Below are 56,106 nucleotides of genomic sequence, written 5' to 3' on the forward strand. Positions count from 1 at the left end.
GACAGCCGATGACGTTGCGAACGCTTACGATTCGCCGCACTTCGACGCTGAGGGCATGCTCGGCACTGTCGTGACGGACAGGGACCCGGACCGCGACCTGATCGAGCAGTGGGCCAAGCGGACCAACGGGGCGATCCTCGACGTCGGCTCGGGCACTGGCCGATGGGCAGGGCACCTGGCAGGACTCGGGAGCCACGTCGTGGGCCTCGAACCAGCGAGGAGACTCGTCGACCTCGCACGACAGGCTCACCCGGGTGTTGAGTTTCGTCGCGGGTCGCTGAGCGGTCTGCGCGACAGCGACGAGCGGTGGGCAGGGATCTTGGCCTGGTACTCACTGATCCACATGGGACCGGACACATTGCCTGAGGCCCTCGCCATCCTCAGGCAGGTCATCGACGAGCACGGGTCGCTCTTGATGTCGTTCTTCTCCGGCCCCGACCTGGAGCCAATGGACCACCCCGTCGCGACGGCCCACCGCTGGCCCTTGCCGGAGATGGTGGATGCGCTGGAGCACGCGGGGTTCGAGGTTGCCGACACGCGCTGGGACCCCGGCTTCCCGCATGCGTACCTGCTGGCACGGCCGATCCCGGGATGGGCTCGGGGCGCGGCCACGGCCTGACACGCTGTGTCAGGCCGTGGTCGTCGCCTCATCCTGAAGTCTCTGGCGATCCCGGATGGCGGTCCACCGTCGGCCTGACTCGATGATGCCCTCCTTCTTCCATCGGCTCATGACGCGAGAGACGGACTCCGGTGTGGAGCGGGCGAGTCCGGCCAGATCGGTGCGAGTCAGGGGCACCTCGAGCATGATGCCGTCGGGACCGCGGTCCTCGCCCAGCTTGTCGGCCAGCCGTAGCAGCGCTGTCGCGGTCCGCTGGCGAACGGTCTCGGTGACCTGCCCGCCAATGTCGGACTGGGCGCGGATCAGTCGGTCCGCAACATCGTCGAGGACCCGCAAACCCACCCGTGGCTGGGTGGCGAGCACGTGACGGAAGTCGGCTTGGCCGATGCGCAATGTGCACGTCCCGACGAGCGCGGAGGCGGACTGCTGGTGGTGTGGCTCGCCGGTGGAACTCATCGCGCCGAACAACTCACCGGGCACCAAGATGTCGGTGACGGTCTCGGTCCCGTCGGGCGTCACCTGGGACAGCTTCACCCGTCCCTCGGCGACCACGTAGAGGGATTCCGCTCGATCCCCGGCGTGGAAGATGTAGTCGTCCGCTGCCCAGGAGCTGGTCTGCATGCGACGGTCGATCCGGTCCAGCTCGTCCTCGCTGAGCCCGACGAAGTACGGCGCTCGGCCGAGCACGTACATCCGCACCGGTCTGGGGCACCGGTGCGGGAGCGTGATCTCGCGAAGGGGGATCACGCGGCGCCCGTCGGCGACAGCCGTGGTCACGCGGTCGGACTCCTGGCCTGACATGACAGCACCCTAGCCCGGCTGACCATGACCCCTGCTCGCACGCCGTGGCCCGTGGGCACACCACGTACGCGGTTGATTGACGGCCGTCATGTTCGGGCGCGCAGAACCCCCATACGTTGAAGGTGTCGTCGAGGGAACACCTCGAAGTCACTGGAAAAGGAAGGTTCACCATGACCGCCACGGCCTCAGCCACCACCCACACCGTCTTCCGCGCCGAGGGCTTCAGCTGCCCGTCCTGCGTGCCCAAGATCGAGAAGCAGGTGGGCCGCCTCGAAGGTGTCCAGGGCGTGAGCGTGAAGTTTGCCTCGGGACGCGTCGAGGTCGACCACGACGCCTCGGTCACCACCACCGACGAGATCGTCGCCGCCATCGGCAAGGCCGGCTACAAGGCCGCCCCCTCCGCATTCTGACCACGCTCTCTGAAAGGTCGTCACCATGAATTCCCTGACCCGCTGGGTACGCGGTCCATGGACAAACCCGACGGCGTCGGGTCTGCTCATCGCCCTCGCCGCGATCTTCTCCTTCACCGAAGGCGTGAATCCGTTCTCGGACGGACACGCCGAGGGTGCCGGCGCCCTCCCCGCTGCACTGATCGCCTCGGACCTCCTCATGGTCGCCGCAGCCGTGGTCGCCGGCACACCGATCCTCATCAAGGCCGTGCGGGCCCTGATGACCAAGATGATCGCCATCGACCTCTTGGTCTCGGTCGCCGCGATCGGCGCGGTGGTCATCGGTCAGTACTGGGAGGCCGCTGCGGTGACCTTCCTCTTCGCCATCGGCCATGCACTCGAGGCCCGGACCATGAAAAAGACCCGCTCCGCTCTCGCCGAGCTGGTCGCCGTCGCTCCCGACGTGGCCGTCGTGATGCGCGATGGGAAGCAGGTCGAGATCCCAGCAGCCGGGGTGGAGCCCGACGAGACCGTGCTGGTCAAGAACGGCGCCAAGGTCCCTGTCGACGGTGTCGTCATCGGTGGCACCGGCGCCCTGGACGAGTCCTCGATCACCGGCGAGTCCATCCCCGTCGAGAAGGGGGAGGGCGACGAGGTGTTCGCCGGCACCATCTCCGGTGGTGGCTTCCTCCAGGTGCGCGCCACCGGCACCGGCGCAGACACCACTCTGGCGCGGATCATCCACCGGGTCGAGGAGGCACAGGATGCCAAGGCCGCGACCCAGACGTTCATGGAGAAGTTCTCCGCCTGGTACACGCCCGGCATCATCGTGCTCGCCCTGGTCGCGGGTCTGGTCACCGGCGACGCGGTGCTCGCGCTGACCCTGCTCGTGATCGGTTGCCCGGGAGCCCTGGTCGTCTCCATCCCCGTGGCGATCGTCGCGGGTATCGGCCGCGGCGCCAAGGACGGCATCCTGATCAAGGGCGGCGAGTACCTCGAGACGAGCGCACGGATCTCAGCCGTGGCCCTGGACAAGACCGGCACCCTCACCGAGGGCAAGCCCTACCTGACTGACGTCACCGTCCTGGACCCGGCCCTGGACCGATCCGACGTGCTGGGCTGGGCGGCTCGCGCCGAGGCCGGCTCCGAGCACCCGCTGGCCCGCCCGATCATCGACGCTGCAGAGGCCGAGGGGCTGCCTGTCCACGGTCTGCCGGAGAGGACCGAGCCGGTGGTCGGGATGGGTGTCATCGCGACTCTCGACGGCCAGCGTGTCTCCGTGGGCAACCTGCCGCTGCTCACGGTCGAGGGCATCGCCGACGACAGTGGTGCCGCGACCGAGGTCGACCGGCTCGCCGGGCTCGGTCGGACGCCGATGGTGGTCACTCTCGACTCCCGTGTCATCGGTGTGGTCGCGGTCGCTGACCGGATCCGTTCCGACGCGCAGGAGATGATCGCCCGGCTGCACGATGCCGGCGTGCAAAAGGTCGTCATGCTGACCGGTGACACGCAGCGCGTCGCCGATGCGGTCGCCGCGCAGGTCGGCCTGGACGAGGTCCGAGCGCAGCTGCTGCCGGAGGACAAGCTCACGATGGTCGCGCAGTTGAAGGCCGACGGGTACACCGTCGCGATGGTCGGCGACGGAGTGAATGATGCTCCCGCGCTGGCCACCGCCGACATCGGGGTGGCGATGGGTGCCGCGGGCACCGGGGTCGCCATCGAGACCGCCGACATCGCGCTGATGCAGGACGACCTGCTCAAGTTGCCGCAAGCGGTCGACCTCGCCCGCCGGACGGTGAACGTGATGCGCCAGAACATCGCGATCGCGCTCATCACGGTGGTGTTGCTCCTGGCGGGAGTCTTCGCCGGGGGAGTCACCATGGCCATCGGGATGTTGGTCCACGAAGCCTCTGTCCTGCTGGTCATCGTCAACGCGATGCGGCTGATGCGGCGCAACGAGGACCAGCACAGCGCAGGTCCTGCACCCGCCTCGGATGCCCGTGAGTTGCAGACCGCCGGCGCAGGTCCCTTGTCCTGAGCGCACCCGGAGGGTCTCGTGAGGCCCGAGCCCCCGTGGGCTCGGGCCTCACCCATGCACTGGACCCTTCGCATGCCCGTCGATCGGTCGTGATGGTGCGCTGGGGTGCTTGCAGGAGGCAGGGCTACGTGGCTGATCCCGGCGAAGGGCTGGCAGGCGCCCCCAAATGTTCATCTTGGCAGTCCATCCTTCGCCCGTGACCTCCCCTTCGTCCTTGTTGCCCTCGCTCCTCGCGGGTGACCGGGCCACTGCTCCGCGCACTCTCGTCGACATCTTCACGAGCGTCGTGGCTGCGCACCCGGACGCGCCGGCCGTCGACAGCGGCCGCGAAAGGCTGACCTATGCCGAGCTCGGCGAGGCGGCGTCGGCGCTGGCCGAGCAGCTGGCGGAGCTCGGGATCGGTCCGGGGGACAAGGTCGGGGTGCGGATCCGCTCCGGCTCCACCGACCTCTATGTCGCGATCATCGGGATCCTCGTCGCCGGCGCGGCCTATGTCCCCGTCGACGCGGACGACCCGGACGAGCGAGCGCGCGTGGTCTTCCAGGAGTCCGGTGCTGCGGCCGTCGTCGGCAACGACCTGGTCATCTCGACCACCGTTGCGGGCCAAGGGCGCTCGCCGAGCGAGCCGACGCACCCCGGGACGAGTGATGACGCCTGGGTGATCTTCACGTCGGGCTCCACCGGCACGCCGAAGGGAGTGGCCGTCACCCATCGCAACGCGGCCGCCTTCGTCGATGCCGAGTCGCAGATGTTCTTGCGTGAGGACCCGATCGGCCCGGGGGACCGGGTGATGGCGGGGCTGTCCGTCGCCTTCGACGCCAGCTGCGAAGAGATGTGGCTGGCCTGGGCCTACGGCGCCTGCCTCGTACCCGCACCCCGGTCGCTCGTGCGCTCCGGCGTGGACGTCGGCCCGTGGTTGGTGGCCAACGAGATCACCATCGTCTCGACCGTCCCGACCCTCGTGTCGCTGTGGCCGCCGAGCTCGCTGGAGCAGGTCCGGCTGCTCATCATGGGCGGCGAGGCCTGCCCGCCCGAGCTGGCCGCACGCCTGCAGGCGCCCGGTCGCGAGGTCTGGAACACCTATGGCCCCACCGAGGCCACCGTCGTCGCCTGCGGCGCGATGCTCGATGGTAGCGACCCCGTGCGCATCGGCCTGCCGCTGGCCGGGTGGGACCTCGCCGTCGTCGACGCCCACGGTCAGCCGGTCGCGGCGGGGGAGTCCGGTGAGCTGATCATCGGTGGGGTCGGCCTGGCCCGCTACCTCGACCCGGCCAAGGACGCGGAGAAGTACGCGCCCATGCCCACCCTCGGCTGGGAGCGTGCCTACCGCTCCGGTGATGTCGTGCGCAATGACCCGCTCGGACTGGTCTTCGCCGGTCGCGCCGATGACCAGATCAAGCTCGGCGGCCGGCGGATCGAGCTCGGCGAGATCGACGAGCAGCTGCTCCGTCTGCCCGGGGTCGTCTCCGCGGCGGCCGCGGTCCGCTCCTCCCAGGCGGGCAACACCTTGCTCGTCGGGTACCTGACGACCGACGCGCGGTACGACGCGGCACGCGCCCGCGACCTCCTGCGCGAACGCATGCCCGCTGCGCTCGTACCCCGCCTCGCGGTCGTCGACGAGCTGCCCACCCGCACCTCCGGCAAGGTCGACCGCGATGCCCTTCCGTGGCCCCTCCCGACCTCGGGCGACACCCCGGCGCAGGGCGATCTCGGCGAGACCGAGCAGTGGATCGCCGCGCTGTGGGCGGAGATCATCGGCGCCGAGGTGCGCAATCCCTCGGACGACTTCTTCGACCTCGGCGGTGGCTCCCTCACCGCGGCCCAGGTCGTCAGCCGACTGCGCGAGCGCAGCCCCGAGACCACCGTCGGTGACCTCTACGCGCACCCGACCCTCGGCGACCTCGCCGCCTGGCTCGACGAGTCCGCGGCCGCGTCGACGATGGTCCTGACCGATCGCAGGATCAGGCCGATCCGCACGCGGACCCAGGTGGCCCAGCTGGTGGCGATGGTCCCCCTTCGTGCCCTCGCGGGGATGCGGTGGGTGGCCTGGCTGCTGCTCGGCTCGACCATCGGGCACCTCGTCCTGCCGTGGCTGCCGACCGGTCCCATCTGGCTCGTCGCGCTCACGACGGCGCTCTTCCTCACCGCCCCGGGCCGGATGGTGCTCGCCGCGCTCCTGGCCCGGCTGGTCCTGCGTGGCGTGACGCCGGGCTCGCACCCGCGTGGTGGCAAGGTCCACCTGCGGCTGTGGCTGGCGGCCCGCATCCAGGACGAGCTGGCCGCGGCGTCGCTCTCCGGTGCGGTCTGGTTCCGTTGGTACGCAGCGTTGCTCGGAGCCAAGATCGGCGAAGGGGTGGACCTGCACGCTCTTCCGCCGGTCACCGGGTGGCTCGACGTCGGGCCGGGGGCCTCCATCGAGCCCGAGGTGGACCTGCTCGGCCACTGGATCGACGGTGACCTCGTGCACGTCGGCCCGATCAGCATCGGGGCCTCCGCCAGGATCGGCGCCCGCAGCACGATCTCCCCGGGGTCGGCCATCGGTGCGGGCGCGGAGATCGCCCCCGGATCGCACGTCACGGGTGCGGTGACGCCCGGCGAGATCTGGTCGGGGGCGCCGGCGGAGCCGCACGGCCGGGCACGCGGTCCGTGGTCCTCGCAGGAGGCGCCCGCCCCCAGGGCCTGGCTCCTCGGCTACGCCGTGCTCGCCCTGCTCATCGCCTCCCTGCCCGGGCTGGCGACCCTCGCCGGCGCAGCCGTGCTCTGGCCGGCCGTCTCCGGGACCGACAGCCTCGGCGAGGCGGTGCGGACCTCCCTTCCGTGGCTGCCGCTCGCCGCGCTCGCCGGCCACCTCGTCCTGGCGCTCCTCGTCCTCGGCCTCACCCGCCTGCTCGGCACGCTCGTCCAGCCCGGTCACTACCCGGTGCGCTCGGCGCCCGGCCTGGCGATCTGGGGGACCATCCGCCTCCTCGACGAGGCACGGGACTGGCTCTTCCCCATCTACTCCAGTGCCTTCACCCCGATCTGGTTGCGGCTGCTGGGCGCCCGCATCGGCGTCGGCGTCGAGGCATCGACCGTGATGCTCATCCCCAAGCTCGTGCGCGTGGGCGACCACGCCTTCCTCGCCGACGACACGATGATCGGCAGCTACGAGCTCGGCGGTGGCTGGATCCGCGTCGAGCGGGTCAAGGTCGGCAAACGCTCCTTCGTCGGGAACTCCGGGATGCTCGCGCCGGGCCGACGGGTGCCCAAGCGCTCACTCGTCGCCGTGCTCTCCGCCGCCCCTGGTCGCGATGTCGTCAAGGCGGGCCAGTCCTACATCGGCTCGCCGCCGCGCAGGCTGCGACGGACGGCCGACGAGCAGGACGCCAGCCGCACCTATGACCCGCCGACCCGGCTGAAGGTCCTGCGCGCGCTCGTCGAGCTCTGCCGGGTCATCCCGCTCCTGTGCTCGGTCGCGCTCAATGTCGCGGTGGGTCTGGCGCTGCTGGTCCTGCTGGACCGGTCGGTCTGGGCCGCAGTGCTGCTCGCCGGACCCGTGATGATCGTCGGCAGCCATGTCGCGGCCGGCATCACCTTGGTCGCCAAGTGGGTCCTCGTCGGTCGCCACCGCGCGGGCGAGCACGAGCTGTGGACCCCCTTCGTCTGGCGCAACGAGCTTGCCGACACCTTCACCGAGATGCTCGCGGCGCCCTGGTTTGCCCGGATCACCGCCGGCACGCCGGCGCTCAACGCGTGGCTGCGCCTCATGGGCAGCACGGTCGGCGCGGGGGTCTGGTGCGACACCTACTGGCTCCCCGAGAGCGACCTGGTCCGGCTCGGTGACGGCGCGACCGTCAACCACGGCTGCGTGGTGCAGACCCACCTCTTCCACGACCGGGTGCTCAGCCTGGACACGGTCGTCCTCGAGGAAGGCGCGACCCTCGGGCCCAACAGCGTCATCCTCCCCGCGTCCAGCATCGGGAGGGATGCGACGGTCGGCCCGGCGTCACTGGTGATGCGTGGTGAAGGCGTACCGTCGCGCACACGATGGATCGGCAACCCGATCGGACCGTGGGAGGAGCGCCAGTGAGGCGGCAAGGCACGGACGACTACGTCCCCGGGCACGGGGACGCGTCCTACGACGTGGAGCACTACGAGCTGGTGCTGGACTACCAGGTCACCGGCAACCGCCTGTCCGGCGAGGCGACGCTGACCTGTCGGGCGCTGCAGCCGGTGAGCCGGGTCGAGCTGGACCTGCACTCCCTCAAGGTCGCTCGCGTGCACGTCGACGGGAGCGTCGCCAAGTACGCCCACCGCTTCGATCGGCTCGCCGTCACGCTCGGGCGCACGGTGCCCGAGGGTGAGGACTTCGAGGTGCGGGTCAAGTACGCCGGCACCCCCAAGCAGGTGCGCAGCCGCCATCTCGGCGAGGCCGGATGGGAGGAGCTGGAGGACGGCGTCCTCGTCGCCGCCCAGCCGCACGGCTCGCCCTCCTGGTTTCCGTGCAATGACCGGCCGGACAACAAGGCGACCTACGAGATCGCGCTGACCGTGGCCAAGGGGTACCACGTCGCCGTCGCCGGTGAGCTCGTCAGCAGCACGACCCGCGGCAACGCGACGACGTGGACCTACCGCCAGGACGACCCGATGGCGACCTACCTCGCCACGGTGCAGATCGGCCAGTACGAGGTGCTCGAGCAGAAGGGAGCGCCCGTCCCCGTCCGCGTCGTGGCACCCGCCGACCGCCCCCGAGAGGGCTTCCGGGCGGCCTTCGGCAAGCAGCCGCAGATGCTGGGGTTCTACGCCGAGCTCTTCGGGGACTACCCCTTCGCGTCGTACACCGCGGTGATCACCGACGACGACCTGGAGATCCCGCTGGAGTCACAGGGCCTGTCGACCTTCGGTCGCAACTTCATGAGCGACGACTGGGAGAGCATCCGGCTCGTCGCCCACGAGCTGAGCCACCAGTGGTGGGGCAACTCCGTGACCCTCACGCACTGGCGGGACATCTGGTTGCACGAAGGCTTCGCCTGCTACTCCGAGTGGCTGTGGTCCGAGCACATCGGGCTGATGACCGTCGGCGAGCGCGCGGAGGTGCACCACGAGCGGGTGCGTACCGATGACGGTGACGAGCTGCTCCTCGGTGACCCGGGCGCCGAGCTGATGTTCGACGACCGGGTCTACAAGCGCGGCGCGCTCACCCTGCACGCGCTGCGTCACCGGGTCGGCGACGACGCCTTCTTCGAGGTGCTGCGGACCTGGAGCGCCACGCAGCGCCACACCAATGTCACCACCGCCATGTTTGTCGCGCACGCGGAGAGCGTCACGGGGGAGGACCTCGGGGACCTCTTCCAGGCATGGCTCTACGAGGTCGAGCTGCCACCTCTGCCGGCCTGAGGGATGACGACGACGGCTGCGGCCAGGCCATCGGGGGCCGCGATGTCCTCGACCTGCCAGTCAGCGACCCGGATCTCGCTCATCGGCGTGCTCAGGCCCGTGCCGAGCGCCTTGAGGATCGCCTCCTTGCGGCACCACATCGCGGCCTGCTGCGCCGGGGCGTCGGCGGACTCGCTCGGGTGGAGGACCAGGGCCGGGTCCCAGCGTGAGGTGACCGCGTCGATCGACTCGACATCGATGCCGACCGGGTGGTCCGCGATGACGGTCACCACGTGCTCGCCACAGTGGGAAAGGCTGACATGCGGGCTCGTGCCGTCAGCCAGCCGGACCCATGGGCGCCCGTGGGTCGCCGAGCCGCAGGTGGGGCAGTGGCGGCCGGTGGTGATCCCTTCGAGACGCTTGCTGGGCAAGCTCCTCACGGAACGGGCGACATGTGCGCGGAGAGCGTCGTTGGCGGTCCCTTCGAGACGCTTGCTGCGCAAGCTCCTCAGGGAGCGTGGGGCGTGCCACATGATCTCCACGAGAGCAGGGTAGGGCGTGCGGGTCCTCGAGGTCTTCAGGATCTTCCTGCTGCTCGGTCTGACGAGCTTTGGCGGGCCGGTGGCGCACCTGGGCTACTTCCGCGAAGCCTTCGTCGTGCGGCGGCAGTGGCTCACCGAGGCGGCCTATGCGGACCTCGTCGCGCTCTGCCAGTTCCTCCCCGGGCCGGCGTCCAGCCAGGTCGGGATGGCGATCGGACTACGCCGTGCCGGCTACCTCGGGATGGCCGCGGCGTGGGTGGGCTTCACCCTCCCTTCGGCCCTGGTCATGCTCGCCTTCGCGCTCGGCGCGCAGGCCGTCGGCGTCACCGGGGACGAAGGGTGGTTGCTCGGCCTCAAGGCCGCCGCCGTGGCCGTGGTGGCCCACGCGGTCATCGGGATGGCGCGCACGCTCGCCGTCGGGCCGCGTCGCGCCACCATCGCCGTGGCCGCGCTCGCCGTCGTGCTGCTGCTGCCGTCGGCGACCAGCCAGGTCGCTGCGATCGTCCTCGGGGCACTCGCCGGGCTGCTCTGGCTGTCGGCCGACCCGGTCACCGACGAGGAGGACGAGGCGGTCCCCGTCCGACGACGCGCCGCCCTCGCGGCCCTGGCGATCTGGGTGGGGCTGCTCGTCTCCCTTCCCGTCCTCGCGGTGCTCGTCGACGACCCGACCCTGGGCATCGTCGACTCCTTCTACCGCGTGGGGTCGCTCGTCTTCGGTGGTGGGCACGTGGTGCTGCCGCTGCTCGAGGCGGAGACCGTCGGCCACGGCCTCATCGGGCACGGGGACTTCCTCGCCGGCTACGGCGCCGCGCAGGCGGTCCCGGGGCCGCTCTTCACCTTCTCCGCCTACCTCGGTGCGCTGGTGCCCGGGCAGAGCGCTCCGCTCGGGGCCCTCGTCGCGCTGCTCGCGATCTTCCTGCCATCGGCGCTGCTCGTCGTCGCCGGCCTGCCCTTCTGGCAGCGGCTGCGTCGCTCGGCCCGGTCTCGCCGCGCCCTGGCGGGGGCCGGGGCGGCGGTCGTCGGGCTCCTCGCCGCCGCGCTCTACGACCCCGTCTTCACGCAGGGGATCACCGGCGCCGGGACGATGGTCGTCGCGGCGGTCGCCTTCGTCGCGCTCGCGGTGTGGAGGTCGCCCGCCTGGGCAGTCGTGATCGGGGCCAGCCTGCTGGGCGCGCTGCTCCTCTGACGCGGGTCTCGAGGCTCCTCGCCGGGGCTCGTCGCACCTCGACCAGCGGTGGTACGCGGCTCCTCGCCGGGGCTCGTCGCACCTCGACCAGCGGTACGCGGCTGTGATCAGTCCAATACCCCGAGGATTTCGCCCCCGTCAAGGGCTGCGCCACAATGGGAGACGTGAGCGATACCTCAGCCAAGCACCGCGTCGTCATCATCGGATCCGGCTTCGGCGGCCTCTTCGCCGCCAAGGCCCTGAGTGGCAAGGACGTCGAGGTCACCCTTGTCTCGCGGACGGGCCACCACCTCTTCCAGCCGCTGCTGTACCAGGTGGCGACCGGCATCCTGTCCGAGGGTGACATCGCCCCCGCGACCCGCGACATCCTCGCCCGTGACAAGAACGTGCGCACCATCCTCGGCGATGTCATGGACATCGACCTCGAGGCCTGCACGGTCACCTCGCGCTCGCTGGGCCAGGAGACGGTCACCCCGTACGACAGCCTGATCATCGGCGCCGGCGCCGGTCAGTCCTACTTCGGCAATGACCACTTCGCCCGCTACGCGCCGGGGATGAAGGACATCGACAACGCCCTCGAGCTGCGCGGTCGGATCTTCGGCGCCTTCGAGCTCGCCGAGACCACGACGGACCCGCACGACCGCGAGCGGCTGCTCACCTTCGTCGTCGTCGGCGCCGGACCCACGGGCGTCGAGATGGCCGGTCAGATCGCCGAGCTCTCGCACAAGACGCTCGCTCACGAGTTCCGCCACATCAACCCGCGCGATGCCCGCGTCGTGCTCCTCGACGGCGCCGATCAGGTGCTGCCCTCCTTCGGTGACCACCTCGGTGGCAAGACCCGCACCAGCCTCGAGAAGCGCGGCGTCGAGGTCCAGCTCGGCGCGATGGTCAAGCAGGTCGACGGCACCGGTATCGAGGTCCAGGACAAGGACGGCACCCTCCGCCGCATCGAGTCGATGACCAAGGTGTGGGCCGCCGGCGTCGCCGCCTCCCCGCTGGGCAAGATGGTCGCCGACCAGGCCGGCGCCGAGGTCGACCGCGCCGGTCGTGTCCACGTCGAGGAGGACCTGACCCTCCAGGGCCACCCCGAGGTCTTCCTCATCGGCGACATGATCAACCTCAAGGGCTACCCGGGCGTCGCCCAGCTGGCGATCCAGGGCGGTCGCTACGCGGCCAAGGAGATCGTCGGCCGCCTCGAGGGCAAGGAGCCGCAGGCCCCCTTCGTCTACAAGGACAAGGGCTCGATGGCCACGATCTCCAAGTACTCCGCCGTTGCCAGCATCGGCAAGATCAAGCTCACCGGCTTCGTCGCCTGGCTGGCCTGGCTGGCGGTGCACCTCATGGCGATGGTCGGCTTCAAGAACCGCGTCTCGACACTGCTCAACTGGATCATCACCTTCGTCGGCAACAACCGCAACGAGCGCGCGACCACGATGCAGCAGGTCTTCGCGCGGCGTGCGATGGAGGACCTCGGTCCGGGTGCGTACCCCGAGCTGCCGCGGCGCGGCCACGAGGAGCAGCGCGACGCGTCGTAGGGTGCGGACATGCACTTCACCCTCGAGGAGCACACCCTCGCCAACGGGCTGCGCGTCGTCGTGCAGCCGGACGACACGACTCCGACCGTCACGGTCAACCTGTGGGTCGGTGTCGGATCACGCCATGAGGAGCAGGGTCGCACCGGCTTCGCCCACCTCTTCGAACACCTGATGTTCCAAGGGAGTGCCAATGTCGACAACGGCGAGCACTTCCAGGCGCTCATGGGTGTGGGTGGCCGGCTCAATGCCACGACGTGGTTCGACCGGACCAACTACTTCGAGACGATCCCCTCGGGGGCGCTCGAGCTCGCGCTGTGGCTCGAGGCCGACCGGCACGCCAACCTGCTCGCGGCGGTCAACCAGGCCAACCTCGACAACCAGCGTGATGTGGTCAAGGAGGAAAAGCGGCAGCGCTACGACAACCAGCCCTATGGCCAGGCCCTGTCGACCGTCTACGCGACGATCTTCCCCGAGGGTCACCCCTACCACCACCCGACGATCGGCTCGATGGAGGACCTCGACGCCGCGTCGGTGCAGGACGTGCACGACTTCTTCACCGCCCACTACGCGCCGGACAACACGGTCCTGACGATCGTCGGTGACGTCACCGCGGAGCGGGCCATCGAGCTCGTCGAGCGCTACTTCGGGCACATCACCCACCGGGCGGCGCCGCGGCGTGGTCCCGTCGACGCGCTGCCCCCGCTCACCGAGCCGGTCCGGGTCGAGGTCGTCGACGAGGTGCCCAATGACCGCATCCACCTCGCCTTCCGTCTCCCTGCCGAAGGGGGCGACACCCGCCGTGAGTTCTTGGCCGCCTCCATGGCTCTGGACTGCCTGGGCGGCCTGAGCTTCTCGCCGCTGGAGCAGCGCCTGGTCCGCGACGAGCAGGTCGCCAACAGCGTGGACGTCGGAGCGATGGGCTTCGTCGACGGGGTCTCGCTGGGGCTCGTGGTCGTTGATGTCGCCGAGGGCGTGGACACCGACGCGCTCGAGGAGCGGGTCTGCGCGGAGATGACCGCCTTCGCCGACGAGGGGCCGACGCCCGAGCAGATGGAGGCGGTGCGCGCCCAGGCCGAGCGAGGCTGGCTGTCGGCACTCGCGGCCAAGGACGAGCGGGCCGACATCATCGGTCACTACACGTGCCTCCACGACGACCCGGGCTATGTCAACACCTTCCTCGACCAGCTGGCCGAGGTCACGCCGGAGGAGGTGCGAGCCGCAGCCGACCGGTGGCTCCGGCCGCAGAGCCGGGCCGCCGTCGTCTACCGCGTCGCGCAGGAGCAGGAGGAGGTCGCATGAGCACCGTCCACGAGGCCAGCGCCCCGGCGCAGCCGCGCCCCGAGGTCGCCCCGCCGGGGGAGTGGACCTTTCCCCAGCCGCGTGAGCTCGACCTGCCCAATGGCATCCGTGCGCTCGTGCACGATGTCCCTGGCCAGTACGTCATCTCCGTGCGCACGACCGTGCCGGTTGCCCTGCGGCACGAGCCGCGCGAGATCGAGGGCGTCGCGTGGATCATGGCGCGACTGCTGGACGAGGGCACCCGCACCCATGGTCAGCGCGAGCTGTCCGAGCTGCTCGAGCGGCGTGGCATCGCGATCGGTGCCGGCATGAGCGAGTCCTCGCTCGGCATGGACATGGACGTGCCGCTGCGCAATCTCGCCGAGGGCCTTGGTCTGCTGACCGAGTGCCTCACCGAGCCTGCATTTGCAGAGACAGAGGTGTCGCGCCTGACGCGTACCCGACAGGCAGAGATCGAGCAGGAGCGGGCCTCTGCCGGGCGTCGTGCCCTCAAGGAATGGGCCAAGACCTACTACGACTCCGCCAACCGCGCGAGCCGTCCGGGGTCGGGCACGCCCGAGAGCGTCGCGGCCATCACCCGGGAGGATGTCGTCGCCTTCCACGCCGCGCACGTGCACCCCGAGGGCGCGACGGTCGTCGTCGCCGGTGACCTGACGGGCGTGGATGTCGACGCTCTGCTCGCGCAGTCGCTCGGCGCGTGGACCACCTCGGGACGCACCGCCTCGGTGGAGCCGGCGCCCGCGCCGCGCGCCGCCGACGCCGCACGCGTGGTGCTCGTCGACCGGCCCGGCTCCGTGCAGTCGGAGATCCTCATGGGCAGCCCCGGCCCGGACCGGCGCGTCGACTCGGGGTGGGCCCCCTTCCCCGTCCTGGGCTATGTCATCGGTGGCGCGCCCAATGCCCGCATCGACGAGGTGCTGCGCGAGGACAAGGGCTACACCTACGGCATCCGGGCGGGTTTCCGGCCGCGGCAGATCGGGTCGGCCTTCACCGTCTCCGGATCGGTGCGTGCTGACTCGACGGTGGACTCGCTGCGTCTGCTGACCGAGATCATCGAGGGTGTCGGCGAAGGGATCTCCGCGGAGGAGACCCGCGCCGGCGTGGACTTCCTGACCCTCACCGCGCCCGGTCGCTATGACACCGCTGATGCCATCGCCGACGAGACGAGCGGGCTGGCGGGCGACAACCTGCCGCTCAGCTTCACCAGTGATGTCATCGCCGCGATGCGTGAGCTGACGCCCTCCGACCTCGACGCCGCGTGGCGCGAGCACGTCTCGCAGGAGCGCACGATCATCGTCGTGGGCGACGCGAGTCTCTACCGCGACGAGGTCGAGGCGCTCGGGCTCGGCCCGGTCACCGTCGTCCCCAACTGAGCGGCGTCAGCTCGTCACACGCGATGGTTGTGTGTTGAACCGGTAGTTCTGGGCGCCGGCGTCGCCATATGAGCCTCGCCGGCGCTCCTGGCTACCACTTCAACGCACAACCAAGCGAGGCGAAGGGGGCTCGTCCCCAGATCTGCGACGTCCCTGTGTGCAGGTGTGGCTGGCCGCTGTGCTGGTCGGATGATCTATCTGAGAGACCAGTGGCCGGGGAGCGGGCGCGAGCTGGCGCTGGCCGTGTCCAGGGATGAGCTCCTGCGTGCGGGCAGGTACTACCTCACGCAGGACACCTCGCTCGAGGTCAGGCGGGCCTTGGCGGAGGGGCTGCGACCGACCTGTGTGACGGCAGCCAAGGAGCACGGCCTGTGGGTGCCGCGCGAGCACGGACGGCACGTGTACTCACGGCGCGGGGCTGTAGGGGCGGGGTGGGTCGGGCACGGATGGCACCAGCGGTGGCCGGAGAGTGATGCGATCGCATCGCCACGCCTGCTGCTGGAGCATGCGGCCGTCTGCCTCGACCCGCTCGATGTCGGGATCCTCGCCGACTCGGCCCTGCACCAGGGCAAGGTCAGCGCTGAGGAGATCGCTGCTCTGGCCCGCTCCGCACCGCGTCGGACCGCACGGGTGCTCAGTCGGGTCTCCGGGCTGTCGCAGTCCGGAACCGAGAGCAAGGTGCGGTTCTTCCTCCAGCTGCACAATGTGACCGTGACCCCCCAGGTCAAGATTCCCGGTGTGGGCTGGGTCGACAACCTGGTTGGGCGTCGCTGGATCATCGAGTGCGACAGCAGGGAGCACCACACCGGTGAGGACACCTATGCCAAGGACCGAGCTCGGGACCTGCGGGCGCTGGAGCTGGGGTACTTCACGTCGCGGCTGACCCACCACATGGTGATGGGCAGGTGGGGCCAGACCTCGCAGACGCTGCTGACGGTCATCAGGTCCGGCCGCCACGCCGAGGATCCGGCCAAGTACGCGCTCTGACCGGCCACTGAGCCGGTTGCTTGTGTGTTGAACCGGTAGTTCTGGGTGCCGGCGTCGCCATATGAGCCTCGCCGGCCCTCTTGGCTACCACTTCAACGCACAACCATCTCTCGGCACGGTGCTACCGGTGCTGGTGGTGCTCGTGTGACGGGCGGGGGGTCAGGTCAGGCGTCGGGGGCCAACCGCGCGAGCACCTCGTCGTGCAGCAGGCCGTTGCTGGCGACGGCATTGCCACCCCACGGGCCGCGCTTGCCCTCGAGCGAGGTGAAGCGGCCACCGGCCTCCTCGACGATCGCGACGAGCGCGGCCATGTCGTAGATCTCGAGCTCGGGCTCGGCGGCGACGTCGACGGCGCCCTCGGCGACGAGCATGTAGGACCAGAAGTCCCCGTAGGCCCGGGTGCGCCACATGTCGGAGGTGAGGTTGAGGAAGCTGCGCCCTCGCCCGCCTTCGCGCCAGCCGTCGAGCGAGCTGTAGGAGAGCGAGGCGTCCGCGAGCTTGGACACCCGGGAGACGCCGATCTGCTTGGCCTGAGAGAGCGAGCGTCCGGTCCACGCGCCGGCGTCCTTGGCCGCCCACCAGCGCCGACCCAGGGCGGGGGCGGCGACGAGCCCGACGACGCAGTCCTCGCCGTCGACGAGCCCGATGAGCGTGGCCCACACGGGGACGCCGCGGACATAGTTCTTGGTGCCGTCGATCGGATCGATGATCCAGCGACGCTGCGACTCGCCCGTGCTGCCGAACTCCTCGCCGAGGATCGAGTCGCGGCCGCGCGATCGCGCGAGCTGGGCGCGGATCGCCTCCTCGCAGGAGCGGTCGGCGTCGCTGACCGGCGTCAGGTCGGGCTTGGACTCGACCACGAGGTCGTCCGCTTGGAAGCGGGACATCGTGATCCGCTCGACCTGATCGGCCAGCACGTGGGCCAGCCGCAGGTCATCGGCATATTGGGAGGTCGCCATCCGGTCAACGTACCTGCCCGGCTCAGAGTACGGAGCAACGGCAGAGCGGCTAGTGGGTGTCCTCGCCTGACCGCGCGCGCAGCAGCCGGCGCAGCGAGTCCAGCCGCTGCTCGCCGCCCGTCCCGGCGTGGCCGGCGGCCACCCAGGCGTCGAGCGCGCAGTCGGGCTCGTCGTGGGTGCAGCCGCGCGGGCAGCCGTCCTCGGCGCCCTGTGCCAGCTCGGGGAAGTGCCGGATGATGTGGTCGGCCTCGACGTGCGCCAGACCGAAGGAGCGGATCCCCGGGGTGTCGATGATCCACCCGGGCGCGTCCGGGTCGTCCAGGTCGATCTCGAGGCCCTCGACCGCGGGCAGCCGCAGTCCCAGCGCACTGGTCGACGTGTGCCGTCCGCGTCCGGTGACGTCGTTGACGTGCCCCGTGGCCCGGTCGGCCGCGGGGCACAGCGCGTTGACGAGCGTGGACTTGCCGACCCCGGAGTGCCCGACGAGCACCGAGACCCGGCCGGCGAGGCGGCGGCGCAGCTCGGTGAGGCCTTCGCTGCCCTCGGTGAGCACGGACGTCACCACGTGCGGCACATTCAGCGGCGCGTACTGGGCGAGGAAGTCCTCACCGGACGCAAGATCGGACTTCGTCAGGACGAGAAGGGGGTCCATCCCGGCGTCGTAGGCCGCGACCAGGCAGCGGTCGATCAGGCGCGGACGCGGCTCGGGGTCGGCCAGGGCCGCGACCACCACGAGCTGATCGGCATTGGCGACGATCACCCGCTCGAAAGGATCGGTGTCATCAGCAGTACGCCGCAGCACTGTCGCCCGCTCCTCGATCCGCACGATGCGCGCCAGCCCGTCCGGCTGGCCGGAGGTGTCGCCGACCATCGCCACGCGGTCGCCGACGACGACAGGGGAGCGACCCAGCTCGCGTGCTCGCATGGCGATCACGACCCGCTCGGGCAGGCCGTCACCGGCGGGGACGAGCGTCGTCCAGCGGCCACGGTCGACGGCGGTCACCCGACCGACGATGGCGTCCTCGTGCTTGGGCCGGTCCTTGGTGCGGGGGCGGGTTCCTCGACGGTTGGGCCGCACCCGCACGTCGCGTTCGTCCCAGCTGCTCGCGGACCGACCCATCAGCGCACCGCAGTCCTGAGCATGGACTCCCACAGCTGCACGAACTCGGGCACCGTCTTGGCGACGGTGCCGGGGTCCTGCACGACGGTGCCCGGTGCGCGGAGCGCCATGACGGCAGCGGCCATCACCATGCGGTGGTCGGCATAGGTCCTGAAGGTGCCCGCCCGCAGCGGTGCCGGGTCGATCTGCAGCCCGTCCTCGAGCTCGGTCACGCCGACACCCAGGCCAGTCAGCTCGCGCGAGAGTGCCGCGATGCGGTCGGTCTCGTGGCCACGGATGTGCCCGACGCCGCGGATCCAGGAGCGGCCCTCGGCGCACGCGGCCAAGGCCGCGACGACGGGGGTCAGCTCGGCGGCCTCGTGCAGGTCGATGTCGATCCCGCGCGGCCGTCCGTCACCGGTGACGGTGAGCGTGCGGGAGCCGAGGGTGACCTCGGCGCCCATCTGCTCGAGGACGTCGCGGATCGTGTCGCCGGCCTGGGTGGTGTGCCCGGGCCAGTCCGGCACCGACACCGACCCGCCGGCGACGACGGCGGCAGCGAGGAAGGGCGCGGCATTGGACAGGTCGGGCTCGACGGTGACGTCGAGGGGCAGCAGCTCGCCCGGCTCGACCCGCCAGGTGTTGGCCTCGGAGTCGTCGACCGCAGCGCCGGCATCGCGCAGCGTCTCGACGGTCATCTCGATGTGCGGCAGCGAGGGCACCTGCTTGCCCTCGTGGACGACGGTGATGCCCTCCTCGAAGCGGGACCCGACGAGCAGCAGCGCGGAGATGAACTGGGAGGACGCGGACGCATCGACCACGACGGTGCCGCCGCGCACGGAGCCTTGTCCCTGGACGACGAAGGGGAGGGTTCCCCTCCCTTCGTCCTCGATGGTGATCCCGAGGTCGCGGAGCGCATCGATGACCGCGGCCATCGGCCGCACGCGGGCGTGCTCGTCGCCGTCGAAGGCGACCGGGCCGCCGGCCAGGGCCGCGATGGGCGGGAGGAAGCGCATGACGGTGCCCGCGAGACCGCAGTCGACGGGGCGTCCGCCGCGCAGGGTCGCGGGCGTGATGATCCAGTCGGGGGAGGCTCCGGTGGAGGTGGCGTCGTCGACGCCGGCACCGAGCTGGCGCAGGGCCTGGGCCATCAGCTCGGTGTCCCGGGAGCGAAGGGGGCGGCGCAACCGCGAGGTGTCCGTGGCCAGTGCGGCGAGGACGAGGTACCGGTTGGTGAGGGACTTGCTGCCCGGCAGCGTCACGGTCGCGTCGAGGCGGCCGGACGCTGCCGGGGCATGCCAATCAGGGGTGCTCATCGCGGGTCAGGACACCGCGTTCTTGGCCTGGAGGGCGGCCAACTTGGCCTCACGACGAGCCGTCTTGCGGGCATTGCGCGCGGTGCGCTCGACGCTCTCGCCGGCGAGCTTGGCGCGGTAGGCGACGCCGGGCTTGCCCTCGGTGTCGACCGCGGCCAGCATCAGGCCACCCATGAGGCTGGCGTCCTTGATGAACTGGGTCATCTTGCCGGCCTTGGCCTGCGGGTCGGACTCGGCCCAGAAGTTGTGCGTGGCCATCGTCGGGGCCAGCGTGCCCATGAGCACGGTGGAGGCCAGTCGCGGGAACTTGCCCGTGGCGAGCAGAGCGCCACCGGCGAGCATCGCGGCGCCGTTGGCACGCACGAGCAGCTCGGTGTCGTCGGGCAGCTGGGTCTTGCCGGCGAGCGGCTTGGTGACCGTCTCGGCGGCGGGTGCGTGGGCGCTGGGGTAGCGCAGGGCGTTGATGCCGCCCCAGATGAAGATGCCGGCCAGCATGGGGCGGGCGATGCGACGAACGATCATGACTGCTCCTTGTCGTCGTGGACAGCACCGGGAGGATCCCGGCGGATACACCTCTACCGTAGTCGGCCCGGCGGCCTAGGCTCGAGGTGTGTGCGGACGTTATGCGGCCACGGCCAACCCGGATGACCTGATCGAGGAGTTCGAGATCGACGCCGATCGGGTGGGTGATCCGGCGCGCTCGCTGCTGAAGTCGCCGCAGGACCCGCCGGCCGGCACCCCGGACTACAACATGGCGCCGACCAAGCAGGCTCCGGTCGTGCTCAGCCGTGCGCCCAAGGGGGACCCTTCGAGGCTCGGGCCCGGGGGCCCTCACACCTCAGGACACGGGGAGCGCCAGCTGCGACTGCTCACTTGGGGTCTGGTGCCGTCATGGGCCAAGGAGACCAAGGTGGGGCTGCGGATGACCAATGCCCGCGCGGAGACCGTGCTGGAAAAATCGTCCTTCGCCAAGGCCGCCGCGAGCCGGCGCTGCCTCGTGCCGGCTGCCGGTTGGTACGAATGGCAGCTCTCGCCGGTGGCGCGCGACCGCAAGGGCAAGCCGCGCAAGCAGCCCTTCTACATCCACCGGGGTGACGACGAGCCGCTCGCCTTCGCCGGGTTGTACGAGTTCTGGCGGGACAAGGCGATTGCCGACAACGATGACCCGGACGCGTGGCTGACCACCTTCACGATCATCACGACCGCGGCCGACCCCGGCATGGACCGCATCCACGACCGCCAGCCGCTCGTCCTGGAGCGTGAGGACTGGACACGTTGGCTCGACCCGAGCCTCACTGATCTCGCCGAGGTGGGGGAGCTGCTCGCCTTTGCCCGGCCCGGCCGCTTCGCCGCGTACCCGATCTCCACGGCGGTGGGCGCGACGCGCAACAACGGTCCGCACCTGCTCGACCCGCTGCCGGAGTCCGAGCTGGTCGGCGTCGTCGACCCCGAGACCGGGGAGGTCCTCGGCGACGTTGGTCGAGGTGCGACGAAGGAGCCTCGAGACCCGGAGCCGTCCAGATGATCGAGGTCGTGACTGAGCAGGGGCCGGCCCGCGTCCACCTCACCCCGGCGAAGGGGGCCACGCGCGGCTCCCTCCTCCTCACCCATGGAGCCGGTGGCGGGGTCGATGCCACAGACCTCGCGGCGATCGCAGCGACCTTGCCGGCCCACGGCTGGCAGGTGGCGTTGGTCGAGATGCCGTGGCGGGTCGCGGGCAAAAAGGTGGCGCCCATGCCGCCCAAGCTCGACGCCGCGTGGCGCGAGATCGTCGCGCAGGTGCGTGACGACCTGGCCGAGCGGGTGATCTTCGGCGGCCGCAGCGCAGGCGCGCGAGTGGCCTGTCGGCTGGCGGTCGAGCTGGGTGCCGACGGGGTGCTGGCGCTGTCCTTCCCCCTCGTGCCGCAGGGCAAGGGGGCGGACACGTCGCGCATCGGTGAGCTCGTGCTCCCGGTCGAGGCAGGGCTGCCGGTGCAGGTGGTGCAGGGCGCGCGGGACCCCTTCGGCTCACCCGACGCCGTCCGCGAAGCGCTCCGAGGAGCCCTGGGGGACGAGGCCCATGACGTGCGTGTCGACGCAGCGCCGGGGACGCACTCCTTCACCGGTGGCCAGGCCATCGCCGACCTCGTCGCCGCCTCGCTGGTCGAGGTGTGAATGCCCGCTAGGGCGTGAGCCTCGAGACCGTGGTGACCGGGTCTCGAGGCTCAGCCGTGGACGGCTTCGCACCTCGACCAACGAGGGCGGCGGCTTCGCACCTCGACCAGCGAGGGCGGCGGCTTCGCACCTCGACCAACGAGGGCTACGAGCGACCCAGCGCCAGCAGGATCGCCAGCACCTCATCAGGGTCATCGAGGCGCTCGCCGTACAGGTCGCGCACCTGGTTCATCCGGTAGCGCACGGTCTGGGGGTGCACGTGCAGGGACTCGGCGACGAGCTCGCGGCGTCCCTGCAGCAGCAGCCAGGCCCGCAGGGTCTCGGACAGCCGCTCGGCGGCGCCCTCGCCCACCTCCTCGAAGGGAGCCAGTGCCGCCGCGCGCAGATCGGCCAGGGCCGTGGGGTCGGCGTGCAGGACGAGCTCCGGCAGGAGGGCGTCGGCGTCGACGAGTCCGTCGCGCAGCGCGCGGGCGCGCACCGCCCGCGCATAGGACTCGTGGACGAGCAGCCACGGCCGGGCGGGGCCGATCGCCGCGTCGCGCCCGTCGAGCAGCTCGAGCAGCCGCTGTCTGGAGCGTCCGCCGCTGTCGGGGACGAGCAGCACGGCGCTGTCGGGCCCGGTGTCGCCGCTCCTGTCGGGGGCCGGCAGTCCTTCGGTGAGGGTCAGGGTCCGCGGGTCGAGGACGCCGGCGGTGGTGAGGAGCCGGCCCCGGGGGACGAGGACCGCGGTGAGGGTGCGGGGGGCGGTCCAGTGCGCGGCGGCCGCGGCGCTCTCGAGCTCGGCCTCTCCCGCCCCGATGAGCAGCCCGCGGGCCAGCCGGTCGAGGTGGACGATGCGGTCGCGCTCGGCGCTGCTCGTCTGCTGGTTGTGCCCGGCGACGGAGGCCGCGGACAGCTCGTCGATGTAGGTGAAGACGAGCTCGGCAAATCGCCCGAGCGTCGCGGCGTCCGCCCCGGCGGCGATCGCCTCGACCGACAGCTCGCGCCATGCCGCGCCCGCACCGACGCGGTAGGCCGACAGGAGCGCCTCGACGGGGCGGCCGTTGCGGGCTTCGGCCCGGCCGAGCTCGCTGGCGGCGGAGACGCCGACGCCGAGAGGCCCCCCTCGCGGCGCGGCGCTGGAGGCCAGCGAAACGAAGCTCTCGAGCGAGACCTGCACCGCCTTTTCGATCACCCGCCCCATGCGCCCCTGGAAGGGCACGTCGTAGGCGGGCACCTGCTCCATGACCTCGGCGACCACGAGTCGGGCGACCCGTGGCAGGTGGGATCGAAGGGAGGAGACCGTCGCCTCGTCGAGGGCGAGGTCCGCGGCGCGTTGCGCCGTGCGACCGACGTTGTCCGACAAGGGGTTTCCTCCTGGGTGGGTGGCTTCGAGGCTTAGCCAGTGTCATGACTGTACTCACGTTTTGTCTCGTGCGAACAATCTTATGGGTGAAATCCTACTCACAAGGGACACAGTGGCGGCAGGGTTGAGGCGAGAGGATGGAGTCATGACAACAACCGCATCTCGCTTCGAGGCTCGCCCGCTGCGCGGACCCGCACCTCAGCGAACGGGTACCGCCGCGGTCCGCGACACTGCTGCGCGGATCTTGCGCGGCTTGGCCACGCCGGTCGTCCCCGAGGACTACCTCGATCTCTTCGCCCCCCTTCGCTCTGGTGCCGACCTGCGCGGCCGCATCGTCTCCGTCATCCCCGAGACCCGCGACGCCGCCACGATCACCATCCGCGCCGGCCGGGACTGGCAGGGTCACTCGCCCGGTCAGTACATCCGCGTCGGTGTCGACGTCGACGGCCGCCGCCTGTGGCGCGCCTACTCCCTGACCTCCGACACGAGTGCCCGCGACGGTCTGATCTCGATCACCGTCAAGGCGATGCCCGACGGTCTGGTCTCCCGGCACCTCGTGCACCACACGCGGCCGGGCACGATCGTCCAGCTCGACCAGGCGACCGGCGACTTCATGCTCCCGCAGAGCGTGCCGCCCAAGGTCCTCTTCCTCACCGGTGGCTCCGGCATCACGCCCGTCATGGGCATGATGCGCAACCACGACTTCGACGGGCTGGACGTCGTCCACGCCCACTCCGCACCGACGGCCGACGACGTGATCTTCGCCAAGGAGCTGGCCAGCCCCGCTCCCGGCGTGCGCGTCATGGTGCGCCACACCGACGACGAGGGCATGTTCACCCCCGACCAGCTCGACGAGCTCGTGCCCGACTGGCACGACCGCGAGACCTGGATCTGCGGCCCGGCACCGATGCTCGACGCCTTCGAGACCCACTACGAGGCCGCGGGCAAGAGCGAGCTGCTCCACGTGGAGCGCTTCCGCCCGACCATCGTCGAGGCCGGCGAAGGGGGCACTGCCTCCCTTCGTGTCGGCAGCGACACCAAGACCCTCGAGCTCGACGGCGCGACCACGATCCTCGACGCCGCCGAGGACGCCGGCGTCCTCATGCCGAGCGGGTGCCGGATGGGCATCTGCTTCAGCTGCGTGCTGCCCATGACCGACGGCGCCGTGCGCGACCTGCGCACCGGCGACCTGACCACGACGACTCCCGATGACCCCGCGGTCAAGGTGCAGACCTGCATCTCCGCCGTCGCGGGTTCCTGCACCATCGAGACCAAGGAGAAGTGACCATGACTGCCACTCTCGAGCGCACGACGGACGCCCGCATCACCGGCGGCATGTCCGATGTCATCCACACCCACGTCAATCTCACCGAGTCGCCGATCTCGCACCTCACCCCGGAGCGGATCGAGGAGCTCGGTCGCGAGCTCGACGGGATCCGCGCGTCCGTCATGGACTCGCTGGGCGAGGCCGATGCCCGCTACATCCGCCGCGTGATCAAGGCGCAGCGCTACCTGGAGATCGGTGGCCGCGCGGCCCTGTTCTTCTCCGGCAACCCGATCGCCTGGGTGGCCGGGACGGCCGCGCTGAGCGCGTCCAAGATCCTGGACAACATGGAGGTCGGGCACAACATCATCCACGGCCAGTGGGACTGGATGCGCGACCCGAGCATCCACTCCTCCACGTGGGAGTGGGACAACGTCACGCCGGCGGACCACTGGAAGAGCAGCCACAACCAGGTGCACCACACGTACACCAACGTCGTCGGCCACGACAACGACCTGGGCTACGGCATCATGCGTGTCGACGACGCGCAGAAGTGGTACCCGGGCTACCTGATCCAGCCGATCACGCAGTTCATCAATGCCACGCTCTTCGAGTACGGGATCGCCGCGTACGACCTCGAGCTCGGCAAGAACTGGAAGACCCGCAAGGACAACCCGGAGTGGATGTTCGAGGCGAAGAAGGTCGTCAACAAGATCAAGAAGCAGGCCGGCAAGGACTACCTGCTCTTCCCGCTGCTGTCGGGGCCGAACTTCCTGTCGACCCTCGGCGCCAATGTCGTGGCCAACCTCGTGCGCAACTACTGGACGCACTCGGTCATCATGTGCGGCCACTTCCCGGCGGGCGTGAAGACCTTCACCAAGAACTCGATCGACGGTGAGACCCGCGGCGAGTGGTACCTGCGCCAGATGCTCGGCTCGGCCAACATCACCGGCTCGACGCCGATGCACATCGCCACCGGTCACCTGAGCTACCAGATCGAGCACCACCTCTTCCCCGACATGCCCAGCCGCCGCTACCCGGAGATCGCCCCGCGCATCCAGGCGCTCTTCGCCGAGTACGGCCTGGAGTACGTCTCCGGCTCGCTGCCCAAGCAGGTCGGCTCCGCGTGGAGCGAGATCATCCGCCTGTCCCTGCCCAACGACACCTCGCTGAGGCAGACGATCGGCATCCTGCGCACGTCCGGCATGAAGGGCCTGAAGGCCCGCGCCCGCGCCACCCGCTTCCAGCTGGCGGCCTGACGCAGGGTGCTCGCCAACGGCCCCCTTCGCCGGTTGGAGGTATACGCGCTGACGAAAGGTCAGCAAGTATGCGTCCACCGGTAAAGGGGGCCGTGTGCGTGGAGGTGTACCCGCGGGTGATTCGTCGGCGCGCATCCCTCCACCCCCGGGTCGAAGGGGGATCCCCTCACGCGGGATAGCCCTGCGGGTTGGCCTCCTGCCAGCGCCACGTGTCGGCGCACATCTGCTCGATGGTGCGCGTTGCGCGCCAGCCCAGCTCGGCCTCGGCGCGGGCCGGGTCGGCGTAGCAGGCGCCCAGGTCGCCAGCCCGTCGGCCGACGATGTCGTAGGGGACCGGGCGTCCGCTCCCGGCCTCGAAGGCGGCGACCATCTCCAGCACGGATGTCCCGTGGCCGGTGCCGAGGTTCCACTCCCTGACCTGCAGGTCAGGGTGCGCCTCGAGGTACTGGAGGGCGGCGACGTGGCCGGCGGCGAGGTCCTCGACGTGGATGTAGTCGCGCAGGGCGGTGCCGTCCGGGGTGTCGTAGTCGTCGCCGAAGACCTGGAGCCGCTCGCGGCGACCGACGGCGACCTGGGAGATGAAGGGCATGAGGTTGTTGGGGATCCCCTGCGGGTCCTCTCCGATCCGTCCTGAGGGGTGCGCGCCCACGGGGTTGAAGTAGCGCAGCAGCGCGACCTGGACCGACCCGGTGGCGGCCACGTCGCGCAGGATCTGCTCCTGCATGACCTTGGTCCAGCCGTAGGGGTTGGTGGACGCGGTCGGCAGCTCCTCGGGCATCGGGACGCGGTCGGTCTCGCCGTAGACCGTCGCCGATGAGGAGAAGACCAGCGTTCGCACGCCGTGTCGCTCCATCGCCCGCAGGATCGCGAAGGTCGTGCCGAGGTTGTTGTCGTAGTACTCGAGCGGGATCTCGCTGGACTCGCCGACGGCCTTGAGCCCGGCGAAGTGGATCACCGCGTCGAAGTGACCGTCGGCGAAGAGCGCGGACGTCTTGTCGGTGTCGCGCAGGTCGAAGGCGTGGCTCTCGATGCGCGTGCCGGTGAGCTCCTCGAGGCGCGGGAGGACCGAGGCTCGGGAGTTGACGTGGCTGTCGGCGATGACGGGCTCATGGCCCGCCGCGACCAGCTGGACGACGGTGTGGGAGCCGATGTACCCGGCTCCGCCGGTGACGAGGACGCGCATGCCGTCAGCCTAGACGCCCGCCCCACGCTGGCTGAGGAGGTTGCGCAGCGACAGGCAACGCTGGCTGAGGAGGTCGCGCAGCGACCGTCTCGAAGCCCCCCTCAGCCCTCGGTGGAGATCTGCCGTACCTGCGTGACCTCGGACCAGGACCCGTCGTCGCAGATCGTGGTGATCCGCTGCATGATCGTGGCTCGCAGCCGTGGGGGAGCGGGCTCGCAGGCACAGGAGCGCTGCACGATCTCGCGCAGCACCTGGTCGAGGTCGCGCTCGGCGAGGCACGGGCTGCAGCTGGCCAGGTGCGCGCGCAGCGCCTGGGTGTCAGCCGGTGTCATCTCCCCGTCGACGTACTCCATCATCCGGTAGAGCGCCTGCGAGCAGTCCATGTTGGCGTCGTCGTGGCTCATGCCTTGCTCTCCTTGGCGACGGCCATGCCGCGGTCGGCGGCATAGTCGGTGAGCATCTCGCGCAGCTGGCGTCGGCCGCGGTGCAGGCGCGACATCACGGTGCCGATGGGCGTGCCCATGATCTCGGCGATCTCCTTGTAGGCGAAGCCCTCGACATCGGCGAGGTAGACCGCCATCCGGAAGTCCTCGGGCAGCTCCTGCAGGGCCCGCTTGACCTCGCTGTCGGGCATGCGGTCGAGCGCCTCGACCTCGGCGGAGCGCAGCCCCTTGGAGGTGTGCTGCTCGGCCTTGTGCAGCTGGTAGTCCTCGACCTCGGGGGAGTCGGACTGCTTCGGTTCGCGCTGCTTCTTGCGATAGGTGTTGATGTAGGTGTTGGTGAGGATGCGGTACATCCACGCCTTGAGGTTGGTCCCGGGCCGGTACTGGTGGAACGCGGCGAAGGCCTTGGCGTAGGTCTCCTGGACGAGGTCCTCGGCGTCGGTCGGGTTGCGCGTGGTGCGCAGCGCCGCAGAGTACAGCTGGTCGAGCAGCGGCATCGCCTCGCGCTCGAAGCGCGCGCGTCGCTGCTCGGTGGTCTCGTCGGAGACGTCGACGGCAGCATCGGCCGCGGCCTGTGCGGCCAGCTCGTCAGTGGTGGGATCAGTCATCGCACTCCACCCTAGCGGGGTGGCGGTGCGCTCTCCGGCGTGCAGTACGAGCACCTGGACTCCTGTCCTCCGTGGTGGCCTTCCTGCGGTCCAACATCAGGGGGGAGGTCCCCATTCCCCGGCCCATGTTGGGCGAGGTGCGCCACAACGTTGGTCGAGGTGTGACGAGCGCCAGCGAGGAGCCTCGAGACCAGACCTCGCGACCCCTCCGTTGGTCGAGGTGTGACGAGCGCCAGCGAGGAGCCTCGAGACCAGCCTTCGCGACACCCACGTTGGTCGAGGTGTGACGAGCGCTAGCGAGGAGCCTCGAGACCGCCCCTGTGGACAGTCACCAGCGCCGTGACTCACCATCCGCTGAGATCAACCCATGCCTCACGTCCACATCCTCCAGTGCGGGGACGGGTCCTACTACGTCGGAAGCACGCGCAATCTCGACGTCCGGATGCAGCAGCACGCCATGGGGAAGGGGGCGAAGTACACGAGTCGTCGGCTCCCCATCACCCTGCTGTGGGCCCAGGAGACCGCGAGCATCGCCGAGGCCTACGCCTGGGAAAAGAAGATCCAGGGCTGGTCCCGGGCCAAGCGTGAGGCTCTGATGCGCGATGACTGGGGACGAGATCCAGCGGCGCTCGAAACGCCGCGGCGGTCAACCCACCGTTGGCTGAGGCGTGACGAGCACCCACGTTGGCTGAGGTGTGACGAGCGCTAGCGAGGAGCCTCGAAGCCTGGTGGGGTCTCGAGGCTTCGGCCGCGGGCGGCCTTGCACCTCGACCAGCGACATCACCGTTGGCTGAGGTGTGACGAGCGCTAGCGAGGAGCCTCGAAGCCGGACGGCCTCGCTCCTCGACCAACGTGGGGGCCGAGCATGACGAAGGGGGCCGGCCCGGGTGGGCGGCCCCCTTCAGCTGCACAGGGTGCAGGTGCTCAGGCGTTGGGCTTCTTGCCGTGGTTCGCGGCCTTGCCCTTGCGCGAGCGACGCTTGCGGGCGCGCTTGCTCATGGTGACTCCTTGGGTACGACGTCCCCCGCCGAGGGCGGCGGGATGGGAACAACGACGCATTCTGTCATGACCCGGTGAGATTGGCTCGCGGTGGGGCTGCTATCTGCAGGAGATCGGTGGCATCATGGGGGAGTGAAGAAAATCACCGTGATTCTCGGAGTCTCCGCCGCAGCCCTGTCGCTGTCCGGCCTCCTCGGCTTCCAGCAGGCTGCCAGCTATGACTGGGCGGGCAGCAGTGCTGGTGACAGCTGGGACTGGGCCGGTGTCTCCGGCGACAGCTGGGACTGGGCCCTGCCCAAGGCCGCGAGCTGGGACTGGGCGATGCCTGACGCGGCCCCGGCCGCTCCCGACGCCTGAGTCCCTCCGGACGGCTCCTACATCCGGGTCTGACCGAGCAACGGTCGACTCGGGGGTACGTCCTTGTCATCTCGGCCCTGGCGGCCGTCGCCCTGGTGGTCGCCCTCGTCGTCTCGGGGCTGCCCCAGCGGATGAGCTGGCTGATCACCATGCTCGTTGCGGGCTTCATCGCCTCCGTGGGCCGACCGCAGGCGATCGGTCCGATCCAGGTCTCTGCGTCCGGCATCATCCAGATCGCCTCGATCCCGCTGCTCGGCCCGGTCGGTGCCGCCCTCGTGGGCGCCTTGCCGGTGGTCGTTGACCGCAACGAACCTCTCAAGCGCCTCTACAACGCCAGCCAGCGCATGCTCTTCCTCCTCACGGGCGCGTTGGCCTACGCCTTGGCCGGCGGCCGCACGCTGACGGCCGGGTCGGGTGGCATCGGCCCCGCAGATCTCGCGGTGGCCATGGCCGCGGCCTTCGTCGCCGCGGCGGTCGTCAACTCGCTCCTGCTTGCCGGGGTCCTCCAGCGCAGCACTGCCGGCTCCCTGCGCGTCATCGGCGCCGACCTCATCCGGCAGGTCATCCCGTCGTACATCAGCTACGGGCTGGCGGCCTATCTCCTCGTGGTCCTCTGGGCCCCTGCTGGACTGGGCTGGGCGTCGATCCTGTTTTTCCTCCCGTCGCTCCTGGCGATCCAGTGGGGCCTGCACCAGCACTCGGCGCAGTGGGCGACCCGGCACGCAATCCTCAATCCCTTTGTCGTGGCTCTCGACCTGCGGCGACCCGGAGCGGCGGACGAGGCCCGGCTCGCTGCCGGGGCAGCCACGGCCGTCGCCAACGGACTCGGGCTCACCCCGGCGCTCGTGGACAGCGTGGCGACGGCGGCCCAGCTGCGGGACGTGGGCATGCTCGCCCTGGATGGCGCCCCGCCGGCAATCGTGCGGCGCGACCACTCCACCGCGGCTCGGCAGGTCGTCGGGACGGTCTCCTTCCTCCACCCGACGCTCGCCCTCATCGACGCCCACCACGAGCGCGTCGACGGGCAGGGCCATCCGCTCGGCCTGACCGGCGAGCAGATCCCCGTCGGCGGCCGAGTCCTCGCCGTCGCCGACACCTGGGCGCACCTCGTGGCCGAAGGGTGGTCCCCCCGCGACGCCGTCGACCACTGCGAGTCGGTGGTCGGGCAGAGCCTGGACAAGGCCTGCGTGACGGCCCTGCGCCGTGCGCTCGAGCGCGACCAGCTGCCCGCGAGCACTGCATGATCGCTCCACTGCGCTCGCGGCCCGGACTGGTGCTCTTCGGTCTCGCCGTCATCCTCGGGTCCGCGGCCGCCATCCAGGCAGACGTGACCGCGGCGATGATCACCCCCTTCGCCGTGGTTGCGGTCGGGGCGATGGTCCTCGGCGAGCAGCTGCCGATGCGGATCTCCCGGAGGGTGATCGCGCCGTTGACCACGACGCCAGCTCTCGGGCTGATCCTCGCTCCGCTCGGCGGTCAGGGCGCAGAGGCCCCCTCCGCGTGGACGGTCCTGGCGATCGTCTGGCTGAGCATCCTCCTCGGCGGTCTGCTCGCCCGCGTCCGGGGGATCTCCGTCGTCGAGGGCTCGCTCGGGTCGCGCTTCATCGGCATGGCGGTGACGACCGCCTTCGCGCGCGGCGTCGTCGTCGAGGGACAGACGCTCGTGGACTGGGCCTTCGACCCGCACGTCCACCCGGCGGTCGGCGCTTCGGGCCTGGTCGTCGCAGCACTGGGGGGCGCACTCGTCGAGCGGATCGTGGACAACGCGGTCTCCCTCATCGGCGAGGGCCGCCCTCTCGCCCACATCATCGCTGCCGAGGCCGGGCCGATCGCGGGCATCTCGGTGTCGACCGTCGCGTCCGGCCCCCTCATCGCCCTGGCCAAGCCGGTGCTGGACTGGGCGGCCATCCCGCTGCTCCTCGTGCCGGTCGTCGTCACCTATCTCTCGGTGCGTCGCCTGGTCACCATCCGCCAGTCCCTCGACGAGTCGCTGCAGGCGATGGCCCGCCTCACCGAGGTCGTCGGGCTGACCCGCGCCGGCCATGTGCGTCGGGTGACCGCTCTGGCCTGCGCGATCGGGCAGGAGATGGGGCTCGACCCCTCGGGGCTGCACGAGGTGGAGCGGACGGCCATGCTGCACGACGTCGGTCAGCTCGGGCTGGCTGAGCCGCTGCGCGAGGGCGCGACGATCAACGCCAGTGGTACAGAGGCCGAGCAGATGGCCGCAGCGGCCCGCCGGATCATGGGAGACACCCCTCAGCTCGCCTCGCTCGCGCCCCTCGTCGCCCACGTGGGCACACCCTTCCGCCGCAGCCGCGAGTTCGGTGAGCACATCCCCCTGCCCTCACGGATCGTGCGGGTGGCCAATGCCTGGGATGACATCACCGAGGGCACCCGCTCACCCCGGGCCCGCACCGTCGCGCTGGAGCGTCTGCACCTCGGCCTCGGGTACGACTACGACCCGGAGGTCGTCTCTGCGCTCGAGCGCGCGCTGGAGCTGCAGCGGTAGGCAGTGCGCAGGCTCAGCGGGCGACGGTCGAGCGCAGTGTGATCGCCGCGCCGGTGACGTAGCCGCTGCGGCGGGCGGTGACGTGCACGTGGATGCGGGTGCCCTTGTCCCTGCTGGTGAGGGTGTAGGTCGTGCCGGTCTTGCCCGTGATCGCGATGTTGTCGCGGTACCACCGGTAGCTGTAGCTGCTCGGCCTCGGGGTCCACGCTCCAGCCCTCACCGTGATGGTCTGACCTGAGCGGAAGGTGCCCTTGAGGTAGGGGCGGTTGGTCGCGTAGATCGGGATCCCGGCGCCTGCGGAGGACACCGCCTTGGAGACGTAGCCGGTGCGGTGGGCGGCGACCGAGACGGTGAGCGTGCGGCCCGCGTCGGCGCTGGTCGGGGTGTAGGTCGGCTTCGTGGCCCCCGAGATGCTGGCTCCGTTGCGCTTCCACCGGTAGGTGTACGTCGTCGGCGTCGGTGACCACGCGCCCTTGGTGGCGGTGAGTGTCTTGCCGACCCCTCGCGTCCCGGTGATGGTGGGAGCCTTCGTGGAGGTGAAGGCACCTCGCCGCGAGGTGTTGACGATCCGCACGACCGCACTGCTCGCGTCGGCCGACTCCGTCGTGACCTTGACCCGCCCGTCATGGCTGGCGAAGGTCTGTCCCACCCCGAGAGCCGTCTGGTTGTCCAGCGTGCCGGTCGGGGTGGGGTCGAGCAGGACGGATCCGGACCACGGGCTGGTGCGCAGCACGCGCACGCCCGCGTCCTGCCGGCTGGGGTTGTTGGCATCGCGACCGGTGGGGGTGCGGTACTCGACCCAGTACGTCACGCCGGTGCTGAGGTTGCTGATGACGGCGGCGCGAGTGCCTGCGCCGCCGGAGAGCGCCGCGAGCGTGACCTGGGTGGTCCCGGATCCGAGCCGCACCGCGGCCGCCGGGGGGAGGAGCCCGTGGCGCAGTGCCTGCGGCGTCGAGAGCATCGGCATCGTCGTGGGGAAGGAGGGGCCCATGATGTCGAGCGAGTCGCCGTACTCCGCCTCGTCACAGGTGGTCCACCAGTCGGTCCTGGTGTCGTACTGGGCGTCGGCCCGGTCGGTGCACACGAGCCGGTTGGCGTGGTCGAAGGCCATGTTGTGGCCGAGCTCGTGCGCCAGGACCGGGGCCGCGGTGTCGGCGACGTGCAGGACACCGGGGGAGTTGGGGTTGTCGCCGAGGCTGCCGAGTCCGTACCCGCAGCGGGTGCTCGCGGCCGAGGGCAGTTTGAGCACGAGGCTGCGGTTGTCCCGCCACTGCCAGCCGGTCCGTGCGATCGCTTCGTTCCACAGCTTCATCGGGTCGTCCGCGCAGCTGAAGGCGGACGTGTACCGCGTCGCCATCGCCGGCGCGGCGATGCGCAGCTCGCTGCGCGACTGCTCGCGCCAGTAACTGTCGGTCCTGGCGACCTGTTGGGTCGCGGAGGTCTCGGTGACCGCCTCACGGGTCATGCCCCGCGGCGTGACCTCGACGTAGGTGATGCGGCGGGTCGCCGGTGCGTACGTCGCGACCCGGACCTCGTCCGCCGCGACGACCCGGGTGACCTCCAGCGGGCTGGTGCCCGGAGCGGTGGCGACGGCCGTGCTGGCCGCGCCCAGCGTCGAGGAGGTCGTGGCGGGCGTGCTGTCGGAGGCGTCGCGCAGATCCGCTCGGTGCGCGTCAGCGACGACGCTCTGCGGTGCCTTGACGTCGATCGTCACGGTGGCGTGCGCCGGGGTCTGATCGAGGGCAACGCCGGCGACGGGCACGAGCTGGTTGCCGACCCGCACGGCACTCCACTGCTGGTCGCCGCGGTGCTCGACGGAGGTCCTGACGAGCTCGCCGGTGATCCGCACGCGGGCGTCTGTCGGCGCGTCTTCGGCCTGTGCGGTGGCCGCGGTCGTGACGACCAGACAGGCGGTGAGTACCGCGGGGATGAGGTGTCGTGCGCGCATCAGTAGGCTCCGGGCAAAGAGTCGGCGGCACCGGCCGCAGTGACCGTCGTGCGAAGGGGGAGGGGGCAGGCCCCGAGTGCGGCGTAGGTAGATGGTGACACAGACTGACTCACGCTGGCTGAGGTGCGAGGTACGAGCCTCGAAGCCGCGTGTGCGAAGATTGTTGCGGCTCACCAGCCGCCCGTCGCGACCTCACCCGGTCACCGCAGGGCCGCCCAACATCTGCTCCACGAGTTATCCGAGGTCTGTCTGCCGTGTCCGCGCCCGAGCCCACCACCACATATGACCTGACTGCCCCGCAGTTCGTCGCCCACGAGGGCGGCAAGGTCGAGGTACGGGCCACGAAGCCGCTGCGTGACCAGGACGACCTCTCGCTGCTCTACACGCCGGGTGTCGCGGATGTGTGCCTCGCGATCGAGCAGGACCCGTCGCTCTCGCGCAGCTACACCGCGCGCAACAACACGGTCGCCGTCATCTCCGACGGCACGGCAGTCCTGGGCCTGGGCGACATCGGTCCGCTGGCCGCGATGCCGGTGATGGAGGGCAAGGCGGTGCTCTTCAAGCACTTCGCCGGTGTCGACGCGATCCCGGTGTGTCTCGAGTCCGGCACGGTCGACGAGCTCTTCGACACCATCGTCCGGTTGGCGCCGAGCTTTGGTGGGATCAACCTCGAGGACATCTCGGCCCCGCGCTGCTTCGACCTCGAGCGTCGGCTGCGTGAGCGGCTGGACATCCCCGTCTTCCACGACGACCAGCACGGCACGGCGATCGTCGTGCTCGCCGGCATGATCAACGCCTGCCGCGTGCTGGGCCGTGAGATCTCCTCGCTGAGCGTCGTCGTCGCCGGCGCCGGTGCGGCCGGTGTCGCGGTCACCCAGCTGTTGCAGCTGGCCGGTGTCACCGATGTCGTCGTGTGCGACTCGCGTGGGGTCATCGGCAAGCACCGCAACGACCTGGTGGCGCACAAGGAGATGCTCGCGGCGACGACCAATGTCACGGGCAAGACCGGGACGATGGGCGACGCGCTCAAGGGCGCCGACGTCTACATCGGCGTCTCCGGTGGCACGGTGCCCGAGGAGCAGATCGCGGCGATGGCCGAGGGCCCGATGATCTTCGCCCTGGCCAACCCGACGCCCGAGGTGCACCCCGACATCGCGCACAAGTACGCATCGATCGTCGCCACCGGTCGCAGCGACTTCCCCAACCAGATCAACAACGTGCTGGCCTTCCCGGGGATCTTCCGCGGGGCGCTCGACGCCGGGGGAGTGCAGATCAGCGAGGAGATGAAGCTGGCCGCTGCCCGCGCCATCGCCGACCTCGTGGCGGAGCCGACCGTCGACTGCATCGTCCCGCCCGTCTTCCAGGAGGGCGTCTCCGAGGCGGTCGCTGCCGCCGTGGCTGCCCACGCCGGCTGACCTACGCTGGTCGAGGCGTGACGAGCGCTAGCGAGGAGCCTCGAGACCGAACCATCCGCGGCCGAGCCTCGAGACCACGACACGGTCAGCACCATGACCACCTGGCGCATCGCCGAAGGAGTCGCCTGGGTGGGTGACGCGGAGCGCGTCGCCCTCCTCGACACCCGACGTGGAGCCGACGCGGTCCCGATGCACGTCCGCGCGTGGTTTCGCAGCAGCTGACGCTCAGCCCGGACGTCGCCCGCTTCTGGGCGAACACGCACCACGTGACCTATCGCAGTCCCCAGCAGATCCTGTGGGTGCGCCTTCGCCGCGCGATCACGCGCTGCTCGGCCGAGCGGTCAGCTGCTGACAGCTCGGATGCCGGCGAGGATCTCGGCGGAGACCTCCGGGCGGCAGACGACTAGGTCCGGCAGGTACGGGTTCTCGTTGTTGTAGACGAGAGGGGATCCGTCGATGCGGCTGGTGTACAGGCCATGGCCATGGGCCACCACGACCGGCGCGGCCGAGTCCCACTCGTACTGGCCACCCGCGTGAACATAGGCATCGGCCTCGCCGTCGAGCACGGACATCGCCTTGACCCCAGCTGACCCCATGGGGACCAGCTCCGCGCCGAGGTGCTCCGCGAGTCGGGTGACGAACTCCGGTGGTCGACTTCGGCTCACGGCGAGGCGAAGGGGTGAGCCTGCCGCCCCTTTCGGCCCGTCCGTCGTCGCGGTCGACCAGGTCACGCCACGGCCCGGCCTGGCCACGGCGCCAGCGGTCAGCGCCCCGCGCTCCCACAGGGCGACGTGCACGGCCCAATCGTCGCGACCGAGCTCGCTGAACTCGCGGGTGCCGTCGAGCGGGTCGACGATCCAGACCCGCTCGGCCGTCAGGCGGGCGTGGTCGTCCGCGCCCTCCTCCGAGAGGACAGCATCGTCCGGCCGGAGCCTGGCCAGCTCTGTCATGAGGAACTCGTGGGATACGCGGTCGCCCAGGTCCTTCAGCGCTTTGCCGTCGAGGTCGGCGTGCTCGCTTCTCGTGGTGAGCAAGAGTTCCCCGGCGCGGGTGGCCAGGTCGGCAGCGGTGGTGTGGTCGTCGGTCACGATTAGTCCTTTCGGGACGTAGTGAGACGGCTGGCAGCGATCTGGAGGTCGTCGTCAGTCACATTGGCGAAGGGCGGAAGCCCGTTGGCGCGCCGCGCAACGCCCCAGAGAATGGGGCCAAGGACGAGCAGCGCCGCCCCGATGATTCCCACCCAGACCGGTGGCACTCCGAGGATTCCGAGCCCGGTGAGGGAGAGCACGACTGCGATGCCCCGACGGACCACTCCTTGCTGCACCCATGAGGCGAGGCGAGCGCCGAGGTAGGTGCCGGGGCTTCCGCCGATGATCAACGGGAGAAGCACGGACCAGTCGATGCCGGCGTAGAGGACGTGGCCGACCGCGGCAGCGAGAACGAGAGGTACGGCCTGCACGAGATCCGTGCCCACGAGCTTGTTGGGCGCCAGCCGGGGGTAGAGCATGAGCAGGGCGACCATGATGAGCGACCCGGAGCCGACGCTGGTAATCCCGACGAGCAGACCACCCAGTGCGCCGACGACGACAGTGGGGATGGCCCGGATGGAGATGTGTTCGTCTCTGTAGGGGTCCTTCCCCGTCGCGACATCCCGGATGGTGTGGCGCATGTTGAGCAGCGTGCGGAGCACGTACGTGCAGGCCGCCAGCAGCAGGGCGAAGCCGATGGCCGTCTTGACGAAGGCCTGCTGCTGCTCGGGAGTCCCCATCTGGTTGATGATCCAACCCCCGGCCGCGGCGGTCGGAACGGAGCCGATGACCAACAGGCCCGCAAGCTTCAGATTCGGAGCGCCATGCTTGAGGTGGGCCGCAGCACCTACCGACTTGTTGACCGCGGCTGCCACTAGATCGTTCGCCACAGCTACCGTTGGTGGGATGCCCAAGAAGATCAGGGCAGGCGTCATGAGAGCTCCACCGCCCATCCCGGTGAGTCCGATGACGATGCCGACGCCGAAGGCGACGAGTATCAGGGACGGGACATCGCCCATCAGATCATCCAGTCGGGCTGGTGCGGGTCGCTGATGTGGCCGCGCTCGCGCAGCAGGGTCACCACTTGGTCTCTTGCCTCCTCGACGGACATCGCCGAGGTGTCCAGGTTGAGCTCAGCATCATGGGGGGCCTCGTACGGGGCGCTGACGCCCGTGAAGTCCGTGATCTCGCCGGCCTGCGCCTTGGCGTACAACCCCTTGCGATCGCGCCGGGCGCACTCGTTCACCGGGGTGCTCACGTGGACAAGGACGAAGTCACCGCCACGATCGGCGGTCATCGCCCGCACGGCCTGACGAGTGGAGTCGTATGGCGCGATGGGGGAGCAGATGGCGATTCCGCCGTGGTACGCGATCTCGGCTGCGACCCACCCGATGCGCCGAATGTTGGTCTCGCGGTCCTGCGGGGAGAAACTCAAGCCGGCCGAGAGGTGTCGCCGGACGATATCGCCGTCGAGGATGGACACCGGGCGTCCGTCCTCCTCGAGGATGGTCTCGCGCACGGCCCGAGCCACCGTGGATTTGCCGGACCCGGAGAGACCGGTGAAGAACAGGACCAGGCCACCGGACCCGCCCGTGCCCTGCATGGTCTGCGTGCCGGGGAGGCTGGTGGTGTGCTCGTCGAGCCAAGCGACGGCGCCGGGTGCGTATGCCGAGACGACCTCGTCCTGCAGCTCGGGGTCGGCGGCCGCGATGCGCGGGTCCAAGGGGGCGGCGACGACGCGAGCGTCCGGCAGACCCTTGGCCACCTCGATGCTGCGCCGCAGCAACTTCACCCCACGGGTGTAAGGCGACATCGTCGGCCCGCACAGCACGAGCAGGAGCACGGGGCGACCGGCGCGGATGGCGCGGATCTCGGCTACGTCCTTGCGCAAAAGTCGGCGGTCGACGACGACCGTGAGGGCGTCATCACTCACCGATGACCGCACCTGGGCGGGGGAGAGGTAGAGCCGCTCGTAAGGCCGGGGCGAGGGACTGCCGAGCCACTCCGGCAGACCGTGGGCGCCCCCTTCGGTGATCTGGTCCGCGGCGAAGCGGGCGATCGGGACACCCTCCGGATCGACGATCTCGAGGCCGTCCACCTTGGCGGCAGCAACGGACGCGGGGTCGAGGGTCACGGCAGCGCGGCCGGGGATCGTGGCCATCACCCGCAGCCGCTCGAGAGCGTCGAGCTGGTCGAAGGGCGGGCAGAGCTGGTGCGGGCGGGTGGCGGGTCCAGTCACGCTGGCATTGTGACAGGTTCAGGCGGGGTCTCGGACACCTTGACGGTGTCCCAACTCCCGCACAGCGTCCGCGTGCACGGTGCGGACGGGTTAGGGTGAGCCGCGAACCTGTCCCCCCGCCGTGAGAGAGACGATGTCCACGCATGCCGACTACCGGCTGAGCCAGTTGGACCAGCTGGAAGCCGAATCCATCCACATCTTCCGCGAGGTCGCGGCCGAGTTCGAAAAGCCGGTGCTGATGTTCTCCGGCGGCAAAGACTCGATCGTGATGCTGCGCCTAGCCGAGAAGGCCTTCTACCCAGCCAAGATCCCCTTCCCTGTGCTGCAGGTCGACACGGGTTATGACTTCCCCGAGGTACTCGCCACGCGCGACTCTTGGGTCGAGCGGCTTGGGCTGAAGCTGCACGTGGCCTCCGTCGAGCAGGCGATCAAGGACGGCGTGGTCGTCGACGACGGCAAGACCCCCCGTAACCGGCTCCAGATCGGCACGCTGCTCAACGCCATCGAGACTCAGGGGTACACCGCCGCCTTCGGTGGCGGGCGCCGTGATGAAGAAAAGGCGCGCGCCAAGGAACGTGTTTTCTCCCACCGCGACGAGTTCGGCCAGTGGGACCCCAAGATGCAGCGGCCTGAGTTGTGGTCGCTGTACAACGGGCGCCTGCACGATGGTGAGCACATGCGCGTCTTCCCCCTGAGCAACTGGACCGAGCTGGACATCTGGGATTACATCGGTCGGGAGGGTATCGAGATCCCGACGATCTACTTCGCCCACCAGCGCAGGGTCTTTGAGCGGGGAGGAATGCTCTTCACGGAGAGCGAGTACAACCCGTGCCGCGAAGGTGAGACCGTCACGGAGCGTCAGGTTCGCTTCCGCACCGTCGGTGACCTGACGCTCACCGGCTGCCTGGAGTCCGGGGCCAACACCGTGGATAGGATCATCGACGAGGTCGCGGCCTCGCGAGTCACCGAGCGCGGCGCGACCCGAGGCGACGACAAGTTTTCCGAGGCTGCGATGGAAGATCGCAAGAAGCTGGGGTACTTCTGATGGAAGAGCGTCGTATGGATCTCCTGCGGTTCGCCACGGCCGGCTCGGTCGATGACGGCAAGTCGACCCTCATCGGCCGCTTGCTGCTCGACAGCAAGTCGATCTTTGAGGACCAGTTTGAGTCGGTGGAGAGGACGAGCCAGGAAAAGGGCTACGACTACACCGACCTGGCTCTCCTGACGGATGGGTTGCGCTCAGAGCGTGAGCAGGGCATCACTATCGACGTGGCGTACCGGTACTTCGCTACGCCGAAGCGCAAGTTCATCATCGCGGACACCCCTGGCCACGTGGAGTACACGCGCAACATGGTGACGGGCGCGTCGACCGCGGATCTCGGACTCGTCCTAGTGGATGCACGTCAGGGCCTCACCGAGCAGTCTCGTCGGCACGCGGTGCTGCTCTCCCTGCTGCGGGTCCCGCACTTGGTGCTCGCGGTGAACAAGATGGACCTCGTCGACTTTTCCGAAGAGGTCTTCACCCGGATCAACGAAGAGTTCACCGCTTTCGCGACCAAGTTGAACATCCCTGACCTGACGGTCATCCCCATCTCGGCGCTGCAGGGCGACAACGTGGTCAACCGCAGCGACAACATGCCGTGGTATGAGGGCTCGAGCCTGCTGCACCACCTGGAGCACGTGCACATCGCTTCCGACCGCGCCTTGCGTGACGTGCGATTCCCCGTGCAGTACGTCATCCGGCCCAAGTCCGACGAGTTCCACGACTACCGTGGGTACGCGGGCCAGGTGGCTGGCGGGGTCCTCAAGCCGGGCGACGAGATAGTTGTCCTTCCGAGCGGGATGACGAGCACTATCAAGGCCATCGATCTCCATGACCAGCAACTGGACGAGGCGTATCCGCCCATGTCCGTGACCGTGCGCCTCTCGGATGACGTCGATGTCAGTCGTGGCGACATGATTGCGCGCGTAAACAACCAGCCAGAGCCCGTCCAAGACATCGACGCGATGATTGCGTGGATGTCGACGAAGCCGCTGCGACCTAAGCAGAAGCTTGCGATCAAGCACACGACGAGGTCTGCGCGCGCATTGGTCAGGGACGTTAAGTATCGGTTAGACGTCAATTCGCTGCACCGCGACACCGATGCGGGCGAATTGCTCCTCAACGAGATCGGCCGTGTGCAGTTGCGCGTGACCCAGCCGCTGCTGGTCGACTCGTATGAGCAGAACCGAACGACAGGGTCTTTCGTTCTCATCGACGAGGCGACCGGAGTCACCGTCGGTGCCGGGATGCTCAATTGACTGCCGCCGCATATATTCCCTTCTCGAAGCCTGACATTACTGAGCGGGAAGTCGCGGCCGTTAGCCGCGTCCTGCGGTCCGGTTGGCTAACTACCGGCGCCGAGGCAACATCTTTCGAGTCCGAATTCGCTCATTCCATCTCAATGTCTGACAAAGATGTCTTGGCGGTGAATAGCGCCACAGCTGGCCTGCATTTGGCGGTCGAGGCGCTGGGGATCGGGCCTGGCGACGAAGTGATTTTACCGACCTGGACGTTCACTGCGACGGCTGAAGTGGTGGAATATGTCGGTGCCGATGTGGTCCTTTGCGATGTCGATTCGCGCACGCTCAATGTCAGCGCCGATAAAATAGAAGCGTGCATAACAGAGCGCACCCGAGCGATTATGGTAGTGCATTTTGCAGGCCTCTCGGCAGACATGGCCGATATCCATGCACTTGCCAAGCGTTACAAACTCCTCGTCATTGAAGATGCTGCGCACGCATTTCCGGCCAAGCACATAGATGGACGACCTGTGGGTGACTGTGGTCAGTCCGATGCCGTGGTCTTTAGCTTTTATGCCAACAAGACGATGACTACAGGTGAAGGTGGAATGCTGGTCGTCAAAGATGCAGAAATAGCAAGGCGGGCAAGGATTATGAGACTGCACGGCATCGATAGGGATGTTTTTGATCGATATCGTAGTAGCCGACCTTCATGGAAATATGATGTGGTCAGTGCGGGCTTTAAGTACAACCTTACTGACATGGCTGCGGCGTGCGGCCGAGTCCAGCTGGAACGAGCCCAGTCGATGAGAGACCGGCGGGGAGCCATCGCGCAGAGATATAGCAGGGAGATAAAAAGCGATTACGTATCGGGTCTCCAATTAAAGGATGAAGAGGTGGAGGGTAGTGCTTGGCATCTCTTCCCAGTGGTCGTCAATTCGGGTCGGCGAGACGAATTTATCAGCCATCTATCGTCGCTGGGGATTGGTGCGAGCGTCCACTTCATCCCGTTGCACTCTATGAGCCACTGGCGAAGGAGTTCCTCAGCCTTTCCGTCAGCAAATGCAAGGGCTGCTGAGATCGCTTCTATTCCTTTGTACTCAACGATGACCGACCACGAGGTGACCAGGGTGATTGAAGCGGTGAATGCGTTTGCATAACAGCGATGATCCGTTTCCCCGGTGGCTGGATCTTGCGCTAGTTGGGATCCTTGGCTGCTTGACCTTCCCGCTAGTACTTTTGGCGGCTGTCGCCATTCGAGCAATGTCAGGTAAGGACGTCCTATTTCGTCAACAGCGATTGGGGCGTAATGGGGCACCGTTTACCCTATTGAAGTTTCGAACCATGGAAGTCGCAGAATGCGCGGGGCAGGCTCTGCAAGTAACCTCTTCCGACGATATGCGAATCACAGCAGTTGGGCGGCTTCTCCGCGCTACTAAGGTAGATGAGCTGCCCCAGTTGTGGAACGTTGCTAGAGGAGACATGAGCGTCGTTGGTCCACGGCCAGAGGTCGCGAAGTATGCGGTTTATTGGACCGAGCAACAGCGGGCATCAATTTTGAGCGTTAAGCCTGGGATCACTGACCCCGTTGCCATCTTGTTCCGAAATGAGCAAGACCTTATCGCCCGGTCAGGTGGGGGAGAGGACTTCTATATCTCGACGATCCTGCCAGCGAAGGCTGCTATGTACGTTCAAGTGCAAGCCGAGCGCAGCGCGATGAAGGACGCGTGTGTAATTATCGCCACGGCTGGGAAATTAATAAATTTGCCCGTGGACTCATGGGTGACGCGCGCCTACGGGCTCCTCAAGGTGGAAGCAATGGGACCGAACTGCGAAGATATTGACCGCAGAGGAGACACGGATCTTTAGCTTTATCGATAGTAGGGTTTGACATATGCGTAGTAGGCCAGTGTGTGTGGCCTGTCACGATGTTCTTGGACAATGGCCCCTTCCAAAGTGAGGGATCTACCGAATTGAGATCAGCAGTGACTGCATCACATAGACGGTTCAGCCCGGATCCGTAAGTTGTTGTGTGGCCCGGGAGCGTCGGGTGTGGCTGAGCCTTGATCGCCCTTGAGGTGGCTCCGGTGGAATGGCAGCCCAGCTCCTCCGGGGCGCCTTGGCTGCTGATTGAGATGTGCGTGCTGGTCGCGTTTACGGATCCGCCAGAGAGGAGTCCTTCGGGCCGACGATGAAGTCGAGTCACCGAAGGAGTTCGAGATGGAAGCACCAGTAGTTCGAGGTTGGGCTGGCGTCGACGTCGGCAAGGGACACACACTGGGCCATCAGCACCGCCAACTCGGCATCGGAACGTGCCGTACCGACATGTTCCAGCACCACGTCGCGCCCAGCGCGACGCTCAGATCTGCACCTACGTGCTCCCCGATCGCCCTGGAGATTTGCTAGCGGACATGCCAACCTCCTTGTAGGCGGACACGGACTTTCCTGCTGACGGACAGTTGATCTCCCTGTCCATGGCTATGGGATCGGGCCGTGTCGGTCCCGACGTAAGCGACCCTCCGGGGATGTGCTCGAGGTCTTCTACCACCACGAGCGGGTTCCACCGGAGGGACGCATGAAGAAGTCTGACAGGGAGATCATGGAAATTCTGGAGGCGTTCGACGCCACACAGAGCGCGCATTCGGCTGCAGGTCTGGCGGGGGTGGACCCCAAGACGGTGCGTCGGTATGTCGCTGCCCGTGACGAGGGCCGCCCGGTCACGGGGCCGGGCCGTCGTCCGCGGATGCTGGATGAGCACATGGGCAAGATCGAGGAGTGGGTCGAGCGCGGCAACGGCAAGGTCCGCGCCGACGTGATCCACGGCCGACTGGTCGCGATGGGGTTCGCCGGGACCGAGCGGACTACCCGGCGGGCGGTCGCGCAGGTCAAGGCGGCGTGGCGGGCCGGGCACCGGCGTGCCTACCGGCCGTGGATCACCGAGCCGGGGTTGTGGCTCCAGTTCGACTGGGGCGAGGGCCCACGGGTGCCGGGCCCGGACGGGCGGCCGCGGCGAACGTGGCTGTTTTGCGCCTGGCTGGCATGGTCACGTTTCCGGGTGGTGATCCCGGTGTGGGACCAGACGTTGCCGACGCTGACCGCGTGCCTGGACGCTGCGCTGCGTCGCCTGGGCGGGGTGCCCAGCTACATCTTGACCGACTACGCCAAGACGGTCAGCGTCGAGCACGTCGCGGGTGTGGCGGTGCGTCATCCGCAGATCGTGGCGGTCGCCCGCCACTACGGCAGTCAGGTGCACACGTGCGTGCCCTATGACCCGGAGTCCAAGGGCGGGACGGAGTCCACGGTCCGGTTGGCCAAGGCCGACGTGGTGCCCACCGAGGCGAATCTGCGCGCCGAGTATGCCTTCTTCGGCGAGCTGGAGGCGGCGTGTGAGGAGTTCATGACCAAGGTCAACACCCGGATCCACCGCGAGTCCGCGCGGATACCGGCCGAGGCACTGATCGACGAGCGTGCTCGGTTGCACGTGCTGCCGACCGCGCCGCACACGATGGCGCTGGGCGTCACCCGCAGCGTGGGCACCGATCAGACCGTGCGGTTCGGGTCGGTGCGCTACTCCACCCCGCCGGGACTGGCCGAGGCGCAGGTGTGGGTGCGGGTCGCGGGGACCGAGCTGGTGATCGTCGCCGACCTGGACGCGCTGCCGCTCGTCCCGGACTGGGCCACCGATCGTCGTGGGCTGGTCGAGGTCGCCCGTCACCGGCTGTCGACGCCGGGCAACCCGCGCATCGACCTGTCGCACTACCCGGACCACCCGCAGCAGCCCGACGGGGCGCCCCGACCGCCGAAACCACGAGCCCGCAACACCGCGGAGGATGAGTTCTTCGCACTGGGGCAGGGCGCGAGCGACTGGCTGATCGAGGCCGCCGCGGCCGGGACGGTGCGCATCCGCGCGAAGATGGCCGATGCCGTGCAGCTGGCCGCCCTGCTCGGCCGCGAGGACGTGGACGCCGCGCTGGGCGTGGCAGCGGCCGCCGGCCGCTTGGGCGAGGCGACCTGGCCGCCATCGTCGACCACCGAGATCAAGTGGCACGAGTCAGGCCTGACGATCGAGTTCACCGCGCTGGCCATCAGCCGCGAGATCCAAAACCGCACCGGACTGGCCATCCGCAACGTCCTGCGTCAGCTGCGGCCACTGCGCTCAGCCACCGTCGCGATCAACGGCTCCTAGCAGACCCCTCCCACCGCACGTTCCCAGCAGCAGCAGGCCATCCTCGACGCTATCCGCCACGGCAATGTCAGGCACTAGGCCGAATGGCCGAAGTCAGGCCAGATTCAGGGTGAGATTGCTTCGGTTCCGGTCTGCACGCGTAAGCGACTGCTCGAGCGGTCTGCCCTCCACCAAGCAAGGCTCTGAAATAGAGTCGACAACAAGAGCGCGTACAGCGCTCCGGCGAGACCAGCAACGAGGGCCCCTAGGAGGGGAACTACCGCTGCCACAACCGAAGTGGTCACTCGGACTCGAAACAAGGCCCGAGGCGGGAGTAGCATTCTCCCGCGGTTCAGATAGATTTGCCAAAAGGCATTGAGAGCGACAACTAGGCTCGCAACAACCGCGTAGCTAGATACATTCACAAGAGTTGCTTCCGGGGGCGCGTATCTAGAAGCTGCCTTCAACCCCGCGACAACCAAGAGCGCTATGGACGAAAAAAGCGAAATCTGCACAACGCCGCCCCAACGGCTGTGCAGCCTACTAACGGGAATCCGCCCTAGTTGGGACCGCATAGGTGTCACTACTGACCGCAAAGGCGCTGCAAGATTGCCAACCGCTCGGTAGACTCCGAAGGAACTCACGCCCAAGATCGGCATCAGCATCAGAGGTCCGAGCGAGTTCGCTGAAATTCCCATTGCACTATCGAACGCCATTGACCGAATTTCCAACTTCATGAGCTTGAACCAAAGCCCGCACGACGCTGCCCCCCAAAGCGCCCGAGTCCTCCAGAGAGCGTGCAGGAACATGAGACCATAACTCGCCGCGGCCACAGCGCAGATCTTAGCGATGGTCAGCCCGAAAATGCTAGTGCCGATAAGGCCGAGCAAAATCACGAAAAAGCCAATCAAGTCACTCTTAAGCGCTGCTCCCACCATCTCGACTAGCATGATTCGCTGTGCATTCCATAAAACAAAAGTTGCAGGATATAAAGATATTGCCAGAATCGTGGGCCAAGGCGTTCCAGGACCAGACAGGATAAGCGAAAATAGACCTGCTGCGAAGCCGCCGAGGCAACTCAAGAATAGATAGACAAGACTAGCGGATGAGTAGTGCTTCTGTTGTAGGTCTCGCCCAGCTCTAAGAAAGGGGTCAATGCTCAAGGCGAATGCCAAGGCCGTGAAGATCGAACCGATCAGTGCGATAGCCGAAAAGACTCCAAAGAGTCCTGGTTTCAGCGCTACCAGGGCGACCAATTGGGGTGCAAGGAGATTCGCAGAGTTGGCAGCCACCGCAAAGATCGAAAACCTATTCAAGGCTTGAACCATCCCTTGCGGGTCCCAACGATCTCCAGACCGCGCATTGCTGGTTGCCACAGCCGGGGCAGCGTTCCAGCCGGGCTTGATTGAACTCGTATCGCTTTTCCGGAATGAACATGGAGGGCACGATTCCCGGCCACTACATGCGGCGCGGAAGGGGGGCGATCAGACGCCCCAATTCCGAGCTTCTGCAGGGCTCTCACAAGCTGATGGGGGTCTTTAACAAACGACTCGTACGACATCGTGAGATATCTGGGGCCCAGGTCCCGAAAATTCGCCGCGCTATCGTTTGCTCGGATCCAGCCGATGGCGCCTCTACCGACATCAAAGTTACGACGAACTGCCCCAGTCTTAATGCCCTTCGCCAATTGGCTGTTCTTGCCCTTGTAGAGACTCGCCCCTACAGCAGTGGGATGGCGAACAAGGTGAACAACGATCATTTGCTCACCGAGCACAGAGAACTGCCGTAATAATGAGAGGCGTCTTTGACCTCCACTAGTCTTGCTTGAGTCAATAAGCGTCGGAGCGCCTGTCACCGACCCGTATTCTTCGAAAACCAAATGCCACAAACGCGACCATTCGGCATGGCCGGAATTCCCGAACTCCGCTGAGCGAGTGATCGCAGATGCCGTCTCAACGTCCGTTCCAAAAGTCTCCAATGCCTTTTGTGTGACGGGGCCCCACACTGGGCATTGTGGGAGTGGCTTCCCGCAACTGCACGTGCCGTCGGTTGCGTACTCGTCGAAGAGACGCCAGAGTTCGCCTCCGCCAGACGAGCACAGCTCACGTCCGATGTAGGCGTCGAGGATTGTCGATCCGCTTCTTCCATATCCGGCGACATAAACCAAACGTGTCACTGGGTTACTCCAACCTGCTCAAGTATCGCGTTCCATTGATTGATGATCACGTGATCAGAGAAGCGTGTCTCCGCTAAGCGCCGACCTTCCACGCTGTGAGTTTCCAGAAGTAACGGGTCGTCGAGATATCGAAACATTGCGGTAGCCAGAGAATCAGCATCACCAATCGGCACGAGCAGACCGTTTCGGTGTTGATCGATGAGTTCACGACACCCCGGTGCGTCCGTCGTAATGACAGGGCGACCGACAGAGAGTGCCTCTAAGCCTGACCTTGGGATGCCTTCAGAATATGAAGGCAGGACAAACACGTGAGCTTGGCGTAGTTCCCCAAGAACGTCGCTCGTTAAGCCTCCATAGGAAACTGGGCCGCTGCAAAACGCGTCAAACCAAGATTCATCAGGTGAATCCGGGTGGCTAGGCTCGTACCACCCGATAGCCCGAAACTGGACATGGTGATGGGCGGCTGCAACTATGCGACAAGCACGATCAAACTCCCTAATGCCCTTCGAATTCAGGATTCGACCCACGAAGATAAATCGCAGGGGCAGTGGAGGCAGTGGTTCCATCTGCCAAGTCTCTGTCGGAACCCCGGAGCCATTCACAATATGGGTCTCTTGCCGCCTACGTAGAATTCTCCATTGGCGGAAGTCGTTACGATTGTCCTCGTTCTGGAAAACGATGTGATCAGCCGTATTTAGTGCCAACCTGAGTAGGGGGGCCATTGCGAGTGCCGCCGGGGAACGCAAGCCGTTCTTAAACACTGATCCGACGCCGGTAATGGTAGGAACATAAGTCGAATTTGTTAAAGCGGCAGCGATGCCGCTCGCGACTACGGCTTTTGGGCCGAAGGCGAGCACTAAATCGGGCCTGATACCGTGCATTTCGCGTGCTAGGGCCGCGGTCGCTCGCAGGAGCGAAAGAATTGACTTGCTGGTACGTTCGAGCGGTATGTCGATGAGATCGACATTACTGTCGTTGAGTTGTGCTCTAGTGTTTGCAGTGGTGTTGGGAGCAGCAGCCACAATATGGTGACCTGTGCTGATGAGTTCTTGGATCAAAGCAGCCCGGAAGGTGGTGAATCCCCGCTCGTGGCCATCGACCATAAGTATAGTTCTGGGGCTCAACTCGCAAGTTCCTTCTCGAATCGAATCATGGTCCGGCCCTTTCGGGTCGTGAATTGCTCAGTTTGACGATAGCCGTTCTTTGTGTAGAAATGGATGGCCCGGCTGTTGTTCGATTTGTCAGTTGTTAGGAAAATTCCCCGAAAGTCGTGTTCGATAGCGATGGATGCTTCCCATGCTTTGAGTAGTGTTGTTCCTGCTGCTGAGAGGTGAGGCGCATCCACAGCGATGGAGGCGAGGAGAATGTATGTCGGCGGCTTGCTGACAGTTTCTTCGGTTCTGCCGAAAAACGCGGACGTGAGTAGGTGGGCAACTGCTGTGGGGTGGCGCAGAAGTATCCTTAGTCCGTGGTAAGCCCATTTATGAAACCGTCGTACCAGTAATCGCATGTAGAATGCACGGGAGTCAGGGTAACCGATTGCGAACCCAACCAACGCGCCCCTGTCCCAGAGACCAATTCCATGGCTGGAGGAGTCGTGAATTGCGGACTTGTAGTAGTCAGCTAGAAATTCCGGGCCCAATGAAGTTAGGAAGAACCCCGGAAACGCGTTCGTGTGAATTTTGGCCATACGGAGTGAGTCGTCTGCGTTGAGCTGTCGTGTGTTCAATTTGTCTCCTGATCTCGAGCCGGCCACAGCAGTGCGGCAACACACCAAACGGTAGGGACTAAGTCGAAGTTTTGCACTAGGCCTTGAATCGAAACGGCTGCAAGGGCAATTGCCGCCGGTGACCGCATCGGGAGTTGCTTCATTACAAGGCGGACTGTTTGCCACAATAATGGCAGGGCGAACAGTGCCGTAATGATACCTCCAGCGAGAAGGAGGGACAGATACGAGTTGTGAGTGCTAAGGGGGCCAGAGGTCGTGCTCAAGTAACGATTACCCGTCCCAAGGAAGAGCGAATCTCGGATGGCATTCCATGATTGTGTGTAGATCTCAGTGCGACCGGACAGGTCGCCCAGTAATTGCCTTGCCGACTCAAGCAAGTCTGTCACGGCTGGGGAAAGAAGTGATCCTGTCAATAGTCCGATGACGCCCGTGTACAACACCAATGGCAACCAAGTTCGGACTCCTCTAATGCTTAGTAGAACCACGATTGGAAAGAGGATCAGTCCCTGTGCCGAACCGGTGTAGTACGTTACTATTGCGCCGCATGTTAGGAGAACTAGTGAAGCTAGAGGCCTTGTGCTTGTAAGAGCCAAGGCGAATGGTAGAAGTATTACTATGGCCAGGACAAGTCGATTGGGATTTCCTGAAAGGCCAGCGAACCTATAGTCCGTGGCTATCGCGAACGGAACGGAACTGATCAGGAAGACGATGCCGAATACTCCGAGGTAGCGACAAACAAGCTGACGATCGTGTGCTGCGACTGCAAGTGCGAAAGCTACGCAAACCACTGCGGTTAAGGGGTCGGCTAACGATGCGAGAGTGGATGCTTCAGCCTTGGAGGGGACAGCAAGTCTTACTGCGTATGCCATTCCGAATACAATTATTGGCCAGGCGTCCTTGGGGAGACGAGCTGGGCGAATGCCGAATGCAGCTATAAGCGTCGAAGGTAGTGCCAAGGCTATGACCGCTGTCGTCGCCGCGAACAGGGGGGCTATAACTGCTAACGAAAGTGCTGCGGCCGAGACGTGTTCAAGGGTTGAGTGCCTCGTGCGGTCGTTGAAGGAGCCTCGAACTGGCCCCTGTGGTGCGGGTGTTTTGCTACTCAGTTTCGGCATCATCACTGCGCGCAAGGGGTGGGGTTGATGTGTTGTCTGTTGAACCAGCGCTCAATGTGCATTGCTGTAGTGATTGTCTTCTCGCGAGTGATTTTTCATCCACTCGGCCGCATTGTCAGGCGACCCGTGCTGTGTGCTTGACACGTAATCTGCGCTTATGCTTGGGACGAGGACGCTATTGACGAGGTTGTGGTCAGTTCGGCGGATTGTCTCGCCAGGAGTAAAGAGTTCCTCTGACATTTTTTCTCCGGGCCGCAGCCCAGTGTAGATGATCTCGATATCGTTGCGTCCGGACAATTCGATGAGCGTTGTGGCGATGTTCTGGATCTTGGCGGGCTTGCCCATGTCGAGCACCATAACCTCACCGTCACGGCCGATTGCAGCAGCTTGTAGGACGAGCTGGCAGGCCTCGGGAATGAGCATGAAATATCGCTCGACGTCCGGGTGAGTCACGGTGATGGGGCCGCCCTGCTCGATCTGTGCGGTGAACGCCGTGATGACCGAGCCGCGCGAGCCAAGTACATTGCCAAACCGGACGCTCACGTAAGTGTGCTTGTCCTTGTCTGCGAAGTCGGCTGTCAGACGTTCGGTCACGCGCTTGCTATATCCCAACACGCACGACGGGTTGGCAGCCTTGTCGGTAGACACGTTGACGAAGGTCTTGACCTGGATGTGTTGAGCGGCGCCGAGCACATTGAGCGTCCCGAGGACATTGGTCTTCCACGCCTCCTCTGGGTACATCTCGAGCAGGGGCAGGTGCTTGAGGGCGGCAGCGTGGAAGACGACGTCTGGCTGATGGTGTTCAAACACCTCGATCATCCGCTGTCGGTCCCGGATGTCGGCGAGCACGATGTCGTCGGAGTCGAGTAGGCCCTGACCTGTGACCGAGAGTTCGGTGCCGTGCAGCGCGGACTCGTCACGGTCGAGCATGATTAGGCGCTTGGGCCCGAACTTGTGGATCTGACGGCACAGCTCAGAGCCGATAGATCCGCCTGCACCCGTTACGAGAACCGTGCGTCCCGAGATGGTGTTGGCGATGGCCGATGCGTCGAGCTCGATGGGGCGACGGCCGAGGAAATCGGCAAGGTCGAGTGAGCGCAGGTCTCCGCCAGCGACCTGGCCCAGTAGCTCGCTCGTACGCGGCAGGATGAGGGTTTCGAGGTCGGCTTCGATAGCCGCGTCCTTGAGATGCGTGACGAGCTCGGGGTTAGCGCTCGGTACGGCGATCGCGAGGGTTGTAGCCTTGGTCTCGAGCGCCACCGACAGGATGTCACGGGAGGTGCCGAGCACGCGCACACCGTCGATTCGTATCTTGCGCTTGCTCCGGTCGTCGTCGAGGAGCCCCACGGCCCGCATTTCGGACGAGGTGTCGCGCACGATGGCGCGGACGAGCTGCCTTCCCCCTTCGCCGGCGCCGAAGACCAGGACCCGTGAGTCCGTAGTGGTCGCGTTGAGACGACGGCTGCGGCTGCGGCTGGCGCGCAGCACGAACCGAGCGCCAAACATGCCTAGTAGGGCCATGGCGCCGACCGTTAGGGGGAGAGACCGGGGGCCTAGGTCGTAAGGGAGGAGGATCGAGACGAGAAGCAACGGTACGGCCCAGAGTGCGACAGTCCGCGCGATGTCGACGATCTCCTCGTAGGAGCCGCGCAAGTGGTCCACGGCATATGGGCCGGTGAGCGTGCCGATGACCAGGTGGCCGGCACCGGCGATGACGGTCAGCCAGGCCACCGGTTGAGATAATGCCAGGTCCAGGTTGAAGTCATAACGGAGTAGGGCTGCTAAAAGAACCGCGACGACGACGACCAGGACGTCGACGCCGACCCATGACCAACGGTTGAACTGCGTGCTCTGCTCTCTTGTGCTGTCCGTCCCCTTCACTTGCGTCCACTCCTGACAAGGTTGCGCCGTCTACCCCGATTGCGCGCTGATCGCGATGTTGGGTGCGTCTCGGGTTTGTAGTACCCGTAGTAGCTCGCGCCGTAGCCGCCCGCTGACTTGTGGCCTACCCGGTTGAGCACGAGACCGAGCAGGGTGTTGTTCACGGCGCTGAGTGCCTCGAGCGTGGCGCTCAACTGTTCCTTGTGCACGATCGTCGTACCGACGAGCACGATGACACCGTCGACCTTTGTGCTGAGTACGACGGCATCGGTGACGGGCAGGACTGGTGGGGTATCGATGAGGACGTAGTCAAAGCGCACTGCAAGCCGCGCGAGGACGAGGCTCATCGCCTCAGAGGCCAGCAGCTCGCTGGGGTTGGGGGGGATAGCACCAGCGCCAATCACCTCGAGGCGGTCGCTGCCGTAGGGCTGGAGCACGTCGTCGAGGTCCGCCCGATCGATGAGCACGTCAGTCAGGCCCGCACTACCCTCCAAGCCCAAGTAGTCCAGCAGACGCGGCCGGCGTAGGTCGCCCTCGATGAGGCAGACGCTGGAGCCGGAGTTGGCCAGAGTGAGCGCGAGGTTGGCGATCGTCGTGGACTTGCCCTCGCCGGGGATGGAGGAGGTGAGCAGGATCGTCTTGGGGTGGTTCGCCGCATCTACGAACATCAGGTTGGTGCGTACGGCTCGGAATGCTTCCGCGCGCGGCGAGGACGGGTCCGACTCGACGATGAGCGGCTCCTTGCCGGCCCGTGGGTCGAAGTGGACTGCGCCGATGACCGGCTCCTCAGTGATCTCCTCGACGTCGTCGTCCGTGCGCACCGTCGTGTCGAGCATGTGGCGCACCAGGGCGAGCCCAAAGCCGAGGAGGAGCCCCAGCACCAGACCGAGAGCAAGGTTGCGCACCGGTACCGGGCTGGTGGGGGTCCCGTTCGTGGTTGCGGGCTCCACGAGGGAGACCTTGATCGGGGAGGTTCCCTTCGACCCGTCAGGCCGCTCCACCTCGGAGACAACCTCGGGGAAGGTCTCGCCGATGGCCGTCGCGATCCGCTGCGCACGGTCGGGCGACGAATCCGTCACCGAGACCTCGAGAAGCACTGTGTCCGGGGGAGTCGTGACGCTGATCTTGCCCGCGAGGCCAGAAACCGTTGAGTCGTCGCCCAACTGCTCGATGACCGGGTTGAGTGCGCGGGGGGTCTTCAGGAGTTGCGCGTAGGACTTCACCCGCTGCTGGGTGAAGGTGCTGCCCTGCTGAAGTGCCGCGGTGTCCGTGCCCGACACGGAGACGAAGAACTGTGTGCTCGACGTGTACTGCTTCGTCTGCACGGCGGAGAGCAGGGCTGCGAGCCCTAGCACCACGAGAGCCGTGACGACGATGGTGACCCACCGTTTCCTGAGAATCCTCAAGTAGTCCTGCAGCTCCACGCCGTACCTTTCGCGAGTCTCCATCAGACTTATGCCCCCGAGAGTCTCCCACAGCCGAGGGCTCAGGCAGTATGTAGCCATGAGCGTAGGGATCTTGACCGTGTGCACCGGCAACATTTGCCGCTCGCCATATGCGCAGCTCGCGCTACAACATGGGCTCGATAAGGTGCGGCCAGGGGTCTTCGAGGTCAGCAGCGCCGGGACCCACGCGCTCATCGGTAACCCCGTCGATCCGTCCAGCGCCCAGATCCTTACGGCGCGAGGGATCTCTTCGGGGGAGTTCGCAGCTCGTCAGATCTCCGAGCGGATCCTGGGGGAGATCGACTTCGTGCTCCCGCTAGAGGTGACGCATCGCAAGGCGGTTCTCAGTTATTCGCCTCGGCACCTCAAGCGGGCGTTCACGCTGAAGGAGTTCGCGCGTTTGCTCGACGCGGCCGACGAGCGGGAATCGTGGACCACGCGACTCGCCGGGCTCCCCTCCGTGGAGGAGCGGTGGGCGGCACTCCCGGCGCACCTAGCTCGTGAGCGCGGGTTGACCCGCGTCCCGGATGGCGCTGATGACATCGCTGACCCCTATCGGCAGTCGCAAGAGGTCTTCGACCGCATGGCAGCCGAGGTGGATGAGGCGATCGAGCGGATCGTGGCCTTCGAGGCGCAGTTCAACTGAGCAGATCGAGCAGGTACTGGCCGTAGCCGCTCTTGACGAGGGGCTCGGCGCGTTGACGCAGGCCGTCGTCGTCGATGAAGCCCATGTTCCAGGAGACCTCTTCGGGGCAGCCGATCTTCAGCCCTTGCCGGCTCTCGAGGGTGCGCACGTAGTTGCTCGCGTCGTTGAGCGAGGCAAAGGTGCCGGTGTCCAGCCACGCAGTGCCGCGGGGGAGAACCTCGACGTGCATCCTGCCTTCGTCCAGATAGGTGCGGTTGAGGTCGGTGATCTCCAGCTCACCTCGGGCTGAGGGATGTAGGGCTCGTGCCCGCTCGACGACGGACTCGTCGTAGAAGTAGAGGCCGGGCACGGCGAAGCGGCTGCGTGGCTTGGCCGGCTTCTCCTCGAGAGTTAGGGCCCTCCCTTCGTCATCGAAGTCGACGACGCCATAGTCCTGCGGATTGACCACCTGGTACCCGAAGATGGCCGCCCCGTCGATCGCCGCGAAGCGCCGCAGCTGCGTGCCCAGACCCGGCCCATAGAAGATGTTGTCGCCGAGCACCAGCGCCGCCGGCCCTCCATCGAGATGGTCCTCACCGATGACGAAGGCCTGGGCCAGCCCGTCGGGACTCGGCTGCTGCGCATAGGTGATCGAGATCCCGAACTGGCTCCCGTCACCCAGCAGCCGGACGAACTGGTCCGCGTCCTGCGGCGTCGTGATGACGAGAACGTCGCGGATGCCCGCGAGCATGAGTGTGCTCAGCGGGTAGTAGATCATCGGCTTGTCGTAGACAGGCACGAGCTGCTTGGAGATGCCCAAGGTGATCGGATGCAAGCGGGATCCAGTTCCCCCCGCGAGGATGATGCCGCGCATGACCACAGGCTAGTGCGCGCCGCTAGTCTGCGGCCATGGCACGCCCTCGTGCATCTACCCTCATGCCTTTCGTCCTTGCCCTCGTGCTCCTGCTCGTCGTCGGGTTGCTGTGGACCGTGGTGCTCAGGGACTTCCGCGGAGCTCAGGCGGTGGACGCCGGGCCGGCGTCACCTTCACCGACCTCGTCAACGACGGAGGGTCCCGCCCCGGAGCCGGGGTGGACGATGGCGGAGGTCCGGGATGCGATCGCCCCGAGTGACTCGCGCACGCTGGTGCTCGGGGACTCCACCGGCGACGGCTACGACGAGTGGGTCCACCTCTGGGCGAAGGCGGACGGGCTGCCGATCGCGACCTGGCGCGCTGAGGCCGAGTCCGGCTACGAGTCGGAGTCGCCCGAGACGCGCGTGTGGTCCGGATCCGCCCCGGACGCAACGGCCGCCTACCCCGTGGAGCACTCGGACGAGATCTGGCCGTCGGTCGACCCGGACCTCGTCATGCTGAGCTACGGGCATGCGCAGGAGTCGCCGGACGAGGCGACCGAGCAACTCGAGGCGCTGCGTGCCGACATCGCCAACCGCGTGGAGCAAGCACCCATCGTCGTGATCCTCCAGAACCCTGCAGCCCATGACGCGGACGCCGACATGCGCGAGGCCATCGCGGCCTGGGCCGAGGAGGCGGGCCTGCCGACCATCGACATCGCGGAGGCTTTCGAGGACTCCGCCATGGGAGAGGCCGACCTGCGGCTGGACTCCTTCCACCCGTCTGGAGCCGGGTCGCAGCTGTGGGCCGAGACCGTGGGAGAGGCGATCGGCTGATGGACCTTCGTATCGAGACCACCCCGATCCCCGGGCTGCTGGTGGTACGCCGCCCCGTCCACCATGATGCGCGTGGCTGGTTCACCGAGGCGTGGCAGCGGGAAAAGATGACGGCCCTCGGGCTACCGGACTTCGGCCCGATCCAGCACAACGTCTCCCACAACGCGATGCGCGGCTCGACGCGGGGTGTGCACGGTGAGCCGTGGGACAAGTTCGTCACGGTCCTGCACGGTCGGGTCTTCGGGGCATGGGTGGATCTGCGGACCGGTGAGAGTTTCGGCGCGACGTACTCGATCGAGATCGACGAGAGCATCGCTGTCTTCGTGCCGCGGGGAGTGGGCAACTCCTACCAGGCGCTCGTTGACGAGACCGTCTACTCCTATCTCGTCAACGAGCACTGGCGCCCTGACCTCGTCTATCCCGCGCTCGCCCTCGACGACCCGACGGTCGCCATCGACTGGCCGATCCCGTTGTCGCAGAGCGAGATCAGCGACAAGGACAAGGCCAACCCGATGCTCGCGGAGGTCACTCCCTTCGCTCCACGTCCTGTGCTGGTGCTCGGGGGCAGCGGGCAGGTGGGCCGGGCTCTGCTGCAACTCCTGCCGGGCGCGGTGGCGCCTACGCGCGGTGAGCTCGACCTCGGCGATCCGGATGCGGTGAAGGCCTATGACTTCAGCGGGCACGACCTCGTGATCAATGCCGCTGCGATGACCGCCGTGGATGCCGCGGAGACGCCCGCAGGGAGCCGT

48 protein-coding genes and 1 pseudogene are annotated in these 56,106 nt (G+C 67.4%); 28 read left to right on the forward strand and 21 right to left on the reverse strand.

The window, feature by feature from the left end; translation table 11 throughout:
- Window positions 1-55: 55 nt before the first annotated feature.
- Window positions 56-619: a class I SAM-dependent DNA methyltransferase gene (locus JLI01S_RS02920; protein WP_245634506.1), complete on the forward strand. Its 564-nt coding sequence runs from the start codon at window positions 56-58 to the stop codon at window positions 617-619.
- A 9-nt stretch (window positions 620-628) separates the two neighbouring features.
- On the opposite strand, the gene JLI01S_RS02925 is transcribed toward JLI01S_RS02920, so the two are convergent.
- Window positions 629-1,420 carry a Crp/Fnr family transcriptional regulator gene (locus JLI01S_RS02925; RefSeq protein ID WP_068259681.1) on the reverse strand — a complete coding sequence of 264 codons (792 nt, stop codon included), beginning with the start codon at window positions 1,418-1,420 and terminating at the stop codon, window positions 629-631.
- 170 nt (window positions 1,421-1,590) lie between these two features.
- Between JLI01S_RS02925 and JLI01S_RS02930 the strand changes: the two genes are divergently transcribed.
- From JLI01S_RS02930 to JLI01S_RS02945, 4 genes are all read left to right on the forward strand, one after another.
- Window positions 1,591-1,830, forward strand: coding sequence for a heavy-metal-associated domain-containing protein (locus JLI01S_RS02930; protein ID WP_068259685.1), 240 nt, complete (start codon window positions 1,591-1,593; stop codon window positions 1,828-1,830).
- 25 nt (window positions 1,831-1,855) lie between these two features.
- A complete protein-coding gene (locus JLI01S_RS02935; RefSeq protein WP_068259688.1) occupies window positions 1,856-3,847 on the forward strand; it encodes a heavy metal translocating P-type ATPase in 1,992 nt (663 codons plus the stop codon).
- A 166-nt stretch (window positions 3,848-4,013) separates the two neighbouring features.
- Entirely contained in the window at window positions 4,014-7,916 is a 3,903-nt protein-coding gene (locus JLI01S_RS02940) for a Pls/PosA family non-ribosomal peptide synthetase (protein ID WP_084349145.1), read from the forward strand.
- Window positions 7,913-9,223 (forward strand): M1 family metallopeptidase, encoded by a 1,311-nt coding sequence (locus tag JLI01S_RS02945; protein ID WP_245634507.1) that lies wholly within the window; start codon window positions 7,913-7,915, stop codon window positions 9,221-9,223. Before JLI01S_RS02940 ends, JLI01S_RS02945 begins: the two co-directional genes overlap by 4 nt.
- On the opposite strand, the gene JLI01S_RS02950 is transcribed toward JLI01S_RS02945, so the two are convergent.
- Window positions 9,190-9,633 carry a 4'-phosphopantetheinyl transferase family protein gene (locus JLI01S_RS02950; protein ID WP_169797276.1) on the reverse strand — a complete coding sequence of 148 codons (444 nt, stop codon included), beginning with the start codon at window positions 9,631-9,633 and terminating at the stop codon, window positions 9,190-9,192. The genes JLI01S_RS02945 and JLI01S_RS02950 overlap by 34 nt on opposite strands.
- Before the next feature lie 127 nt (window positions 9,634-9,760).
- Between JLI01S_RS02950 and chrA the strand changes: the two genes are divergently transcribed.
- The 5 genes from chrA to JLI01S_RS02975 all read left to right on the forward strand — a co-directional run bounded on the left by chrA (window position 9,761) and on the right by JLI01S_RS02975 (window position 16,124).
- A complete protein-coding gene (gene chrA / locus JLI01S_RS02955) occupies window positions 9,761-10,930 on the forward strand; it encodes a chromate efflux transporter (RefSeq protein WP_068259702.1) in 1,170 nt (389 codons plus the stop codon).
- A 155-nt stretch (window positions 10,931-11,085) separates the two neighbouring features.
- The gene (locus JLI01S_RS02960; protein ID WP_068259705.1) at window positions 11,086-12,465 is read left to right on the forward strand and encodes an NAD(P)/FAD-dependent oxidoreductase; all 1,380 of its coding nucleotides are present in this window, start codon (window positions 11,086-11,088) and stop codon (window positions 12,463-12,465) included.
- Between the two features lie 9 nt (window positions 12,466-12,474).
- The gene (locus JLI01S_RS02965) at window positions 12,475-13,764 is read left to right on the forward strand and encodes a M16 family metallopeptidase (protein ID WP_068259709.1); all 1,290 of its coding nucleotides are present in this window, start codon (window positions 12,475-12,477) and stop codon (window positions 13,762-13,764) included.
- Entirely contained in the window at window positions 13,761-15,137 is a 1,377-nt protein-coding gene (locus JLI01S_RS02970) for a M16 family metallopeptidase (protein WP_068259713.1), read from the forward strand. Before JLI01S_RS02965 ends, JLI01S_RS02970 begins: the two co-directional genes overlap by 4 nt.
- Window positions 15,138-15,326: 189 nt before the next feature.
- Window positions 15,327-16,124 carry a putative endonuclease domain-containing protein gene (locus JLI01S_RS02975; RefSeq protein ID WP_068259716.1) on the forward strand — a complete coding sequence of 266 codons (798 nt, stop codon included), beginning with the start codon at window positions 15,327-15,329 and terminating at the stop codon, window positions 16,122-16,124.
- A 164-nt stretch (window positions 16,125-16,288) separates the two neighbouring features.
- Here the strand turns inward: JLI01S_RS02975 and hisN are convergent, their stop codons facing one another.
- The 4 genes from hisN to JLI01S_RS02995 are packed head-to-tail and all read right to left on the reverse strand — an operon-like array spanning window position 16,289 to window position 20,020.
- A complete protein-coding gene (hisN, locus tag JLI01S_RS02980) occupies window positions 16,289-17,083 on the reverse strand; it encodes a histidinol-phosphatase (RefSeq protein ID WP_068259719.1) in 795 nt (264 codons plus the stop codon).
- Window positions 17,084-17,132: 49 nt separating this feature from the next.
- Complete coding sequence (gene rsgA / locus JLI01S_RS02985) at window positions 17,133-18,203, reverse strand: ribosome small subunit-dependent GTPase A (RefSeq protein WP_068259722.1); 1,071 nt, start codon at window positions 18,201-18,203, stop codon at window positions 17,133-17,135.
- The gene (gene aroA / locus JLI01S_RS02990; protein ID WP_068259725.1) at window positions 18,203-19,498 is read right to left on the reverse strand and encodes a 3-phosphoshikimate 1-carboxyvinyltransferase; all 1,296 of its coding nucleotides are present in this window, start codon (window positions 19,496-19,498) and stop codon (window positions 18,203-18,205) included. The genes rsgA and aroA overlap by 1 nt, the downstream gene beginning before the upstream one ends.
- Before the next feature lie 6 nt (window positions 19,499-19,504).
- The gene (locus JLI01S_RS02995) at window positions 19,505-20,020 is read right to left on the reverse strand and encodes a DoxX family protein (RefSeq protein WP_068259728.1); all 516 of its coding nucleotides are present in this window, start codon (window positions 20,018-20,020) and stop codon (window positions 19,505-19,507) included.
- 88 nt (window positions 20,021-20,108) lie between these two features.
- On the opposite strand from JLI01S_RS02995, the gene JLI01S_RS03000 reads away from it, so the two are divergent.
- Together JLI01S_RS03000 and JLI01S_RS03005 are read left to right on the forward strand one after the other, a co-directional pair.
- A complete protein-coding gene (locus JLI01S_RS03000) occupies window positions 20,109-21,023 on the forward strand; it encodes an SOS response-associated peptidase (RefSeq protein ID WP_068259731.1) in 915 nt (304 codons plus the stop codon).
- Window positions 21,024-21,031: 8 nt separating this feature from the next.
- The gene (locus JLI01S_RS03005; protein WP_245634508.1) at window positions 21,032-21,652 is read left to right on the forward strand and encodes an alpha/beta hydrolase family protein; all 621 of its coding nucleotides are present in this window, start codon (window positions 21,032-21,034) and stop codon (window positions 21,650-21,652) included.
- 145 nt (window positions 21,653-21,797) lie between these two features.
- On the opposite strand, the gene JLI01S_RS03010 is transcribed toward JLI01S_RS03005, so the two are convergent.
- The gene (locus JLI01S_RS03010; protein WP_068259737.1) at window positions 21,798-22,997 is read right to left on the reverse strand and encodes a helix-turn-helix domain-containing protein; all 1,200 of its coding nucleotides are present in this window, start codon (window positions 22,995-22,997) and stop codon (window positions 21,798-21,800) included.
- Between the two features lie 145 nt (window positions 22,998-23,142).
- Between JLI01S_RS03010 and JLI01S_RS03015 the strand changes: the two genes are divergently transcribed.
- Together JLI01S_RS03015 and JLI01S_RS03020 are read left to right on the forward strand one after the other, a co-directional pair.
- Window positions 23,143-24,282 (forward strand): ferredoxin reductase, encoded by a 1,140-nt coding sequence (locus JLI01S_RS03015; RefSeq protein WP_068259741.1) that lies wholly within the window; start codon window positions 23,143-23,145, stop codon window positions 24,280-24,282.
- A 2-nt stretch (window positions 24,283-24,284) separates the two neighbouring features.
- Window positions 24,285-25,520, forward strand: coding sequence for a fatty acid desaturase family protein (locus tag JLI01S_RS03020; RefSeq protein ID WP_157074798.1), 1,236 nt, complete (start codon window positions 24,285-24,287; stop codon window positions 25,518-25,520).
- Window positions 25,521-25,686: 166 nt separating this feature from the next.
- Here JLI01S_RS03020 and galE read toward each other — a convergent pair whose 3' ends face one another.
- The 3 genes from galE to JLI01S_RS03035 all read right to left on the reverse strand — a co-directional run bounded on the left by galE (window position 25,687) and on the right by JLI01S_RS03035 (window position 27,754).
- Complete coding sequence (gene galE, locus JLI01S_RS03025; RefSeq protein ID WP_068259744.1) at window positions 25,687-26,703, reverse strand: UDP-glucose 4-epimerase GalE; 1,017 nt, start codon at window positions 26,701-26,703, stop codon at window positions 25,687-25,689.
- Window positions 26,704-26,804: 101 nt separating this feature from the next.
- Entirely contained in the window at window positions 26,805-27,107 is a 303-nt protein-coding gene (gene rsrA / locus JLI01S_RS03030) for a mycothiol system anti-sigma-R factor (RefSeq protein ID WP_068259747.1), read from the reverse strand.
- On the reverse strand, window positions 27,104-27,754 hold the full coding sequence (locus tag JLI01S_RS03035; RefSeq protein ID WP_068259750.1) for a sigma-70 family RNA polymerase sigma factor: 651 nt from the start codon (window positions 27,752-27,754) through the stop codon (window positions 27,104-27,106). Before JLI01S_RS03035 ends, rsrA begins: the two co-directional genes overlap by 4 nt.
- A 367-nt stretch (window positions 27,755-28,121) precedes the next feature.
- Between JLI01S_RS03035 and JLI01S_RS03040 the strand changes: the two genes are divergently transcribed.
- Window positions 28,122-28,463 carry a GIY-YIG nuclease family protein gene (locus JLI01S_RS03040; protein ID WP_084349146.1) on the forward strand — a complete coding sequence of 114 codons (342 nt, stop codon included), beginning with the start codon at window positions 28,122-28,124 and terminating at the stop codon, window positions 28,461-28,463.
- A gap of 215 nt (window positions 28,464-28,678) precedes the next feature.
- On the opposite strand, the gene JLI01S_RS17775 is transcribed toward JLI01S_RS03040, so the two are convergent.
- Window positions 28,679-28,753: a 50S ribosomal protein bL37 gene (locus JLI01S_RS17775; protein ID WP_370670776.1), complete on the reverse strand. Its 75-nt coding sequence runs from the start codon at window positions 28,751-28,753 to the stop codon at window positions 28,679-28,681.
- Between the two features lie 132 nt (window positions 28,754-28,885).
- Between JLI01S_RS17775 and JLI01S_RS03045 the strand changes: the two genes are divergently transcribed.
- The 3 genes from JLI01S_RS03045 (at window position 28,886) to JLI01S_RS03055 (ending at window position 31,619) form a co-directional block, all read left to right on the forward strand.
- Window positions 28,886-29,110 carry a hypothetical protein gene (locus JLI01S_RS03045; protein ID WP_068259754.1) on the forward strand — a complete coding sequence of 75 codons (225 nt, stop codon included), beginning with the start codon at window positions 28,886-28,888 and terminating at the stop codon, window positions 29,108-29,110.
- 95 nt (window positions 29,111-29,205) lie between these two features.
- Window positions 29,206-30,354, forward strand: a complete 1,149-nt coding sequence (locus JLI01S_RS03050; RefSeq protein WP_068259757.1) for an HD-GYP domain-containing protein — start codon at window positions 29,206-29,208, stop codon at window positions 30,352-30,354.
- A complete protein-coding gene (locus tag JLI01S_RS03055; RefSeq protein ID WP_068259759.1) occupies window positions 30,351-31,619 on the forward strand; it encodes an HD-GYP domain-containing protein in 1,269 nt (422 codons plus the stop codon). Before JLI01S_RS03050 ends, JLI01S_RS03055 begins: the two co-directional genes overlap by 4 nt.
- Window positions 31,620-31,632: 13 nt before the next feature.
- Here the strand turns inward: JLI01S_RS03055 and JLI01S_RS03060 are convergent, their stop codons facing one another.
- Entirely contained in the window at window positions 31,633-33,567 is a 1,935-nt protein-coding gene (locus JLI01S_RS03060) for a hypothetical protein (protein WP_068259765.1), read from the reverse strand.
- Window positions 33,568-33,821: 254 nt separating this feature from the next.
- Here JLI01S_RS03060 and JLI01S_RS03065 point away from each other — a divergent pair, with 254 nt between their 5' ends.
- Both JLI01S_RS03065 and JLI01S_RS17615 read left to right on the forward strand, forming a co-directional pair.
- Complete coding sequence (locus JLI01S_RS03065; protein WP_157074799.1) at window positions 33,822-34,982, forward strand: NAD(P)-dependent malic enzyme; 1,161 nt, start codon at window positions 33,822-33,824, stop codon at window positions 34,980-34,982.
- Window positions 34,983-35,075: 93 nt separating this feature from the next.
- Window positions 35,076-35,204 carry a hypothetical protein gene (locus JLI01S_RS17615; protein WP_281177446.1) on the forward strand — a complete coding sequence of 43 codons (129 nt, stop codon included), beginning with the start codon at window positions 35,076-35,078 and terminating at the stop codon, window positions 35,202-35,204.
- Between the two features lie 119 nt (window positions 35,205-35,323).
- On the opposite strand, the gene JLI01S_RS03070 is transcribed toward JLI01S_RS17615, so the two are convergent.
- The 3 genes from JLI01S_RS03070 to cysC are packed head-to-tail and all read right to left on the reverse strand — an operon-like array spanning window position 35,324 to window position 38,249.
- Complete coding sequence (locus JLI01S_RS03070; RefSeq protein WP_068259767.1) at window positions 35,324-36,070, reverse strand: 3'(2'),5'-bisphosphate nucleotidase CysQ; 747 nt, start codon at window positions 36,068-36,070, stop codon at window positions 35,324-35,326.
- 2 nt (window positions 36,071-36,072) lie between these two features.
- A complete protein-coding gene (locus JLI01S_RS03075; RefSeq protein ID WP_068259769.1) occupies window positions 36,073-37,029 on the reverse strand; it encodes a sulfite exporter TauE/SafE family protein in 957 nt (318 codons plus the stop codon).
- Entirely contained in the window at window positions 37,029-38,249 is a 1,221-nt protein-coding gene (cysC, locus tag JLI01S_RS17335) for an adenylyl-sulfate kinase (RefSeq protein WP_068259773.1), read from the reverse strand. The genes JLI01S_RS03075 and cysC overlap by 1 nt, the downstream gene beginning before the upstream one ends.
- A 133-nt stretch (window positions 38,250-38,382) precedes the next feature.
- Here cysC and cysD point away from each other — a divergent pair, with 133 nt between their 5' ends.
- The 5 genes and pseudogenes from cysD to istA all read left to right on the forward strand — a co-directional run.
- Window positions 38,383-39,294, forward strand: a complete 912-nt coding sequence (gene cysD, locus JLI01S_RS03085; protein WP_068259776.1) for a sulfate adenylyltransferase subunit CysD — start codon at window positions 38,383-38,385, stop codon at window positions 39,292-39,294.
- Window positions 39,294-40,550 (forward strand): sulfate adenylyltransferase subunit 1, encoded by a 1,257-nt coding sequence (locus JLI01S_RS03090; RefSeq protein ID WP_068259779.1) that lies wholly within the window; start codon window positions 39,294-39,296, stop codon window positions 40,548-40,550. Before cysD ends, JLI01S_RS03090 begins: the two co-directional genes overlap by 1 nt.
- Window positions 40,547-41,692, forward strand: coding sequence for a DegT/DnrJ/EryC1/StrS family aminotransferase (locus tag JLI01S_RS16560; protein ID WP_084349148.1), 1,146 nt, complete (start codon window positions 40,547-40,549; stop codon window positions 41,690-41,692). The genes JLI01S_RS03090 and JLI01S_RS16560 overlap by 4 nt, the downstream gene beginning before the upstream one ends.
- Entirely contained in the window at window positions 41,679-42,401 is a 723-nt protein-coding gene (locus tag JLI01S_RS17685; protein WP_084349149.1) for a sugar transferase, read from the forward strand. Before JLI01S_RS16560 ends, JLI01S_RS17685 begins: the two co-directional genes overlap by 14 nt.
- A 706-nt stretch (window positions 42,402-43,107) precedes the next feature.
- Window positions 43,108-44,715, forward strand: a pseudogene (gene istA, locus JLI01S_RS17780) (IS21 family transposase); the annotation flags it as partial.
- 2,154 nt (window positions 44,716-46,869) lie between these two features.
- Here istA and JLI01S_RS16570 read toward each other — a convergent pair.
- Genes JLI01S_RS16570 through JLI01S_RS03105 form a run of 5 tightly spaced genes read right to left on the reverse strand, consistent with a single transcriptional unit; the run spans window position 46,870 to window position 53,046 of the window.
- Window positions 46,870-47,976, reverse strand: coding sequence for a glycosyltransferase family 4 protein (locus JLI01S_RS16570; protein ID WP_084349150.1), 1,107 nt, complete (start codon window positions 47,974-47,976; stop codon window positions 46,870-46,872).
- A 17-nt stretch (window positions 47,977-47,993) separates the two neighbouring features.
- Window positions 47,994-48,563 carry a GNAT family N-acetyltransferase gene (locus tag JLI01S_RS17690; RefSeq protein WP_369407365.1) on the reverse strand — a complete coding sequence of 190 codons (570 nt, stop codon included), beginning with the start codon at window positions 48,561-48,563 and terminating at the stop codon, window positions 47,994-47,996.
- 35 nt (window positions 48,564-48,598) lie between these two features.
- On the reverse strand, window positions 48,599-49,720 hold the full coding sequence (locus JLI01S_RS17695) for an O-antigen ligase family protein (RefSeq protein WP_084349151.1): 1,122 nt from the start codon (window positions 49,718-49,720) through the stop codon (window positions 48,599-48,601).
- Between the two features lie 48 nt (window positions 49,721-49,768).
- Window positions 49,769-51,598, reverse strand: coding sequence for a nucleoside-diphosphate sugar epimerase/dehydratase (locus JLI01S_RS03100; RefSeq protein WP_068259782.1), 1,830 nt, complete (start codon window positions 51,596-51,598; stop codon window positions 49,769-49,771).
- The gene (locus JLI01S_RS03105; RefSeq protein WP_245634509.1) at window positions 51,595-53,046 is read right to left on the reverse strand and encodes a tyrosine-protein kinase domain-containing protein; all 1,452 of its coding nucleotides are present in this window, start codon (window positions 53,044-53,046) and stop codon (window positions 51,595-51,597) included. The genes JLI01S_RS03100 and JLI01S_RS03105 overlap by 4 nt, the downstream gene beginning before the upstream one ends.
- 76 nt (window positions 53,047-53,122) lie before the next feature.
- On the opposite strand from JLI01S_RS03105, the gene JLI01S_RS03110 reads away from it, so the two are divergent.
- Entirely contained in the window at window positions 53,123-53,689 is a 567-nt protein-coding gene (locus JLI01S_RS03110) for an arsenate reductase/protein-tyrosine-phosphatase family protein (protein ID WP_169797279.1), read from the forward strand.
- Here JLI01S_RS03110 and rfbA read toward each other — a convergent pair.
- Window positions 53,682-54,542 (reverse strand): glucose-1-phosphate thymidylyltransferase RfbA, encoded by an 861-nt coding sequence (gene rfbA, locus JLI01S_RS03115; RefSeq protein ID WP_068259792.1) that lies wholly within the window; start codon window positions 54,540-54,542, stop codon window positions 53,682-53,684. The two genes, JLI01S_RS03110 and rfbA, sit on opposite strands and share 8 nt — an antisense overlap.
- 35 nt (window positions 54,543-54,577) lie before the next feature.
- On the opposite strand from rfbA, the gene JLI01S_RS03120 reads away from it, so the two are divergent.
- Both JLI01S_RS03120 and JLI01S_RS03125 read left to right on the forward strand, forming a co-directional pair.
- Window positions 54,578-55,357, forward strand: coding sequence for an SGNH/GDSL hydrolase family protein (locus JLI01S_RS03120; RefSeq protein WP_084349153.1), 780 nt, complete (start codon window positions 54,578-54,580; stop codon window positions 55,355-55,357).
- On the forward strand, window positions 55,357-56,106 hold a 750-nt coding region (locus tag JLI01S_RS03125), incomplete at its 3' end, for a dTDP-4-dehydrorhamnose 3,5-epimerase family protein (RefSeq protein WP_157074801.1). The genes JLI01S_RS03120 and JLI01S_RS03125, both read left to right, overlap by 1 nt.

Source organism: Janibacter limosus NBRC 16128, assembly GCF_001570985.1.
GTDB classification, from domain to species: Bacteria; Actinomycetota; Actinomycetes; order Actinomycetales; family Dermatophilaceae; genus Janibacter; species Janibacter limosus.

Excerpts from the sequence above, each read along its gene's own strand:
- JLI01S_RS02970 (WP_068259713.1), top strand. The coding sequence starts at position 13,761 with ATGAGCACCGTCCACGAGGCCAGCGCCCCGGCGCAGCCGCGCCCCGAG.
- rsgA (WP_068259722.1), bottom strand. The coding sequence starts at position 18,203 with ATGGGTCGGTCCGCGAGCAGCTGGGACGAACGCGACGTGCGGGTGCGG.
- rfbA (WP_068259792.1), bottom strand. The coding sequence starts at position 54,542 with ATGCGCGGCATCATCCTCGCGGGGGGAACTGGATCCCGCTTGCATCCG.
- JLI01S_RS03120 (WP_084349153.1), top strand. The coding sequence starts at position 54,578 with ATGGCACGCCCTCGTGCATCTACCCTCATGCCTTTCGTCCTTGCCCTC.
- JLI01S_RS02960 (WP_068259705.1), top strand. The coding sequence starts at position 11,086 with ATGGGAGACGTGAGCGATACCTCAGCCAAGCACCGCGTCGTCATCATC.
- JLI01S_RS17615 (WP_281177446.1), top strand. The coding sequence starts at position 35,076 with ATGACCACCTGGCGCATCGCCGAAGGAGTCGCCTGGGTGGGTGACGCG.
- hisN (WP_068259719.1), bottom strand. The coding sequence starts at position 17,083 with ATGGCGACCTCCCAATATGCCGATGACCTGCGGCTGGCCCACGTGCTG.
- JLI01S_RS03035 (WP_068259750.1), bottom strand. The coding sequence starts at position 27,754 with ATGACTGATCCCACCACTGACGAGCTGGCCGCACAGGCCGCGGCCGAT.
- JLI01S_RS02930 (WP_068259685.1), top strand. The coding sequence starts at position 1,591 with ATGACCGCCACGGCCTCAGCCACCACCCACACCGTCTTCCGCGCCGAG.
- JLI01S_RS17695 (WP_084349151.1), bottom strand. The coding sequence starts at position 49,720 with ATGATGCCGAAACTGAGTAGCAAAACACCCGCACCACAGGGGCCAGTT.
- JLI01S_RS02975 (WP_068259716.1), top strand. The coding sequence starts at position 15,327 with ATGATCTATCTGAGAGACCAGTGGCCGGGGAGCGGGCGCGAGCTGGCG.
- JLI01S_RS02940 (WP_084349145.1), top strand. The coding sequence starts at position 4,014 with ATGTTCATCTTGGCAGTCCATCCTTCGCCCGTGACCTCCCCTTCGTCC.
- JLI01S_RS03090 (WP_068259779.1), top strand. The coding sequence starts at position 39,294 with ATGGAAGAGCGTCGTATGGATCTCCTGCGGTTCGCCACGGCCGGCTCG.
- JLI01S_RS17685 (WP_084349149.1), top strand. The coding sequence starts at position 41,679 with ATGCGTTTGCATAACAGCGATGATCCGTTTCCCCGGTGGCTGGATCTT.
- JLI01S_RS02965 (WP_068259709.1), top strand. The coding sequence starts at position 12,475 with ATGCACTTCACCCTCGAGGAGCACACCCTCGCCAACGGGCTGCGCGTC.
- JLI01S_RS02995 (WP_068259728.1), bottom strand. The coding sequence starts at position 20,020 with ATGATCGTTCGTCGCATCGCCCGCCCCATGCTGGCCGGCATCTTCATC.
- cysD (WP_068259776.1), top strand. The coding sequence starts at position 38,383 with ATGTCCACGCATGCCGACTACCGGCTGAGCCAGTTGGACCAGCTGGAA.
- JLI01S_RS03060 (WP_068259765.1), bottom strand. The coding sequence starts at position 33,567 with ATGCGCGCACGACACCTCATCCCCGCGGTACTCACCGCCTGTCTGGTC.
- galE (WP_068259744.1), bottom strand. The coding sequence starts at position 26,703 with ATGCGCGTCCTCGTCACCGGCGGAGCCGGGTACATCGGCTCCCACACC.
- rsrA (WP_068259747.1), bottom strand. The coding sequence starts at position 27,107 with ATGAGCCACGACGACGCCAACATGGACTGCTCGCAGGCGCTCTACCGG.
- JLI01S_RS03105 (WP_245634509.1), bottom strand. The coding sequence starts at position 53,046 with ATGGAGACTCGCGAAAGGTACGGCGTGGAGCTGCAGGACTACTTGAGG.
- JLI01S_RS16570 (WP_084349150.1), bottom strand. The coding sequence starts at position 47,976 with ATGGTCGATGGCCACGAGCGGGGATTCACCACCTTCCGGGCTGCTTTG.
- JLI01S_RS17690 (WP_369407365.1), bottom strand. The coding sequence starts at position 48,563 with ATGGCCAAAATTCACACGAACGCGTTTCCGGGGTTCTTCCTAACTTCA.
- JLI01S_RS03015 (WP_068259741.1), top strand. The coding sequence starts at position 23,143 with ATGACAACAACCGCATCTCGCTTCGAGGCTCGCCCGCTGCGCGGACCC.
- JLI01S_RS03075 (WP_068259769.1), bottom strand. The coding sequence starts at position 37,029 with ATGGGCGATGTCCCGTCCCTGATACTCGTCGCCTTCGGCGTCGGCATC.
- JLI01S_RS03055 (WP_068259759.1), top strand. The coding sequence starts at position 30,351 with ATGATCGCTCCACTGCGCTCGCGGCCCGGACTGGTGCTCTTCGGTCTC.
- aroA (WP_068259725.1), bottom strand. The coding sequence starts at position 19,498 with ATGAGCACCCCTGATTGGCATGCCCCGGCAGCGTCCGGCCGCCTCGAC.
- JLI01S_RS02925 (WP_068259681.1), bottom strand. The coding sequence starts at position 1,420 with ATGTCAGGCCAGGAGTCCGACCGCGTGACCACGGCTGTCGCCGACGGG.
- JLI01S_RS03020 (WP_157074798.1), top strand. The coding sequence starts at position 24,285 with ATGACTGCCACTCTCGAGCGCACGACGGACGCCCGCATCACCGGCGGC.
- JLI01S_RS03040 (WP_084349146.1), top strand. The coding sequence starts at position 28,122 with ATGCCTCACGTCCACATCCTCCAGTGCGGGGACGGGTCCTACTACGTC.
- JLI01S_RS02920 (WP_245634506.1), top strand. The coding sequence starts at position 56 with ATGCTCGGCACTGTCGTGACGGACAGGGACCCGGACCGCGACCTGATC.
- JLI01S_RS02935 (WP_068259688.1), top strand. The coding sequence starts at position 1,856 with ATGAATTCCCTGACCCGCTGGGTACGCGGTCCATGGACAAACCCGACG.